The organism is Streptomyces sp. NPDC045955 (assembly GCF_056430805.1).
In genome coordinates, this window is sequence record NZ_JBWKKY010000035.1 from 1 (window position 1) to 55028 (window position 55028).

Consider the following 55028-nt stretch of genomic DNA (forward strand, 5'->3'; position numbering starts at 1 on the left):
ACATGTGCTCTTCCGATCCCCCGCGGAGCGGGTACCCCATCGCTGCGCGATGGGCAAGCGAACCACCGTGCTGCGCACGGTGGTTGCGCTCACGCTCCGCGTGAGCGCTGGCGGGAGGCTGCGCCTCCCGCTCAACCTCGGTGCTGCGCACCGAGGTTGATAGTCCGTCCGCTGCGCTCCCGGACTGGCGGGACTGTGTCCCGCTGCCAGGCTTCCGCTTCGCTCCAGCCTGGCCGGCGGGTCCGCTGCGCTCCCCCGCCTGACGGTCCCTCCGGCTGCGCCTCCAGGACCTTTCGGCCCGCTGGCGCGGACCAGCTGGCTACAGGCGGGGGTGGGTCCTGCCTGGCGTTTTGCGATGGTGACGGGCTGTCACCATCGCAAAACAAGGGTCAGCGTCTGCGGGACCAACCGGTCCCGACCCCCGGCCATATGCAGAGCCAGATACATCAGCGGTCCAGGTCGCGCGTCGTGCGGCCCGAGGCTGCAGCAAAAAGGGGAAGGCGAACACGGTACGCGTACGTCTGGTCCGGTCACGCTTGGTCTCGCGGCCCGGTCCGTCCCTCGAAATCGCGTCGCACTCCCGCCCCTTGGTCGTCGACCAGATCTGCCTCGTCGGGGAAGCCCAGAACGGTGCCGCAGTGCTTGCATAGCCTCCCGTCTTCGGCCGACGTGCCACACGCTTTGCAGAACCGGTTGCCCATCTCGTCCTCAGTCTTCTGTGTCATGGCGCTCCAAGGCAGGCGGACCATGAGAGAAATGGAGTACTCATCGGCTCAGTGCTGATTCGCCAGGGCTGATGCTGGTTCACGAAGAAGCGTGCTTCGTTTTAAGGATGCGATAGACTCTGGAATCAGGTGGCTCCAGGTCTGTGGCATCAGGAGGCGCTCCCAGCGTGATCTTCCGTTCTGGATCAGGAAGGTGGGCCTGGTTTCTCGACGAAGGGGACGCAGTCCATCTTGCCTTGTCTGGATGCGCCTTCGCTCCTCGCTATGTGCAGCCCTTCGTTCAGCTTGCAGGAGAAGGCAGACTGAAATGGCGATGAAAAACCTCCGTCCCCACCAGCGGGAAGCCGTGGACGCGGTACTCCGGGCACTCGAATTGCCTGCACGATCGGCTGTGCCTCCGCGGGGGCTCCGCACTCAGGTGATCATGGCGACCGGGACTGGCAAGACCCTCGTGGCCGCCCGGAGCGCCGAGGAGCTCCGGGCGGGCCGAGTGCTGGTGCTCGTGCCCTCCCTCGACCTGCTTGCCCAGAGCGAGGCCGCGTGGCGCGAGGGAGGCCGCACCGGGCCGATGATCGGGGTCTCCTCCCTGCGAGGTGAGGAGGTGTCCTTCTCCAACACCACGGACGTGGACGAGTTGGTCGACTGGGTGCGGCGGCCGTTCGACCGCGTCACCGTGTTCGCCACGTACGCTTCGCTCGGGCTGGGCACGCTGGAGCGCGCACACAAGGCCAGCCTTCCGGGGTGGGACCTGATCGTCGTGGACGAGGCCCACCGGGTTTCGGGCCGGATCGGGAAGCCCTGGGCAGTCGTCCACGACAACACCCGCATCCCCGCCCTGCGCCGCCTCTACATGACCGCCACCCCCCGGCTGTGGCAGCTGGACGAGGACGCCGGCCAGGGCGCGCCGGGTGAGCTGGTGGCGAGCATGGAGGACGACCCGGATGGGCCGTTCGGCAGCAGGGCGTTCACGTTGACGCTCTCGGAGGCCATCGACAGGGGAATTTGTGCTCCCTACCAGGTGGTGTGCGTGGACATCACCGACACCCAGCTCCAGGCCGCCCAGCTCCTGGGCGAGGACGCGAGCTCCGAGCAGGTGCGCGGGGCGCGACTCGCCGCCCTGCAGACCGCCTTGGTGAAGGCGTCGGCCGAGGAAGGCTTCCGCCGCACGCTCGTCTTCCACCATGTCGTCAAGGAGGCCGAGGCGTTCGCGGCCGGCCTTCCCGATGTCGCCGCGCAGCTGCACGCCGCCGACCCTGAGCTGTACCCCAGGAGGATCTGGGCCAACTGGCTGTGCGGCGATCACAGGCCGGGGTACCGCAGGCGGGTGCTGGACGAGTTCGCCGAGGGGATCGCCACGGACGGCACCGTCGTGGAGAAGGGCTATCTGGGATCCGTGAAAGTCCTGGGCGAAGGCGTAGACACCCGCAACTGTGACTCCGTGTACTTCGCGGACGTGCGCGGCTCCATGCCCGACCTGGTCCAGGCCGTCGGCCGAGCACTGCGCATGCAGCCCGGCGAAGGCAAGACCGCCTCCCTCGTCGTGCCGGTCCTGCTCGGGCCGGGCGAGACGACGGACAACATGCTCACCTCACGGGCGTACGGCGGCCTCGCGAAGCTGCTGGAAGCGCTCAGAGCGCACGACACCCGGGTCGTGGAACAGCTCGCCGAGCAACAGGCACAGAGCCGTGTCCGAGGCGTTCAAAGCCGCAGCGGAGAGGAAGGCGAGGGGGCCGAGAGCGACCGAAGCGACTTGCTGTCGGTGCCAGCCCGGCAGTTGCTGAAGTTCAGCACACCGCGCGACCCCGCGCAGCTGGCCGCGTTCATCAACCTGCGCGTCCTCAACCCCGAACACCAACACTGGCGACGCGGCATCGAAGCCGCCACCATCTACCACCGGCTCCACGGCAACCTGCGCGTGCCGTTCACGTACCGCGTCCCCGGCCGCGCCGACCAGGAGGCCGAAGCCGAGGGGTGGCCAGCCTCGCTCGCCGCGTTTCCACTGGGGCAATGGACCGCCGACGCCCGCCGCTTCTACGCCCGCGGGGACATGGACGAAGACCGCGTCCAGCAGCTGGAGAAGCTGGGCATGGTCTGGTCGCACTTCGACGTCGCGTGGGAAGAAGGCCTGGCCGCCGCCCGGGGGTGGGCCGCCGAACACGGGCATCTCCTGGCGCCGCTGGACGCCACCTACCAGGGCTACCGGGTAGGGATATTTCTGAAGAACGCCAGGGCCGCCGCGCGGAAGGCCGCGGAGATCGAGCAGCGGCGTGCCGAGGGTCTGCCGGTTCAGTCGTCAGCCGGCGCCTTGTTGGAGGAGCGCCGCGAGCAGCTGGAGGAGATCGACCCGTCATGGTGCCCGGCCTGGCCGGTGGAATGGCAGCGCTGCTTCCACCTGACCCGGCTACACCTGGAGGAGGGCGGCGAGCTGCCCACCGAGCCGGGCGTCGTCGTACGCCAGGGCGAGGACCTCGGACGATGGGTGCGCTCGGTCCGGCTCGGCTGGGACAAACTCACCACCGTCCAGCAGTGGATGCTGGAGCACATCCTCGGCGTCCAACCCGCCACCCAGAACGAGAAACCCAAGCCGCGCACCTCGCAGGCAGACAAATGGGCCCTCAACTACGCCGCCGCCCGCCAGTACTACGAGCGCGAGGGGCACCTTCGCGTACCCCGCAAGCACATCGAACGGATCGCCGTCACCAGCGGGGACAGGGACGCGAGCGGCCGCGAGGACCAGGAGGAACGGGAGCTCCGCCTCGGGGCATGGATCGGGAATCAGCGGAGCAGGGCCGCGACGCTGTCACCGGAGCGCATCGAGCAGCTGTCCGCCATCGGCATGCGCTGGACCTAGAGGTTCTGCCGCGCGGCTGCCCAGGCGTCAGCGGCCTTCTGGTTTGGTAAGCGAGAGCGGACAACGTTTGTCGACGGTTTCGGACAGCATTTTGGCGATCAACGCCGCAGAAATGTTGACGAGAACCGACAACGCTTTGGCCGCCTGCCAGGACGTCCTTGTCAGCCACGCCGGCACGTGGGGGCTGGCATACCCGCTGCCGCTGCGAGAGGCTGACCCATCACGGGTTGATCTTCAGCACACGGAGGCTACGAGCTCATGGCAGCATCAGGGAACCAGCTCTTACCAGCAGCAGGTGCATACAAGATCGATCAGGCGGCATCAACGATCCGCTTCGACACACGCGCCATGTTCGGGCTGCTCCCAGTCCGAGGTACCTTCGCCATCGGTAATGGCCGCATTACTGTGGCGGACCCGGCAGACGAGTCGTTGGTGCACGTCGTAATAGAGGCAGGAAGCTTCGAGTCGGGCAATCAGCAGCGTGACGACCACGTCAGGTCCTCTGACTACCTGGACGTGGCTCGGTATCCCGAGATCGGCTTCCGGAGCCAGCGTGTGGAGCGATCCGACGCTGATGCCATTTTGCACGGCGAGTTGACTGTCTGCGGGGTGACTCGGCCGATCGCCGTCACACTCGCCACGGTTGCCCACGAGGGCAAGCGGATGACGGCGAGCGGCACTACCACGATCGACCGGTACTCCTTCGGCATCACCAAGGCCAAGGGCATGACGGGCCGGCATCTCAAGATCACTTTGGAAGTCGTCGCGCTCTGCTGAACCGATCATGGTGCTACGCAGCGCACGGACCAGCGTGACAATGATGAGGTCAGCCTGCGGCGTCCTGCGCTCGGGCCGCCCTGGTGCTGGCGAGCCGGTAGGACTCCGTGCCGGTCCCGATGATGTTCCCGCCGAAGGTGAGGCGGTCGACGATGGCCGCGCAGAGCCGCGGGTCGGTGAACGTCCTGGTCCACCCGCCGAACGATTCGTTGGAGGCGATAGCGACGCTGTTCTTCTCCTCGCGTTCGGTGAGCACCTGGAACAGCAGCTCAGCGCCCCTGCGGTCCAGCTCCATGTAGCCGAGTTCGTCTATGCAGAGGAGATCGACGCGCCCCAAGCGGGCGATGGTTTTGGTGAGGACCTTTTCGTCCGCGGCCTCGACCAGCTCGTTGACCAGTTTGGTGGCGAGTGTGTAGCGGACCCGGAAGCCGGCCATGGCGGCCTCGGTGCCGAGCGCGATCAGCAGGTGGGACTTGCCCGTGCCGGAGTCGCCGATGAGGCAGAGCGGCAGGCCCTTCTTGACCCATTCGCAGGTCGCCAGGGTGTGGATGACCGCGGCGTCGATGCTCCCGTTGGCCTCGAAGTCAAAGGTCCGCAGCGACTTCTCCCGCGGGAACTGTGCCGCCTTGATGCGTCGTTCGGAGCGTCGCCGGGCCCGGTCGTCACACTCGGCCATCAGTAGTTCGGCGAGGAAGCCGCGATAGGACATCTGGTCGCGGGCGGCGGCTTCGGCCAGGTCGGGGAACTGGGCCCGGATGGTGCAGCCGGAGCATGCGGCATGCCTGGTCGACGGCGGCGTCGGCGGCCTGTTCGGTCAGCCCGCGGTGGCGTTTGAGGGTCACGGCATCTCTCCCTGGATGGCGGGGCGATCGGCCGGCTGCCGGGCTCGCAGCAGCTGGTCGTAGGCCGCGACCAAGGGCGGCGGCCGGGTGTCGGGCGGCAGCTGGGCCAGCCGCCGTTCAGTCAGCGAGGTCACGTTCGTCCAGTCCGGCTTGGCCGGGACAAGATCCGCGACCTCGTCGGCTTCGGCTGCCTTCCGTGCCTCCAGGGCGACGGCGTCCGCGGTCAGGGCGCCGGCCCTGAGTGCGGAGGCAAGCCCGGCGACCAGGTGTTCGTGGGATACGTGGCGGCCCATCAGCAGGACCTCGATCAGGGCCCGGTGCCGTCCCGTTCGCCGTGGGCAGCCTTCGCTGCCTGCCACCACGCGTCATGGACGGGCGTGAACTTCCCTGCGGAACGGGCCTGTTCAAGGGCGGTGGCCCCGGGAAACGCTCCGGGCTTGCGGACCAGGGCTTCCAGGTAGTGGTCCAGATCCAGCCGGGCCTGCCCCTGGGCGATCAGCCGTTCGTGACGGGCGACCTCCAGCTGACCGTCGTAGACCACCAGCTCAGAGGCGTGAAGCATGGCCCGAACAGTCCGCCCGATCAGCCGCACCGGCACTGAGTAGCGGTTGGTGCGGACGCTGATCTGACTGAAGCGGTCCGCCCGCAGGCTGAACAGCCTCGCGGTCTCGAAGGGTTCGTCCGGTAAGCGTTGCAGCAACGGCCGTTCGACGGCCAGGCGCTCAAGCCGCTCGTGCGCGGCATCCCGCCGATCCGCTCCCGGCGCGGACCGCGCAGACGACGGCCCGCCAAGCTGCATGCCGACAAGGGCTATGACTACGACGACCTGCGCCGATGGCTCCGCAAGCGCGGCATCCGGCACCGCATCGCCCGCAAGGGCATCGAGTCCTCCACCCGGCTGGGCCGGCACCGCTGGACGATCGAGCGCACGATGTCCTGGCTGGGCGGCTGCCGCCGTCTGCACCGCCGCTACGAACGCAAGGCCGAACACTTCCTGGCCTTCACTGCCATCGCCTGCAGCCTCATCTGCTACCGCAGAATCGCCAAATGAGACGACGTCTAAAGCGGCTGCAGACGGCGACATCCTGCCCCCTTGCGGATCAGCGTCACCAGATCGGGGCGCGCGGACGCCGCCGGGGGCCGATGCCCCGCTATAGACATCATTCTCCGCTGCCCGGAATGTACCCCGCAGGTGACCTTTTGCGTACGTGGCCGAATAGGCCCTGACATTATGGCCGGGTGTAACGCGGCGGCGAATACCGGGCGCTGTAGAGGGAGGAAACATACCCGTCAGAGCGGATTCCCCATGCACAACACCGGCCCGGCTTCCGGATATCAGACCTACGACCAGCCCCCAGCGTCCGACCGCTCCGCCCGCAACCAGGCCGCCGCACGCAGAACGGCCCTCACCATCTGCACGATCGCCGACACCGCGGCCGGTCTGCTGGGCCTGTGGATCGTGCTCTACCTGCTCGACGCCAACCAGGCGAACCCCTTGGTCGAATTCGTGCACGGAGCGGCGGACTGGCTGTCCGGCTGGGCCCAAGACATTTTCACCATGGACACAGAGGGGCTACGCATCGTCCTTAACTATGGACTTCCGGCCGCGATTTATCTGCTGATCGGTCACGGAATCGCCGTACGGATCAACCGAGCCTGATGTGACGTGAACGTGGCGCTTCTGTGGTGCCTCGCGACAGCCGAGCGCCGTGTCGGCACCACTGCTGCGGAAAGTGCCCGACATGGAAAGGCCAGCACGGTGACAGACAGTCCGAATAAGGGGGATCACCCGCCGATCTACGAGGACCTGGTGCGCGAACGAGGAGACGCCGTGGCAGACGCTCAGTCGGCTGCCGAGCACGCGCAGCACAAGGTCGCCCAGCTGCTGGGCAGCCACCCGCTGGACCAGCCGCATCCCCCGGGTGTGACAGATGAGACCAACGGTGCGCTGTAGCAAGTGGGTCGCAAGATCGACCCCGTGACGCCCGCTTTCCCCCCGTGAGCGGGTCTCGTGCTGGGGCGGGCAGGCACATCCCCCCCGTTACCTGCCCGGTCCCAGCACACACCCATGTCCTCACGTTCCGGGTTCGCTGAACTCATACCCACACAGCCGGGCCATGCGACCAGAGGATGGACGAGCAAGACGTGGTGTGCCCTCCTGACGCCTGGCTGGGCTGAGCACACACGCTCACGCTGCTCGGCCAGCGGGTGGTGAACCTTTCAGACTTGCCCACTCACTCGTGCCGATCTCGCGGGCTCGTGGTCGCGCGGCTGCTCGCCGCAGCCGAATGACCACGGCGGCGCGGGCGGGCTGCGCGAGCGGCCTCGGTGCCGCCGCCGTGGTCCGCCCGACGCCCCGGAGGCAGCCCGTCAGCCCAGGCTCGACGGGACGATGCCGTAACGGCGCATCTTGCGGTACATCGTGGCGCGAGAGATACCGAGGTCCTGCGCGGTGCGCTGGACGTTGGAGTTGTGGTCCATCAATCCGCGCAGGATGGCGTCGCGTTCCAGCGCCTCGATGGTGGTCAGGACCCTGTGCGAGGCCACCCGGCATTCCGGCGGGAGGTCTTCGGCACGGATCATCGGGTCGGCGAGCCGCCGCGCCAGCCCGCGCATCACCGACTCGAGCTGCCGGACGTTCTCCGGCCAGGGGCATCGCTGCAGCATGGTCAGGGCATCCGGGGCGAGCCCGCTCTCACCGCTCGGCCGGTACTTGCGCAGGAAGAACCGCGCCAGGTGCTCGATGTCGGCGGGGCGACGGCGCAGGGGCGGCACCTCCACCAGGGCACCGCAGAGCTGGTCGAGCTGGTCATCGGTGCTGACCATCGAGGGCTGGCTGGTCAGGACCAGTTGCCCGTCGGCGGTGCCGTCCAGGTGCGTCAGGAGGTTCCTCAGCCGCTGCCGCAGCTGGTCGCCCAGCAGGTGAACGTCGCGCACGACGACCATGTTGGACGGCACGGCGAGCAGCTCTCCGATGTCGTGCAGCCAGGCCTCGGTGACGGCCGGCGCATCGGACAGCGGAGGCTGCGTCATCTCCAGTCGGCGTCCGGCGCCGTGGGCCCGGTGCAGGGCCTCGACCAGCGTCCTTTTGCCGGCACCGGCCTCGCCCAGGAGGTGTAGTGACGTCCCGGCGACGAACGCCGCCCGGCTGTCGGCGACCGCGCGCAGCCAGTTCGGGGACGAGCCGACCAGTGCCAGGCCGGACCGGGCGGGCGCGGCGGAGACCGCGGGTCCCGGCTGCGGGCGTCCGATCAGCCGGACTCTGAAGACGGCGCCCGCGTCGCTGTCCTCGCGCCGGCAACGACTGACCCTGAGTTCGGCGACCCGTCCGGAGGGAAGGGCGAGGCTGCGCGTCCCCTCCGTGCGGGGGCTGTCGGCGATCTCGCGGGCGTGATCGAGCAGCGCGTAGTGATCCGGGCCGGTCACCGCCGTGCTGAGCTGTTCGTTCATCATGACGACATCGCGGTTGAGGGCCAGCACGGGCCCCGGACGCACCGCAGAGCACGCCTCTATGTAGTCATGGAACAGGGCCCGCTCGCGCCGCGAGGTGATCGCCGCGATCTCACCCTCGATCTGGGCCGCGACCGAGCGGGCGAAGGCCATCAGCATGCCGTCGGAGCCCTGACGGATGGTGGTGAGGTTGAAGGCCCCCAGCAGCGTGCGCCGGGTGGGATGCAGGATCGGTACGGCCGCGCAGTGGAAGTCCCGCAGCGCCTCGACGTAGTGCTCCATTCCGGCGATCATCACGGGACGGCCGCTGGCCAGCGCGGTCCCGATGCCGTTGGTGCCCACGTAGCGCTCGGCGAACACATGGCCCGGGGCCAGCCGCACACGGTTGAGGTTCGTCGTCAGCCCTTCGTGGGAGACCTTCCGGGAGAGCACCACCCCGTTCCGGTCCGTGATCATCATGGACACCGGGTCGTCGGCGAGCTGCTCGTGCAGCCGGTCCAGGATCGGCAGCGCCGCCCTGGCGAGGGGGCTGTCGAGATTGGGGTTGTCCAGGTACGGGGCGTCGAGGCTGCCCGACTTCACCTTGTGCTCCAACGAGCGCTGCCACGAGGCCACCACGAGCGGCCGGGCGCTGGGGTCCTTGGTGACTTCCAGGTAGAGCTCTCTGGCGGCTCTCAGCGAGCTTCCTGGCTGGTGGCGGGGCATTAACACTCCCGTACTGCGCTCGTCACGTTCCCTCAATGCAGTGATTGGACCAGCCCGACGGCGTGGCGCCTACGGCGTGTATCACATTGAGACATCCACGGACGATTTCTGAGACATCGGCCTGCGAACGGCGGCCTGTGTAATCGGCGCACCACCCACCCGCCGACTCGCAGGGAGCCGCCATGAAAGCCGTGCAGGTCATCGAGTACGACGAGCCGCCCGCGCTCGTGGACGTGCCCGATCCGCAGATCACCGGCCCGCTCGATGTGATCGTGAAGATCGGGGGCGCCGGAGTGTGCCGGACCGATCTGCACATCCTCGAAGGGCAGTGGAAGGACAAGAGCGGAGTCACTCTGCCGTACACGATCGGCCACGAGAACGCCGGCTGGGTCGCGGAGGTCGGCCAGTCCGTGACCCATGTCAAGGTCGGTGACCCGGTCATCCTGCATCCGCTGGTGACGTGCGGTCTGTGCCGCGCCTGCCGGGCCGGAGACGACGTGCACTGCATGAACTCGGCCTTCCCCGGCATCGACACCCACGGCGGCTACGCCGAGTACCTGAAGACGACCGCCCGCTCGGTGGTGCCCCTCGCCCCGTCCTTGGAACCGGCCTCGGTGGCGGACGAGGTGGGTGCGGCAGCCGTCGTTGCGCTGACGGCCAGGGCGGCCATGGCGGCAGGGAAGAGGAGGCGTATCCGATGGCGTGCGGTGGTGGTCATGATGGCTCTCGCATGTCTGGTCAGTGGGACGCGTGTCAGTCGGTGCAGGTGGTGCCGGGAGCGGGCAGCGCGCGGGTGGTGAGGTAGCGGTTCGTGGCGTCGCGCACGCACTGCGAGAGCAGGAACATGCTGTAGTCGTCGCCTTCACGGCTGAGGACGACGCTGCCGGGCAGCTGAGCCGCCATGGCGAAACCCGCGCTGTGCGGAGCGAGAGCCTGATGGGTCGACTGCAGGACGAGCGCGGGCGGCGCCCCGTGTACAGGGGCGCCGCCCGCCACGGGGTGGGCGGGGACAGGCCAGCCGAGGCAGCCGGTGAGCGCGGTCCATGAGCGCACGGCACCACCCAGGTGCGGGGAGATCCGCGCCAGGTCCTTGCGCAACCGGGTGAGCTGGTCGAACGTGGTCACCGGGCGCGCGGTGTCCAGGCAGGCGGGGACCTGGACCTGGACGGGGTCGAGGGTGTCGTCGGGTTCGTAGGTGAAGTCGGTGGCGTCGTCGGCCTGGGCCTTGACCACGGCCCGGGCGAGGGCGGGCCAGGTGACGCCGGAGAGGGTCAGGTAGTCCTGGGTGGCGCTGCGGATGTCCTCGCCGGTCAGTGGTCGGCCGCCGCCGGCGGTGGGGATCGGGCTGCGGTCGGCGCGTGCGACGAGGGCGTCGTACTCGGCTGCGGCGTCCTTGCCGTGCAGGGCGCAGTCCGTCGAGGTGGCGCACCATGTGGTGAAGCGGCGGAACGCCTCTTCCGCTGTGGCTGCTTCCCTGCGGATTCGCTCGGCGGGAGCGGTGGTGTCGTCCAGCGCCGTGTCGAGGACCATGGTGCGCAGTCGGCCGGGGTAGAGGTCAGCGTAGGTACGCCCGAGCAGCGTGCTGTAGTGGATGCCGTACCAGTTGAGCTGCCTCTCGCCGAGACCGGTTCTCACGGCTTCGAAGTCCCGCGCGGTGCTGGTCAGGTCGACGTGGGCAACCAGGGGGCCGTTGCGGCGCAGGCAGTCCTTCGCGAAGGCGCGGTTGTGGGCCACGAGCCTGTCGAACTGCGCCTGGTTGCGCGGGAAGTGGCTGACGCCGACGGGCTTGAGGGGCGTGGTGCAGCGGATCGGCGTGCTGTGGCCCACTCCGCGCGGGTCGACGGCGACCAGGTCGAAGTTCCGGCTCATGTCGCCGGCGAACGACGGGAAGCCGATCCGCATCGCCAGCCGGAGCTGTTCGATCGACGACCCGCCCGCGCCGTCGTTGAGCAGCAGCGTGCCCTGGCGACGGGCCTGGTCGTCGGCGGGGCGGCGGACCAGGGCGAGGGTGAGGCTGCCCGCGGGCGGGTGGGTGTAGTCGACCGGGACCCGCAGCGTGCCGCACTGCATGCCCTCGAACTCCGCGTCGGAGCAGGCGCTCCAGCTGATCCGGCTCGCGGGGGTGGTCGGCTGGGCGCGAGCGGGGGCGGCGACCGCCGGGGTGGCGAGGGTGGCCGTGGCGACGACGGCGGCGGTGAAGGCGCGCCGGGCATACGTGTGGAGTCTGGACATGGCGGGGATCTCCTGAACGTCTTCGCGCCGTGACGGCGCAGAGGAGGTGCGGGGACGGTGAGGCGGGTGTTCGCCGGTTTCTGCGTGGATCGTCAGGCGTGCAGGACGATCTTTCCGGCGACGGTGCCGGACTCGGCCAGCCGCATCGCCTCGGCGGCCTGGGTCAGGGGCAGCTCGGCGGCGATCTGGGCGGTGATCTCACCGCGCCTCAGCGCTTCGAACACCTCGGTGAGGTCGGCGCGCAGCCGGGCCTGGAAGCGGCTGCGGCTCAGGGCCCGGCCGGCCCAGACGTTGAAGAAGTAGGCGCGGCGGCGGTTGGGTAGGGCATTCCACAGCCACACCCGGCCCAGCAGCTTGAGGACGGGCCACTGCTTGGAACCCTCGTCGTCGCGGGTGGAGGCGCTGCCGTAGGAGACGAGCGTGCCGCCGGGCGCGAGCAGGTTCCATGAGTCGACGATGCTGCGGCCGCCGACGTGGTCGAAGACGGCGTCCACGCCGAGCGGGGCGAGTTCACGGACGCGGGCGGGGATGTTTTCGGTGCGGTAGTCGACCGGGGTCACTCCTCGTTCCCGTAGCGCGGAGTGGTGGCGCGCGGAGGCGGTGCCGATCACCTTCGCGCCGGCGGCCTGGGCGAGCTGGACCAGGACGGAGCCGACTCCCCCGTTGGCGCCGTGCACCAGGACGGTCTGCCCGGCGCGGACGCGGGCCTTGCGGTGCAGCATCTGCCAGGCGGTGATGCCGTTGATCACCACGGTCTCTGCCTCCGCCGCGCCGATCCCGTCAGGGACCGGCACCACGTCGGCGGCGTCGACGACCACGTGGCTGGCCCAGCCGCCGACCTTCAGCAGCGCGGCCACGCGGGTGCCGACGAGACCGGGACCGACACTTTCGCCGGTCGCCACAACGGTGCCGACCAGGTCGTAGCCGGGGACGAACGGGAAGGGCGGCTGGTCGTAGTAACGACCGCGGCGCATCTGCTGCTCGGCGAACGAGACACCGGTGGCTTCCATACGGACGACGACCTGGCCCGGACCGGCGGTCGGAACGGCCCCCTGGCGCACCTGCAGGCCCTCCGGCTCGACCTTGCCCGGCAGCACGACCTCGATCATTTCTCCGGCGTTCATGACGACCTCCCTCTACTCTCATCAGCACGGTTAGTGGTTGGCGCTTTCGTTAGAAGTTATAACTGTCCACCGGAGTGACAGTCAAGAGCGTTCGTAATAGGCTCTAACTCCGAGCGGTGGGCAGAGCAGCTCCGCCCGGCTCCCAGGAGCCGGCGCCCAGATGAGTGAAGGGACGAGCACGTGACCGTCGCGGGCAAGGAGACCCCACGCGAGCGCTACCGGGCCCAACTGCGGGCCGAGATCAAGGAACGCGCCTGGGAGCAGATCGCCGCCGCCGGGGCGCCGGGGCTGTCCCTCAACGCCATCGCCAAGCAGATGGGCATGAGCGGCCCCGCCCTCTACCGGTACTTCGCCAGCCGCGACGAACTGATCACCGAACTGATCCGCGATGCCTACCGCAGCCTCGCCGACACCATCCGCGCCGCCGCCGCGTCGGGTGCGGACCTGGCCGGACTGGGACACGCCCTGCGCGCCTGGGCACTGGACGACCCCCAGCGCTACTTCCTCATCTACGGCACACCCGTCCCCGGCTACCACGCACCCGACGACGTCACCGCGATCGCCTCAGAGATCATGGACGCCCTCCTCGACGCCGCCCAGCCGGCCGGTACAGCCGCGGACACCCCGGACGCCGGCCACCCCGACACCCCCCTGGAAGCCCACCTCGCCGAACACCGGCAGTGGGCCGCCGACCACCCCGCACCGCCAGCCGCCCTGCGCCGCGCCCTGCGCTTCTGGACCCGCCTGCACGGCATCCTCTCCCTGGAACTGGCAGGCCACTTCACCGGCATGGGCCTCGACCCGGCCCAGCTGTACGAAAACGAACTACGCCACCTGACCCAGTAGCCCACCCCATTGAGGGCCCCACGATCGCGGTGATCCACCCGGCATACGACAGCTGCCCTCTGGCCTGCAAGATCCCGTACAAGGTGCGTGAGACGACCGAGACGATCGTCGGCGCGGTCACCGGCTCCCTGGCCGCTCCCAGCAGTCTGCTGTTCGGCAGGTACGACGATGACGGCCGCCTGCAGTACACCGGCCGCACCACCACCCTCGCCCGGGCGGCGAGCGCCACGGTCGCCGGGCTGCTCGCTCCTGCACGGCGCGGTCATCGGTGGACGGGCTGGTCGTTCTCCGCCGGGTGGGGCAGCCGGGACACGCTGGACGTCACACTGGTGGAACCGGAGCTGGCGGTGGAAGTCGGCGTCGACGTCCCCCGTGACGCTTCAGGCCGGTGGCGCCACCCCACACGCCTGCACCGTGCCCGCCCCGACCTCTCCCCCGCCGACGTTCCCCGTCGGACGTCGCCGCCGCACTGACGGCGGCGCGGGCGCGGCCGTCTCATCAGGTGTGTCCTGCGTTCCACCGCCCTGCGGCCGCACCTTCGACGGTGGAATCAGCGGCTTCGCGATCTCCCCCAACCCGTCCGGAACAATCCAACTCCACGTACCCCGCCCCATGAACAGCCCAACGAGCGATCACCACATAGGACACCGTCTTAGGTCGGATGCCCTCGGCTTCCAGAACGGCGGCAACCTCGCGGTAGGACAGTTCGTCCACATCACGGAGCTGGCGGCACAAGCGGCCGGCCTGCTCCATCTCCTCCTCGGTCAGCTCCTTCTTGTGGGCCTGCCAGCCGTACGGCGGGGCGCCGTACGCGTACTGGCTCGGTCTAGCTCAGGAGCACCTGTCGGCGCTCAGCCGTTGTCCGGAGTGTCGTCAGCGCGTCGATGAGTTCGGCCCTGGGCGTCCAGGCCAAGCACATGCCGTCCTTGGCACTGATGCGTAGCAGCCACGGCCAGAGCTGCATTCGCACGTGCCGCAGGTTGTCCGGGAGGAGCAGACGTGTGCCGGAGCTCAGCGCCTGGCGCAGCCACTGAGATGGGAACGCAGCTTTGGCCTGTTCGGCCAGCCCTCGTAGGGTGGCGGCCAGCGGATCCAGGGCAGCCATCTGTGTACGCAACCCGGCTAGGAGGGTCTGCGATGGCATCCCAGCGCTCCGGATAGTTGCGAGCGGGTCGATGTGAGCCGCGAACTTGGGTAGCTGTGCCCGGAGCACCGACGCCGGACCGGTCACCCGGGCCATCTCAGCAAGCTGAGACCGGAACCCCACGAACGGATCGATGCGACCTATCCTCGTCAGGCCAGCGAGAGTGTTGGGACTGACTGTTACCCCGCCCTCACTTGCATCACGAGGCGCCCCTGATGACGACGTGGGCTCGTCTTCGGGTTCCTGGGCCTCTTCGGGCTCATGCGGTTCGACCATGCTCACAGGATTACGTATCGGACTGACAGCAAGGTGGAGTCGCGTCGCTGCGGCAATGAGACGCCCGGCGCTCACGCATCGCGAGCTTCCGCCTCGCCCGGGCTCATTGGGGCAGCCGATGGGCGCGCCGCAAAGTGGGAATATTGCCGGGAGCGATATCCGACGACCTTCTACAACCCGGCGCGTAGTTGTGCGAGGACTGCAGCAAGCTCCGGTTCTGCGGTGAGATCAAGGGGGAGCACGTCGCCGGCTTGTCCTCGTCGATGCAGCATCGCATCGGATGCGAGGAGGAGCTCGGCGAGAGGATCCACCTGGTTCCAGCGGAGGGTGGCCAGCCGCTCTCGATGGAACCGGCCGACGTAGATCGCGGCGAGGTAGTCCTCCGGATTGTGTGTATCCGGGTCCTGCCGGACGACCAGGATGGTCACCTCCTTGATGCTGGGCGCCGCCGCGAGGGTCTCCTTGACGGTTGCCAGGACGGTGGAGGCCAGCGAGCGTACATAGAGGTTGTTCCGCTCGGCTTTCGTGCGTTTGTGCAGGGTCGGCTTACCAGATGGGGTGGTCGCCTGCTTGCGCTCCGGCACCATGGTCCATGGTGGGAAACTGACGACCACCGTTGCCGTCGTGCCGGTGCTGTCGATGGGGGCCGCTGGGGAGATGTTGTCCTCAAAGGCGGCTTCCAGGGCCGCGATGACGGTGGCCGGGTCGCCGCTGGTCAGTTGGGCCCATTCCGCCTCGAGGGCAGCTTGGGCCGCCGCGTGCTCGTGGGCCCGACGTGTCATCTCCTCCTGGAGTGCTGCGGGGAGCCGCTCGTCGGCCTGCCTGCGCGCGGTGAATCGGTCCCACGACTTCCACCGCGGAATGTGCTCGAGCGCCTGCCTGCGCAGCATGCGGCGCAGGACTTTGGGATCGACTGGCGTTGGTGCCGGCAGCACGGGGGCAGCAGCGGGGATAAATTCCTCCAGGTGTGCGGAGACCAGGGCCTGCTCCACTCGCCCGACCGTTTCGTATTCGGCGGCTTTCTCTGCGGCCCGTGCCTGGCGCTCCAGCGTGGTCAGTGATGTGCGGGGTGTGCGGCTACGTGAGCGGCCCCCGAGGCTGGTGCCGTAGGTGAAGGGTCCAGCGCCGGTGGAGAAGCCTGCCCTGCCTGCGCCGACGTGCAGCCGGGCGGCCCGCGGCCCCATGCTGGTGCGGATTCCGCGGGAGGAGGCGCTCACACGAAGCCCAGGTGTGATCTTGATGGAAAGGCCCATGGTTCAGCCTTCCGTGGTCTAGTTGCTCTCGCAGCCGATGCCGTCGCCGTCGCGGTCGAGACGGTGTGGGTCGCCGGGCCCGACCGGGACAGGTCCGTCAAGGTCGGAGCAGTCCAGGTCGGGTGGAGGTGCTGGGAGGTAGGAGTCCTGCGGAGCGGTCGTCTCCGGAGTGGCGGGGGGCTCCGGAGTCTCTGTCTCCTTGTTGCAGGCGGCCCACAGCCCTGCCCCAGTGCCCTTGGCGTCGCTGCCGGCCTGGGAGATCGTCTGCCAGTACTTGTCGTTGGGCTGGTAGAGAACAGCTTCGGCGTGCCCGGTGCTCACCAGGGAGTGGTTCACGAACTCTTCTTGGTCGTTCCAGACGTACAGCAGGTAGCGGTCGTACGGGTCTTTGAGGTCCTTGTCGCGTTCGATGCGCACGCTGGAGCCCACGGGCAGTAGTTCCGCGATACGGGCTGTCGATTCATCGCTGTAGCAGGTCCCCACCTCGGGAGCGTCGATTTCCAAGAGACGGACTGTGGATGTCTGGCCCTTGGGAAGGATTCCGCCGTCGCCGCGGACTTCGATGGTGTCACCGTCGACGATGCGATCGACCACATGGCCAGAGACGCTCGGACTCTCGGTGGCTGGAGGAGAATCGCTCGGGGGCCCTGTTTCGGGGTCTTCCGTGTCCGCCCTTCCCCCCTGCGGGGCGGGTTCGTTCGGCGGGGAGGTCTCCTCGGAGGCCTCGCTGGCCGGAGGCGGCTCGGCTTCTCCACCGCCTCCGCCGGAGGACCCGATTGCTGCGGCAATGATGATGAGAATGAGCGTCGCACCGATCCCCAGGAGGATTTTGGTGAGGCGATGCATCTTCTTCGGGGCAGAGGAGGCGGCCTCGCCCCACTGAGGCACATGCGGATCCTGCGGCATGGAAGTGTCCTAATAGCAATGCATATGTATCGCTAACCATAGAATCGAGCAAATCAATACACAAGGTGCATATGTAATGGCATTCCTTGGTAGAGAGGCCACAACGGGGCCGTTGCCTGGAAGGCCTGTACGTGGAGGCACCCTGCCGCTGAGCGGCAGGACTCAATGTGCCGGGCCCCGGGACCTCTTCTCTCTCCCCCCGGGCCCGTGGTGTGGCGGGATCAGGTCAAACCGAAGGCTTCGATCCGCTCGTCGAGGACCAGGGTGTGGCCGGGCTTGCGAGTGGCCACCCGCGTCCGCGCTCACACCTCACGGACCGGTGCTGCAGAAGCTGGGCGACAGTCGCGGCCCGTCCGGCGGGTGTGCTGCACACGCCGGACTGCGAAGAGGCGCCGCAGGGCGCGTCGCTGCTCGATCTGCACCATGCCCTGGACCTCGCGGAGAGCCCGGCGACGCGACTGTGCACGCTCTGCGGAGCCGGGCAGGAGCTGACGCCTCTCCTGCGCGGCTTTGAACACATCACCGACTCCGCCCCGGCGACTCCTAGACCCCCGGCCGGCGCGCCGTCGGCGAACCGGGCACGGCCTCCAGGTGCGTCAAGCGCCCGCGACTGCGACCGTATGGGTGAAGGGCTGGTCCACACGAGCTACACCCGGGAGGGAGCCAGCCATGATCACGGCGCACCCTTCGCTCCTGCGGGAGCTGGTCGAACGATGCGAAACACTCAGACACCGCCTGGCCGCCGAAAACAGCGCTGAGACCGCCCGCCAGCTTGAGGACGCCACCTACACACTGTGTGTGACCACCGGCACCCGGCCAGCTGGACACAGCACTGTTTGTCGCCCGTCGACAACTTGCCGAGGCCATGAGACGAGAACAGCCCCTCCGCCACTGAAAGCCGCGCTGGCCGCGGCCTGAAGATACGCGGCATATTGCCAGACACACCGAGACCCACGCCCGGCCCGCGAACCGCCCGCTCCCACCCCGTTCAGTGACCGATTCAACCTGGGCCCGCTGTAAATCTGCCTGACCCCTTCACAGTCCGCGCCCCGTGAAGCGATTGCCTGTTCAGGCGGCGTACTAGGAGGTGAGGACCGCGACGTATTCGACGAGCATGGGGTGGCCGGGGCGGGTCTGCGGCGTGGGAGTGGGGTGCCCGGCCAGAGCGTTGGGGAAGCCGCCGCCGATGGCGAGGTTCAGCAGGAGGAAGTGACCCTGAGCGGTGGCCGCCTGCCACGTGGCCGGGTCGATCTGTGTGGAGCTGACGGTGTGGCAGCGCCGTCCGTCCACGTACCAGTGCAGCCGCTCGGTGGAGGTGCGGCGGTCCCACTCGAGGGTGTAGGTGTGGAAGACGCCGGTGCAGCGGGCCCGGGGGCAGGTGGTGCTGGCGGCCAGGCCGGTGCTCTCGTTGCACGGCCCTGCGCTGGGTGTGCCGCAGTGCATCACGCCCCAGACGCGGTTCAGGCCGTTGGCGTTCTCCATGATGTCGAACTCGCCGGACCTCGGGGAGGGCACGCCCGCCCGGTACGAGGCGCCCAGAGTCCAGAAGGCCGGCCAGTACCCTTCGGCTGCCGCGCCGGTGACGGCGGGCAGCTGGATGCGGGCCTGGATCCGCATGCGCCCGCCCGCCGGAGGCCTGAAGTCGCTGCGGCGCGTCTCGATGCGCCCGGAAGACCACCGCCCCGCCGAATCCCGCAGCGGGGTGATGCGCAGGTTGCCCCGGCCGTCGTGGCTGACGTTGGCCGGGTCGGCGGTGTAGGTCTGCACCTCCCCGGTACCCCAGTTGGGCGGACCGCCGGGGTACCCGGTGCCGACATCAATGATCCATTCATCGGCATCGGGCAGGCTCCCCGCGCGCCCGTTGAAGCCGTCAGCCCACTGAAGCCTCCACCCGTGGGTGGCCGACGCGGGAGTGCCACCGGCTGCCAGCGGGGCCAGGGCCGCGCACAGAGCGGTCAGCGCAGCCGCGCACGGCGGTTACGCAAAGGCCTTCTCATCGGGCTGCACCTCGCTGGTAATGGTCGACGGACTCCGCGCCCAGAAGGCTTTTGCACCATATGCAGCGTGATGCCCTGACGCTCTACGACACGACAGGTGAGTGTGCGGATCCCTGCATCGGCGGGCCGCGCCGCCCTCTGTACGGCACTCCAGCGGGAGCGGGCCGCCGACGCGGTGGTCCGCTCCTACTCACCACTCATCCCGCGCCGGCCAGTGCGGACCCTGCGGCGAGCGGGAGGGCTGAGTCGCGCCTGGGAGGAAGCGTCCGGACTGTATGTGGCACCACGGCCAGGCGTCGGCGGCTGCGCCCGCAGCAAAGCCGACTCGACACGCCGCCACACCTGCCTGACTCACGTGGAAAATGATGGTTTGTCACTAGAGTTCTCATGATGCTCTCGGCGATGGGAACGGAATGACCCCGACGCATGTTCTGTTGATCGAGGACGACCGGGATGTCGGTGCCTTGCTGCAGCGGCATCTGTCCACGCTGGGCTGCCGGGTGACCGTGACCGAAACCGGGGAGCAGGGCTTGGAGGCGGCGTTCGCCGATCCTCCGCAGATCGTGATCATCGACATTCTGCTGCCGGACATCGACGGCCGAGAGGTCGTGCGCCGGCTGCGTGCGGATGAGCGGACCCGCAGGTGCCACCTGGTCGTCTCCTCCATTCTCGACGCCGAGGACTTGGTGGATATGGCGACGGAGTTGCTCGCCAAGCCGTTCGGGCGGGCGTCGGTGACCCGGATGGTCGACTCCTACCAGGACTCCGAGCGGCGGGAGGAGTAGTGGCCTGCGTTCTGATCGCGGACGACGAAGCGGACCTGCGGGAGCTGGTGACCTACAAGCTGTCCAGGAACGGCCATGAGGTGACTGCCGTGGCCGACGGCGTGGCGGCGCTGCAGGCGGTACGCGAGCAGAAGGTGGATGTGGTGCTGCTGGACGTCATCATGCCCGGGATGACCGGCCTGGAGGTCCTGCTGAGACTGCGCGCCGATCCCGCGACCGCGCAGCTTCCGGTCATCCTGCTCACTGCCCGCTCCCAGGAGACAGACGTGGAAGGCGGCTTCGCCAAGGGAGCTGATGGCTACATCACCAAACCGTTCAGCCTGGGGGAACTGGCAAGCCGGGTGCAGGCAGTCCTGTCCCGGACCCAACATTGATTCCCGGCGGAACTCCGTGGCTGATCCCCGTGATGCCGGCGGGCTGCCAGAACTTCGTAGCCGCTGTCCCTGTACGCCCTCCATCTTCAGCTCAGGTGGTGAGCCGGCCGCCAACTGCGTGCCTGCGTAAGGCATCGCAGAGGCGGGGGAGATGGCCTCGGGGCTCGACACCGCCATTTCAGGCAGCACCAGGGAGGAGAACCGTTCGTGCCCCGTAAGCCGGGTTGGATGGGCGATAGTGTTCAGCGGCGGCTGACCGTCGCGTTCGCTGTCACCACCGGGCTAATCCTGCTGGTCGCAGCTGGCGCCGTCACGGGGGCCTTCCTGGAGAAGGCCACCCAGGATCAGATCATCGACCGGGTCCAGCCTGCTCTGGTCGGCAACACGCACCTGCACAACCAGGCCGCCCATATGCAGCGGTCCATGCGTGGCTACCTGCTCACCGGCGACCAGCCCTTGCTGGCCGACTATCGCCGAGCGCGCGCAGGCTATCCGGCGATCCTTGCCGATGCCCGACGCCATACGTCGGGTGAAGCAGAGCTCAACCTCGACCGGCAGGACCAGCAGCTGAAGGCATACCTGCGCGTGGGAGACCAGCAGGTGCAGGCGGCCCCGCGAAGTAATCAGGCGGCCCGGCTCACCCGGGAAGCCAACCGGCGTTTCGAAAGGTTCGAGGCGACCAACCACCGCCTGGAGGAGCAACTGGTCGGCGAGGCCGAGCGGCTGCAGCGGCGTGCCGACACCATCGTCACCGCCGGTGCCGCTGGACTGGGCGCCCTGCTGCTCGCAGCCTTGACCATCGCTCTCTACACCGCACGGCGCACCACACGCGCCCTGGTGGGGCCGCTGCGATCGGTGGGTGAGACGCTCGGCCGGCTCACCGCGGGCGAGCACGCCGTGCGGGCTGCGGAGTCGGGCCCTGCGGAGATCCGGTCGGTGGCCCGCTCGGTGAACGAGATGGCGGACGAATCCGACCGGCTGCGCGGCGTCGAGGAAGAGCGCTACCGTGTGTCAGAAAGCGTGCGGCAGCTCGGCGTACGCATCCGTGAGCGTCTCGACGTCGACGATGTCCTCAACGCCGCCTGTACCGGCATGGGCGAGGGCCTGGACGCCGACTACGTCTTCACCCTCCTCATGCAAGACGACGACCCTGACGTTGTTCCCGTGGCCCGGGCCTGGTCGGCCCGAGACGGCCTGCTGCCCCAAGAGCGCCAGCGGGCGCTGCCCCCCATCCCCGCGGAGGTGGTGCGTGAGCATTACCGGGAGGGAACCACCTGGACGGTCCCCGACCTCTCGCTCTACCTGGCGGACACCACGCCCCTGCCGGGCGCTCCGGGCTCGTTCGCCCGGATCGGGCTGCCAGCGGCCAACCGCGCGGCAGCCACCCAACTGGGCCTGCACTCCATCGTGGTCGTCCCGATGGGTGTCGGCCAGGAGCCGATCGGAGCGGTGTGCCTGGCCCGCACCCGCCCCGACCAGCCCTGGCGGCCAGTGGAAATCGACATGGCGGAGGCCATGGCCGTCGGCGTCACCCGGGCCCTGCAAACCTCCAAGCTGTACGAGAAGGAGACCCATCTGGTTCAGGAACTGCGCGCCCTGGACCGCACCAAGAGCGACTTCATCTCCACCGTCTCCCACGAACTGCGCACCCCGCTGGCCAGCATCACCGGCTACCTCGAACTCCTGAGGGAAGAGGACGTCGGGCCCCTGACCGAGCCGCAGCAGCACATGGTGGACGTCGTCAACCGCAACGCCCACCGGCTGCGCGCCCTGATCGAGGACCTGCTGACCCTCTCCAGGATCGAATCCGGCAAATACACCTCCCGCAAGACACCGGTCGACCTGTGCCACCTCATCAGCTCAGCGCTTGACGCCATGCGCCCCGCGGCAGAAGCAGCCTCCCTCCAGCTGCACGCCGCCTGCCCCGAGCAGCCTTTGATCTGTGAGGCCGACAGCGATCAGATCGACCGGGTGCTGATGAACCTGCTGTCCAACGCCATCAAGTTCACCCCGGCCGGAGGCCAGGTCCGCGTCCAGGCCGCAGCCCAGGACGGCCAGGCCGTCCTCACCGTCAGCGACACCGGCATCGGCATCCCGGCAGCCGAACAACGCCGGCTCTTCACCCGCTTCTTCCGCGCCTCCAACGCCACCACCCAGGCCATCCCCGGCACCGGCCTCGGACTGACCATCGTCGACACCATCGTCACCAACCACGGAGGCACCACCCACGTGCGCTCCACCGAGGGCCAAGGCACCACCATCACCGCCACGATCCCCCTCATCCCACCAGACAGCCCCCCACCAAACTGAGCGGAGGAGTCATGCAGGACGCGCAGAGCAAGCAACTGCGCAGGCACGCTTGGTGGTGGTTTCTGGCGTCCGGCGCTGTGTTGATCATCGTGTACGCCGTGGTCACCGCTCCCGTGCGTCACCTGTTCTCGCCGGTGCTGGCGGCCTGCGCCACCCTCGCGATCCTGGTCGGCGTCCGGTGGCACCGGCCGTGTCCGAGCCGGTCCTGGTACCTCTTCGCTGCGGGGATGGGGCTGTTCGCGGTGGCGGACGTCATCTTCGGTGCCCTTCAGGCCGCGGGCACGCTGGTGCCGTTCCCTTCGGTGGCTGACGTGCTGTATCTGGCGGCCTATCCGTGCTTCGTCGCGGGGCTGGTCAGCCTGATGGCGGCATGGGGCAGCGGCGTGCGATGGGGAGCCGTGCTCGATGCAGGGATCATCACCTTGGGGATGTCCGCCCTGGCATGGGCGTTCATCGGCATGCCCTACCTGCGCAGCCATCTGTCGGCGCTGTCGCTGGCGGTCTCCTTGGCCTATCCGCTGGCGGATCTTCTGCTGCTGGGGATCGTCGCCAAGCTGGTCTTCGTCGCCGGCATCCGTCTGCCGGCCCTCGGCCTGTTCACTCTCTGGCTTGGTGCCACGCTGGTCGCTGACGCCCTGTACTACTCCACCTTGGCCGCGACCGGCGCCCCGATCGCGTCCGACGTCTCCTCCGCCCTGTGGATGGCCTCGTATCTGCTGCTCGGAGCGGGCGCGCTGCACCCGTCCATCACTGGTACGACCCGGCTGGTGCCACGCAGCCAGGAGCAGTTGTCACCCGCCCGCATGACCCTCCTCACCCTGCCCGCCCTCCTCGGCCCCGCCCTGTTGATCGCCGACGTCGGCGGCGTGCGCGGGCAGGCCACGCATGGACTGGCTGTGGCGAGCATCGTGGCCGCTCTGACCGTCCTGCTCGTGCTGCGCCTCATGCTGCTGGCCCGGTTCGCCGAGGCGCAGGCCGACCAGGCCAGGGCCCGGGCCCGCGTGGCCGAGGACGCCTTGCGCCAGCAAACCTCGCTGCAACACCAGCTCACCCACCAAGCCTTCCACGACGCACTGACCGGCCTGGCCAACCGGACGCTGCTCTTCGAACGGCTGGAACACGCCCTCGCGCGCCCTGCCGCGGCCCGGAGCACCGTCTTGCTGCTGATCGATCTCGACCGCTTCAAAGACATCAACGACAGCCTCGGCCACCCGGTCGGCGACGAGTTGCTCATCACCGTCGGCCACCGCCTCCTGGGCGCGGCCCGCCGCAACGACACCGTCGCCCGCATGGGCGGGGACGAGTTCGCCGTCCTCGCCGAAGACGTCAAAGCGATCCCCGCCAAGACGTATGCCCGGCGCTTCCTGGACCGCTTCGCGGAGCCTTTCGCCGTCTCCGGCCATCGCAGCGTCTTCATCACCGCCAGTATCGGCGTCGTCGCCATCACCGGGCCAACCATGTTCCACGACGCCCTGCGCGACGCCGACATCGCGCTGTACGCGGCCAAAGAACGCGGACGCAACCGTGCGGAACTCTTCGAGCCGGCCATGAGCTTGGCGCAGCAGAACCACACGCACCTCACCCAGGACCTGCGCTACGCCCTGCCCCGCGATGAACTTTCCGTGCACTACCAGCCGGTCATCCACCTGCCCACCGGCCAGGTCACAGGCGTTGAAGCCCTGCTGCGCTGGCAGCGCGGCGGCCGCTCCCCCACCCCGCCCGAGGTGTTCGTGCCCGTCGCCGAAGAGACAGGCCTCATCCGTCCCATCGGCGCGTGGGTGCTGCGCGAAGCCTGCCGCCACGGCCGGCACTGGCACGACACTCTCCCAAGGGCGGAGGCCTTGAGCGTGGCCGTCAACGTCTCGGGCTGGCAACTCAAAGACCAGCGCTTCCCCGACACTGTGCGGCAGGTCCTGCACGAGACCGGCTTCCCCCCGGCCTCCCTGGTCCTGGAGATCACCGAAAGCACCCTCGTCACCGACGCCGACACCACCTCGACCCACCTGCGCGCACTGCGCGACCTCGGCGTACGTATCTCCATCGACGACTTCGGCACCGGATACTCCTCCCTGGCCTACCTACGCGACCTCCCGGCCGACATCGTCAAGATCGACCAGAGCTTCGTCCTCCGCGGCGGCAGCGAGGCCAACACAAGCCTTATCAAGGCCATCCTCCACATCGGACACGCCCTCGACCTGGACGTGATCGCAGAAGGCATCGAAACCTCCCACCAAGCCCAGCGGCTCCACGCACTCGGCTGCCCCCACGGCCAGGGCTTCTACTACTCCCCGCCCCTGGCCCCCAAGGCACTCGAGGCCTACCTCACCACCCAAGCGATCCTCACACCCTCTACATGACACCGGGAAGCCGGATCCGAGCCGGCTCAGAAGTCGGCTGAGCCCGACTAGTGCACCCCAGGAATACCGCCTCCTCACCAATTGGACGGCGGTGTTGAGGCCGCGGAATATCCCGTGCGGGTCCAGGCTCCCGACCATGTGCGGCCGGTCGACGGCGTCGACCACGACCAGGTCGTACGCGGACTCCCCCGCTGTCATGGTCGAAACGGACCAAGGCCGGAAAGTTGATGCCGGGCAGGTCGAGGCTCCCGTGGCTGAGCCGTTCGACGCGGACACACCACCGCTTCCCGACATGGCCGCCACCACCGCGTCGCAGGTCGGCTATGGGCAGATCGTCGCGTTCGAGGACCCTCGCTGGCCCGGTCGGTGGCTCCACGGATACGCCTCCTTCACGGAGATCAGGGACGACGGAAAGATCGAAATACCCGTCCGCGGAGCCGACGGCGGCCTGCAGAACTACATGATCTCTCCAGATGCACCCGTGGGGGTGAAGGGCAAGGCACGCAAGGGATACGAGCGGCCGGCCGCCCGCGCCACCGCTTCGATCAACGACGAGGACAGCGACGACTCTGGTGAGGAGAACGACAAGGCGGACACGGGGACCGTCACCCTCACCCGGGACGACGTGTCCGACCAACTCGACGCCGCACGCCCCGAAGGGTCCAAGGCGCCGTCCTCCATGGACGATGGCGAGATCCGCGACGAGATCGTCGACCTCATGGGCCGGGAGATGGCGGGAGAGCTGTCCAGCGCCGACCGGACCCGCCTGCAGGTCCTCGAAGCTGAGGAAGCCCGCCGCGGCGGCCGCACGCCGAAGCGTGAGGAGAAGCCGAAGCCCAAGCAGACCTAGGAGCCCGGCGGACTCTTCGACAGGGCATGCGCGAGTTGCGCGCCCTCGCAACCAGCGCGTTCGTCGCACACGCCGTCTGCCCTCACCGTGCTCGCGCACCACTCAGTGAGGTGATCATCCTCAGGGTGAAGCAGGGGGTTGGTGGCGCTGCCCGTGCACTGGTGCCGAGAGATCACTGGTCATGAGGGCTCCGGCTCCTCGTTCCAGGGCGTGGCCGGCCGCGGCCGGCCGAAGAGCAGGTCGTAGCCCGGGGGGAGCTGCAGGAGGACTCTGCCCATCAGGTCTTCGCCCGCGGCATCGGCCGCAACGCTGAGCACCGCGCTCACATCCCAGGTCGCTGTCTGTTCGGTGGCTCCCTCGATCCATGCCGCTGTGGCCCGGATGAACCGCTCCGGGGAGAGCGGTTCATGGGCTTGGAGCGGGTTGAGCAGCACCATGGCGAACGTTTCGGGAAGCCGGGCTGCCAGCTCGGCTCGTGCCTCACCCACCAGGTGTGCGCCCAAGAGGGCGAGCACGACGCGGGAGGCCCGCTCAGCCTCCTGCGGTGTGCTGTACTCACCCCGCTCCTGCACGGCTGCCAGGAACTCGTCCCACTGCATGCGCATGGAATGCCTCCCTGCTCCATGCGGGCTGGCCGCGGTCGCGCAGACCCTGACGCTGCATGGTGGCCCCGCGTGCTCGTTGGCCTCCACTGTTCGTATCGCCACCTTCAGGACTGCCGACCTCGGGATCGGCCACGGCTACCGCTGAGGGGCGGCGAGTTCACGGCCCTGGTAGAAGCCTTCCTGCTCCTCGACCACGTACGGGGCCATCCTGGCGCGCCGCTGCGCCTCGGACTCGGAGGCCCGCCAGGAATCGCACGCCTCCTTGGAGTCCCAGAATGAGACGCCGGTGATCTCCAGTCCGTCCTCGGACCAGTAGGCGAAGGCGCGGCGCAGACCCGCGGGGTAGGGGTCTGGCTGCCACGCCCCCTCGAATTGCTCCATGGTGCCTGGCCGAAGGCGGCGCGTGGTCACCCAGACGAAGCGCTCCTCCATCGCGGCCTCCTCTGCAGCATTGGTTCAGCTTGGCGCCCTCTGAGTGCGGATGAGGCCCCAGTCCCAGGGGCGTCCTCTCTTTCAGCATCGCGCCGATGCCCTCATCGCGCACGGGCGGGCGGCGCCGGAGAAGGACAACGACCGGATGGACGGCTGTACCGTCTTCCAACAGCGTCACGGTATGGGCACCGCCGTCACGTGGGCCGGCCGGTATTGCGAGCGGTTCGCCGACCACGCCGTCTCGGCCGCGTGCCGCGTGGTCTTTCTGGTCACAGGCGAGCACGCGAAACGAACCGGCCGATCCGCCCATACCGCGTGCGCCCCCGACCCCGACTCCGATCGACGACCACCTGCTGAAGGTCACATCGATGTGCGGCGAACGGCTCTCCATGAACGTGCACATGATCGACGGAGAAGCGGGTGATCGCGGAGCGGCATCACGCCGGCATGCTGCGCACCCTGGAGCGCTGGGGGTTCGAGCCGATCCCATGCGACCTGCTGCACTACGCACCGTTCGTCGGATCGTTCCACTGCGCGACGCTCGACATCCGCCGCCGCGGAACTCTCGAATCGTACGTCGCCTGATCGCCACGACAGCGTCGGGGCCGGGACACCGACGCGCGCGCCAACGCTGGTGCGCTTCACCGGCCGACCCAGGCGGCCATGGACGGGCGATGCCACGCCCACGCCCTGGGGCATGGGGTGGCCTTACCGCCCGGCCGGTGGTGGTTCGGTGACCTCTGCCTGAGCCGGCCGAAGGAGCTGATCGCCGACTCGGTAGCCGGGGCGCAGGATCGTGGTGCAGGTGGGCTGGTCGACGTGGTCGGAGCGAGTGCAGGTGACGGCCTCGTGCACGGCGGGGTCAAAGGGGTCGCCCGCAGCGCCGAAGGACTCAAGTCCCAGGGCCGCGAGTTCTCTTTGCAGTACGTCGGTGACGCGCTGGAAGCCGCCGGTGACTTCTCCTTGCTTGCGGGCCTGGTCAATGGCGTCGATGACGGGCAGGAAGCGGGCGAGCACGTTAGCCACGGCGATCTCGCCGACGGCGCGCCGGTCGCGGCTCACCCGCTTGCGGTAGTGCTCGTACTCGGATATCAAACGCTGCAGGTCCGCGGTGCGCTCCCGTAGCTGGGCACGCAGGGCGTCGGCTTCGCCGGCGGCCGCGTCCGCCTGCCGGGCGGGCTCGACGTCGCCGCCGCGGCGGGGCTCCAGGCTGCTGCCCGGATCCCGCCGCCGGTTGTCCCGGATGAGCGACAGCGGGCGCTCGCCGGGGCGGGGGGTATCGCTCGGGCGGCTCATCCAGCACCCTCCTGCCGCTTGTCGTCGTCGACGATCTCCGCGTCGACGACATCCTCATCCTGCCCCACGGTGCCCGCCTCGCCACCACCAGCACCGGCCTGCTGCTGGCCCTGCGCCTGCTGTGCCTGGGCATACATCGCGGTGCCCACCTTCTGGGCCGCAGCAGTGACCTTTTCAGTGGCCTGCCGCAGGGTCGCGGTGTCGGCCGGCTCCGCCTTCAGCGCCTGCTTCAGCTCCGCCAGGGCGCCCTCGACCTCGCCCTTGACGTCGGCGGGGATCTTGTCGGCGTTGTCGGTGAGGAGCTTGCCGGTCTGGTAGGCGACCTGCTCGGCCTGGTTGCGCGTTTCGGCGGCCTCGCGTCGGCGCCGGTCTTCCTCGGCGTGCTGCTCGGCCTCGCGCATCATGCGGTCGATGTCGTCCTTCGGCAGGGAGGAGCCGCCCGTGACGGTCATGCGCTGCTCCTTGCCGGTGCCCAGGTCCTTGGCTGAGACGTGCATGATGCCGTTGGCGTCGATGTCGAAGGAGACCTCGATCTGCGGGACGCCGCGCGGCGCCGGGGGCAGACCGGTCAGCTCGAACATCCCGAGCTTCTTGTTGTACGCCGCGATCTCGCGCTCGCCCTGGTAGACCTGGATCTGCACGGACGGCTGGTTGTCCTCGGCCGTGGTGAAGATCTCGGACCGCCTGGTCGGGATCGTGGTGTTGCGCTCGATGAGCTTGGTCATGATGCCGCCCTTGGTCTCGATACCGAGGGACAGCGGGGTGACGTCCAGCAGCAGGACGTCCTTGACCTCGCCCTTCAGGACACCGGCCTGCAGGGCGGCGCCCACGGCGACGACCTCGTCCGGGTTGACGCCCTTGTGCGGGTCCTTGCCCGTCAGCTCCCGGACCAGATCGGTCACTGCGGGCATCCTTGTCGAGCCGCCGACCAGGATGACGTGGTCGATGTCGGACACCTTGATCCCGGCATCCTTGATCGCGTTGTGGAACGGGCCCTTGCACCGCTCCAGCAGGTCAGCTGTCAGCTGCTGGAACTGGGCTCGGGTGAGCTTCTCGTCCAGGTGCAGCGGTCCTTCGGCGGAGGCGGTGATGTAGGGCAGGTTGACCGTCGTCTCCGACGAGCTCGACAGCTCGATCTTCGCCCGCTCCGCGGCCTCCCGCAGCCGCTGCACGGCCATCTTGTCCTTGCCCAGGTCCACGCCGTAGTTGTTCTTGAACTGCTTCACCAGGTGGTCGACGATCCGCTGGTCCCAGTCGTCGCCGCCCAGGCGCGTATCGCCATTGGTGGCCTTGACCTCGACCACGCCCTCACCGATCTCCAGCAGCGACACATCAAACGTGCCGCCCCCGAGGTCGAACACCAGGACCGTCTGGTCACTCTCCTTGTCCAGGCCGTAGGCCAGGGCCGCGGCCGTGGGCTCGTTGATGATCCGCAGCACCTTCAGCCCGGCGATCTCCCCGGCCTCCTTGGTCGCCGTGCGCTGCGAGTCGCTGAAGTACGCCGGCACGGTGATCACCGCATCCGTGACGTCCTCACCGAGGTAGCCCTCCGCGTCCCGCTTCAGCTTCTGCAACACCCGCGCGGAAATCTCCTGCGCGGTGTACCGCTTGCCGTCGATGCTGCCCGTGTCCGGGAACCGCCATGCCGCGTCTCCCATGTGCCGCTTGACGGAACGCACGGTGCGCTCGACGTTGGTGACGGCCTGGCGCTTGGCGACCTCGCCCACCAGGACCTCGCCGTTCTTGGCGAAGGCCACCACCGACGGCGTGGTGCGCGCTCCTTCCGTGTTCGTGATGACCGTGGGCTCCCCGCCCTCCAGCACGCAGACCACCGAGTTGGTCGTGCCGAGGTCGATCCCCACTGCACGTGTCATGGTTCTCTCCTCCATCTACGTCCCCTGCGTGCGGCAGATGCCGGCCGGCGCCAGGCCCGAAAACGGGTGGCCGCTCGGGCCGTCCGATGGACGGCCGCTGGCACGTGATCTCCGCCGCGGCCTGCACCGCCACCTGCGGTTTCGGCAGGGAACCTCACTCATAGTCTGGACAAACTGCAGCACTTTGCCTCGTCAGGAAATCCCGGTGTGCACCTCCTTGAGCTTTTTGGCGACAGGTGGGACGTAGTCGCCGACGAGCTCGCGCTCCCACCAGGCGCCTGTCGCGCGCAGCTGGCGCCAGCTGGTGAACCGGTATTCATAGAGGCGGGCGCGCACGAAGGTGGGCGGCGTGTCGGGGAACGGGTTGTTGCGCAGCAGCCGCAGCACAGCCCGGTTGCCGTCGAGGAGCGCGAGGAGGAAGGCCGGCAGCCACTGTGCGGCGTACGCGGGCGAGATGGCGGCGAACCACATCAGCCAGTCCAAGCGCAGGTGATAGGGGGCCACCTGCGGCGGCAGGCGCCGGACGCCGGCCGGCTTGCCCTTGAAGCCGTAGTCCTTCCACACCGTGGCCCCGGTGATCTCCGGCTCGTCGGTGCCCTCGATGACGATCTCGTAGCGGACCCGGCCGACGCTGCCGAAGGCGCCGTAGGTGTTGACCAGGTGCAGGGGGGTGAAGGAGGCGTTCATCATCTGACGGCGGGAGAGCAGGTTCCGGACCGGCCAGTAGCTGAGCACCGCGGCCAGCACCGTGACCGCCAGCACTAGGACCTTGTACCAGGCAGGCGGGGCGGCGAACTGCGGCGGGGCGGGCAGGCCCAGGGCGTCGGTGGTGGCTGGGTGGCCGACGACGGACAGCGCCAGCACGATTGTGAGCCAGTTCAGCCACGCGAAGTTGCCCGAGGCGATCAGCCACAGTTGGGTGACGATCACGAACCCGGCCGCCGCGCTCGCTGCCGGCTGCGGGGCGAAAAGCGCGAACGGCACGACGAGCTGGGCCACGTGGTTGGCCGCGACCTCCAGCCGGTGCACCGGTCCGGGCAGGTGGTGGAAGAACCAGCTCAGCGGGCCCGGCAGCGGCTGGGTCTCGTGGTGGTAGTGCAGGCAGGTCAGGTCGCGCCAGCACGGATCACCACGCAGCTTGATCAGCCCGGCGCCGAACTCGAGGCGGAACAGCAGCCACCGCAGCAGGTACAGCACCAGTACCGGTGGTGCCGTCTCGTCATTGCCGAGGAAGATCGCCAGGAAGCCGGCCTCCAGCAGCAGCGACTCCCACATGAAGGCGAACCAGGTCTGGCCCACATTGACGACCGACAGGTACAGCGCCCACAGCGCCGCCCACATCAGCATCGCCGCCCACAGCGGCACCAGGTCACCCGCTCCCGCTGCCAGAGCCGCGGCCAGCACCGCGCCCGTCCAGACAGTGGCGGCGAAGAAGCGGTCCGAGTAGTGGAGGTGGAACATGCTCGGGGCCTGCCGGAAGCGGACCGTGGCCAGGAAGCGCGGTGCGGGAAGCATGCCCCGCTCGCCGATCAGTCCGCGGAACTGGCAGGCCACACTCACGAACGCGACGAGGTAGCACAGGGCAAGGCCCCGCTGGAACAGCAGCCTGCCCAGCCAGTAATCGCCGTCCGTGAACCACTCCACGACGCCCTCCTCCAAGGGGCGCTCTGCCACTTTCGGTACGCGAGCCCGGACGGTGCGCCGGGCCTGTCTGGGACACCACCGGCCCAGGCCACACGGCCGGGATCGAGGTCGGATACGGCGTTGTCAGCAGCGCACGGCCCCACCGGTTCACCCTCCGACCGGACTCAGTTAACTTGCTACGACTTGACTCAAATACTACGAAAGGTACGTAAGACCGGAGAAGGCGGTTGCACAGGATGGTGGTGCTGGTGTCTTCCCTGATCGCCACGGCCAACAGGCCGGTCCGGATGGCGCGGGCTACGGCTTCGCTCCTTCGTGACCGCTGGGACAGACGGGACGCTATCCAGGCGGAGCATGCACCCGGCCTGGCAATGGACCTGGTCGGCGCCGTGTCCAGGGTGTCGTTTGTTCAGGCCCGCGCCGAGGGGCTGGCTCCGGTCACGGTGGCGTACGAGCGGCAGGGCAGCGGTGAGCCGCTGTTGCTGCTTCACGGCTTGGGGCACCACCGGCAAGCCTGGGAACGCGTGGTGCCGTTGCTTGCCGAGGAGTACGAGACGATCACCCTCGACCTGCCGGGCTTCGGGCAGTCCCCCGACCTCGACGCGGCGGTGCCGCGCACCCTGGAGACCGCGGTGGCCTGGCTGGATGCCGTCCTGGAGGAACTGGACGTGCACCGGCCGCATGTGGTCGGTCATTCGCTGGGCGGGCTGATCGGGCTGCGCATGGCGCAGGCCGGGCTCGCGCGCAGCGTGATGGCGATTGCCCCGGCGGGTTTCTGGACGCCGGCCGAGCGGCGGTACACCTACACCGTGCTGAACGCGGCCCGACACGGAACCCGGCTCCTGCCCGAAGCCGCCATCGCCCGCCTCGCAAGGACCGCGGCCGGGCGCGCCGCCCTGACCGGCACCCTCTACGGCCACCCTGACCTGTCCCCGCCGCAGGACACGCTCGCGGCGCTGAAGACCCTGCGGAACTCCCAGACGTTCACCGCCACCCTGCGGGCCGGGCGCGCACCGAACCTGTTCACCGGGGACATCCCCGGGGTGCCTGCCACTATCGCCTGGGGCACACGGGACCGTCTGCTACCGCCCCGGCAGGCCGCCCGCGCCAAGGCCATGATCCCCGCCGCCCGGCTCGTCCGCCTGCCCGGCTGCGGCCACGTACCGATGAGTGACGCGCCCGAACTGGTCGCCCGCGTGATCCGGGACGCCACAGCCTGCAGCGCGCCCTGCGACGCCTCCGGCCCCCTTCCCTGAGACGCCACCTGGCGCTTCACCCATACGGGCCAGGACCCGCTGACCAAGAACGGCCCCGGCCTTGCACCGGTCACGGGCTGGAGACTCCGCTGGCGACATCAGGATGGTGTGGCGGCGGCCAGGCAGCCATGAGTCCGGTGCCGCACCCTGATCCTGGGAATCCGTCCTTTGGCCCCGATGCCTGATGAGCCAGCTTCCCCCACAGCATGCGAGCGTCCGCTCCAGGCTGCTCCTTGAGCGAGCGCAGCACAAGAGGGCGAGCACACGAGGTCGCCGAATGACGGCGAGGAAGGACCTTCTCGTGGTCAGCAGCACCGAAACGGGCGGCGTCACCGGCACCAAGGACAAGGACTACAACCTGATCTGGTTTGTCGAAGCCTGCCTGAGCAACGCCCTGCGGATGGAGACCTGCATCCAGGACGCGGAACGGGAGAACGACACCGAGGTCGTGGAACTGTTCCGCAAGGCACAGGCCGACAGCCGTAAAGGCGCCGAACTCGGCAAGCAGCTCCTGCGCTCCCGGCTCAGCGGCTGACACCCCGGCACCCCCGGCCCGCTGCACCCACACGCGCCTCCAGCACGGAGGGAAGTGCACGCATGCTGCCCGTCACAATGGCATCGGTCCATGCGCCGCGCCGGTGCGGGATTCGGGGGATGCGGGAGGGCCGGAAGCTCCCCCGGACCTCCCGGTCCGTCATCGCGGCCAGGAATCCCGCAGCCACTGCCGCATGACCCGCGTGACAAAGCTCCCCTCGCCCCAGCCCAGCGGAAACGTGAACCGGGCGTCGATGCGCAGCGGTGCGGCAAACAGCGGTGCTTCCGGGGCATCCAGCGGGCCGGGTGCCCTGAGCCGTACCCGGCTTGGTGCCGTCTGCCGCGCCGGGGAGGTCCGCGTCCGTCGGGTGACGCGGACCGGCACCGGCTGTCCTGTGGTCGCAGGCGCGGCGGGGCGTTCCCGGAGGGCGTCGTAGTCGGCACGCCGCTGCGGATCGCGCAGTGTGTCGTAGGCGTCGAGGACGTCGGCGAGGTCCTTTGGCGCTGCCGGATCCGCCGGCCGGGCGTCCGGATGCAGGGACCGTACCCGCCTGCGGTAGGCGGAGGTGATCTGCCCAGTGGAGGCGGACGGTGGGACACCAAGGACGGTGTAGTGGTCGCGGCGCGGCCGCTGCCCGGGCATCGCCCTCACCTCCCCGAAGTCCCGAAGGCTTCACCTGCGCGAACCTCCAGACCTCCTACCAGGAATGCAGGCCTTTCGCCGCCTGCCGTAGACCCGGCGGGCCTGCGGGAAGGGAAAGTCTGCCCATGTCCGAGCATGTGCACGTCCGCATCCGCCAGGACGTGGGAATCGCCGAGACCGGTGAGCTCGAGGAGCACTCCTCCTGCCGCTGCGGAGCCACCTGGACCAAGACCTACCAGGTCACCGACGACCGTTCCGAGTAGACACGCATTCGGCAGCCGGACGACACGTCACCATGGTCATCTACTGGAGACTGCCCCAGGACCCGTGAGGGTTCGGGCCCCAGGACGCCCATCATGATCTCCTCCGCCGGACACCCGCTCGTGCGGCACACCACGCAGAACCCCCTGCATTCACCCCGTCAGCGGGAGAAGGCACTCTGCGCCGGGCACGCGGCGCTCAGCCGGAAGAGAGACTGCGTCTGACCTTCCTGGCCGTCTCCATCAGCCTGCGTACGGTGCGGCGCGGTCCCGATCGCGCGGCGCGGTCCCCGCCAGGTGGGTCAGGAGCGGCCCGGCGATGGCGAGGACGAAGACGTAGGCGGTGACCAAGGGAGCGAGGTCGTCATGCATCGTGCCGGGCTCTTGCCTCGTGATGGTCCTCCGGGCGGTCCTCCTCGGCGCTGTCCGCATCGCCGCGCACGACCGGGCCGAGCCAGTGTTGCAGGGGATCAACGACTGGTTCACCCGCAACAGCGCCAAGGCGCTCGGCTGGACCGTCGGCGGAATCGGCATCGGAATGGTCCTCAACGCCGTGATCGCCGAATCCGCCTGAACCCACGTCAGACTCGAGCATCTCCAGCTACTTCCGAAACACGCCTTAGCTTCCGTGCACCCAGATCCCCAACGGACCGACCCGCTCGAAGCCATGGCGCACGGCGGTCGCCAGCTGGCCCGCTGACGGCCTGGCCGGCCGAGTCGTTTAGAACGGCAGGTTTCCCAGGACGCAGAGCACAAAGCCCGTCGCCGGAATCGTGGACGCCGAGGCGAGGAGCAGGGTGCGGACGACGAAGCCGACGGTGAGAGGGCGGCTGGCGCGGGTGGGGTGCTCGGGATCGTAGCTGAGCTCCACCTGCCCGCTGTATGCCTGGTCGGAGAGGCCCCAGGCGGTGACGACCGACGGGATGTCCCGCATCTGCTGCCCGTCGATAGTGGTGAACGTCATCCGGGAGAAGACCCAGAGGTGTCCGCCCTTGTCCCAGATATGCACGTAGCCGGTCACCTTGCCGACCACGCCGACCCCGCGCTTGCGCAGCAGCCACAGCGAACGCACGCGCCGAATCACCCGCCACAGCGGGATGCCGCCGACCAGGCCCATGACGCCGCCCACGATCAGGGTTCCTGCCGCTGTGCCGCGGTCCAGAGGGCTGAACAGGCCCAGCAGGAACAGCAGCAGTGCGTACGGTGGCAGTACGTAGGCGATCCTCACCACTGCTTGGGCTCGCGGACCCAACTGAAGCTGACGCTGCGGCTGCGTCTCCACGCGCACCAGCGCATGCCCGTCCGCCGCGGGGTCGGTCCTCGCCAGAGCGGCCGTCACCTTCTCCAGGAACGCCGCGGCGGCACGCGCGTTGGGAGCTTGCAGTTCCACGGCCGGCCCCAAGCCGTGCTGGGCGGCCTGACCCGGTGCACCGCTGATCGTGATCCGCACCGCACCCGCCGGGGTCAGCTCCGCGGACCGAAGGGCCCGCACCGGCACGGTCCATATCGTTCGGCCCCGGGCGATCCGCAGTCGTGCCCCGTTGAACCGGGCCGTGGTGCCGCCTGCTGCCAGCATGGTCTCCGGGCCGCCGGGTATCGCGTTCGACATGGGCGGATGATACGCAGCGCGCGATCGCCGCTTCGGGAGTTCGCCGAGGCTTCGACAACCACATGATCCCCGACCGCCTTCGCGGCTCCTCAGGGCAGCCCCACGTCAGAACAGGCTCTGACGTCACGCCACGGCCGAGAAGGGCACACCGTACGATCTTCTTCATGCAATGACCCCGCCGCCGGCCAGCACCTGGGGATTACTTGAACGCCGCCCTGGGGAATCGCGTGACCGTCGACATGCGCGGCGGCGATGGCGGCCAGGCGCTCGGCCTCGGCCTGCTTGACGCGGGCCACCCGCTTGGCTTCCGCTTCCTGTTCGGCGGCGTACCGCTGGGCGTCGGCGGGCTTGCGGACCTGGGTGTCGAGTTATCGGTCGGTCAGCGCGGCCTGCCGCTCGGCGACCTTTTCCTACTGGGTGAGGATCTCCCGCTGGCGGGCCGGCGACGGCCTCGCGGGCCGCGGCCTCGTCGGTCTCGGCTTTGATCTCGGCCTGCTTCAGGTAGAAGGTTCGCTGCCGGAAAGCCAAGATCCCCGACAGCGTCACCTACTCAGCCACATATGCCGACAGGCTGACTCAGGGCGCCCGCGGGCCAGCTTCCGCAGAGTGACGTCGGCGCCTTCGAACACCACCGTGCCGGGGGGCTGCTGAGCAGGTACGCGACCGCGTGACCGTGTGGACTCGCGCTCATGATCGCCCAAACCCTGCAGACAGTGCGCTTACCAGCGGCCACCACGTCGATCACCCGGGCCAGGACTGCGAGATGAGCCACTAGATGGTGATCACGAGCTTGCCGCGGGCCCGCCCGTCCAGCATGTGGTGGATAGCTCCGGCGACCTCGCTGAGGGGGTAAGTCCGGTCGATGGCGGGTGTGACCTTGCCGGACTCGATGAGCTCGCGAAGGGCCATCAGGTCTGCGGCGCTCTCTGATGAGATGAAGCTACCGAGCTTCTGACCGATGAACGGAGACAGCAACTGAGCCCGAAGCTGACGGTCCGTGCCGCCGAGCCATCGTCCGTCGGTCTCGCCTCCGACGATGACGAGGCGTCCCTTGGCGGTGAGGACGCGACGCAGATGTGACAGCCGGCGATTGCCTCCGGTGTCGACGATGACGTCGTAGCGGTAGGAGCCGTCGGCGAAGTCCGTTCGGTTGTAGTCGATGACATGGTCGGCCCCGAGGGCACGGACCAGATCGGTCTTCGATGTGCTGCACACGGCCGTCACTTCAGCCCCGTACGCCTTGGCGATTTGCACGGCGAAGGTGCCTACGCCTCCTGACGCGCCGACGACCAGCACCTTCTGCCCTGCTCCGACACGTCCCTGGTCGCGCACGGCTTGCAGGGCGGTGAGCCCGGACACGGGTACAGCAGCCGCCTGCTCGAAAGAGAGGTTCGCCGGCTTAGGGGCGAGATGGGCGGTTCGGGCGCGCGCATACTCGGCGAACGAGCCGTTGCGGTTGCAGATGCCGAAGACCTCGTCACCCGGCTTGATGCCGCTGACGTCGGCACCCACGGCCGCGACCGTTCCCGACAGAGAGCGGCCCGGGTTGGTGCCCTTGGGCCTGCGAAGCCCGAACCCCGCCACCCGGATGGGATGGGGCAGTCCGGCCATCATGTGCCAGGTGCCCCGGTCCACGCTGGCCGCGTGCACCTTCACTAGGACCTCGCCACGCCGCATCCCGGGCGTGTCGATCTCCGCGAGCCGGAGGATGTCCTCGGGCGCGGGCCCGTACCGGTCCTGGACGATCGCCTTCATGGTCTTCCCCTCGGCAGCCGCGGCGGCCTGCTGTGTCGGGTGGTCGAGCTGCCTGCGATGCATCGCGACGCTCCAGGTCTTCGGAATCCTTACGCCGTAAGGTTCTCCTTACACCGTAAGGTTGTCAAGGTCTAGGACAGGAGGAACCAGATGGCCCCCCGTGCCGCGCGCGATCGAGCGCCCCGCACCCCGCTCAGTCGCCAAAGAGTGCTGCACGCCGCCCTCGCCCTGGCCGACGAAGGCGGGCTCGAGGCGCTCAGCATGCGCAAGCTCGGGGAGGCGGTAGGGGTCGAGGCGATGTCGCTCTACACGCACGTGGCCAACAAGGAAGATCTCCTCGACGGCGTGATCGACCTGGTGTTCAGCGAGATCCAACTGCCGTCCGATGAAGACGACTGGAAGACGGCGATGCGCCAGAGGGCCCTCTCGGTTCGCCAGGTCCTCTCCCGTCACCGCTGGGCGATCGGTTTGATGGAGTCGCGGGCCTCACCCGGTCCAGCGACTCTGCGGCACCACGACTCCGTCATCGGATGCCTCCGCAGGGCTGGCTTCTCCGTTGCACTGACCGCGCACGCATACTCGGCCCTCGACAGTTACATCTACGGGTTCGCCCTGCAGGAGCGCAGCTTGCCGTTCGACACTCCGGGCGAGACCGCGGAGCTGGCCCAGGCCATCCTGACGCGGGTCCCGACCGACCAGTACCCGCACCTGGCCGAGCTGACAGCCGAACATGTGCTCAGTCCCAGCTACGACTACAGCGACGAGTTCACCTTCGGGCTCGACTTGATCCTCGACGGACTCGAGAGGATGAGCGCACAGAGCTAAGGGCTTTTCGGGAAACAAGTCGTGGCTTCCGACTGCGGGGATCGTTGTTCTGGTACGGGGAGACCGGAGGGGATCGAGGCCGTCCTGGCTGCGAAGCTCCAGGTGTTGTTGCCGCATCCGGACGAGCGTCCGAGTCGGCTGACCATAGGGGCGGAAGCGCTGTCGCTGGGGCATGGCGGGATCAGGCTCGTCGCCGCTGCGGCCGGGGTCCGGGAAGGCACAGTCTCGCGCGGGGTGGCTGAACTGGAGGCTGGCCAGGCCCCGTTGGGGCGGGTCCGTCGTCCTGGTGGAGGCCGGAAGAAGGCTACCGAGTGTGTGGCCTGTGGGGGTGTCTCAGCCCCAAGGTGTCCCAGGCGGCGCAGCTCCCCCCTTAGATGAGACGTGACGGGCGGCGCGGCCACGTGCCTCGAAGTACGCGTCAGCTGACCCGAAGACCGACCGCCAGCGTCAGTTCAAGGACCCGGTGTGGCGATGCGAGATCCGGAAACAGCTCCCGCAGCTGCGACATCCGGTACCGGACGGTCTGGGGATGGACGAACAACGCCGCCGCCACCTCGTCCCGCCTGCCCTGGTGCAGCAGCCACGCCCGCAACGTCTCCTCCAGCCGCCGCGCGGTTGCGACAGGCAAGGTCCGCAACGGTGCGAGGGCTCGGGCACGCAGGTCTGCGAACGCGTCCACGTCGGCGCTCAGCACCAGCTCGGGCAGGTGGTCCTCGGTGTCGCGAATATCAGAGTTGAGGGAGCGCGCGCGTACGGCTCGTGCGTACGAGGCGGACGCACGAGTCCATGGCCGGGCCGGGCCGACCACGGCGGTGCGGTCGGTCAGCTGCCGCAGGAGATGTGATCGGTCGGCGTCGGGGACGAGCAGCACACCGGTGGCGTCCGGCAGATCGTCGAGGACGAGGGTGCTCGGGTCGAGCGCGCGGTAGGCAGGCCGGGCCTGGGCGGCGGGCAGCAGGACCGCGGTCAGCGAAACCGGAGGCTGCCACCGGGCCCGTTGAGCAGAGGCCAGCAGCACGTCCGGGCTCGCGCCGGCGAGGAGGTCGCGGGCCAGGTGTTCCAGGTGGCGCTCGTGGGCCCGGCCCCGGGCGGCCAGTTCGTCGGCGTGGCCCGCGGCGCTCGCGGCGGAGAGCTCGTCGATGTAGGCGAAGGTCAGCTCGGCGAACTTGGCGACCTCAGCGGCGGGCAGACCTGCGGATACGGCGCCAGCGGCCAGGCATCGCCAGGCCACGCGGGCGCCGACGCGGTAGGCGCTGAGCAGGGCGTCCATCGAGCGGCCGTCGCGTACCTCGCCGCGGCCCAGTTCGTAGGCTGCGTCACCGCCGCCGCCGCCCGTGGCGTTGCCGCTCGCGAGGTCCAGGTAGTGCCCCAGGGCGGTGCGGACGGCACGGCGGATGGTGCCGCCCATGCTGCCCGAAAGGGCGTTGGCGTAGGGAGGGACTTCGTCGATGATCGCCTGGACGACCTCGTCGGCGGTGGTCTTCAGCGCGGCCCGCAGTGCGGTGACCGTCCTCTCGTCCAGGGCCAGTTCGCTGGCCCTCTGGATTGCATGACTCATGTTTTTGTTCCCTGCGAACAATTCAGGCGACCTGATTCACATCCTGCGGTCAGGACTTTACGCCCTGAGGTACAGCAAGCTGGAGTCATGACGAGTACAGCCCTCCGCAGCAGGGCGTGGAAACTGCTGGAGATGGTCACGACGCCGCTGCTGCCGTCGGACTACCTCGACCTGGTCAGCCCGCTGCGTGCGGGTGCTGACCTGCGTGGGCGCATCGAGGCCGTGCACCCCGAGACGGGTGACGCCGCGACCATCGTGATCAGGCCGGGACGGGGCTGGCGCGGCCACACGGCCGGTCAGTACGTGCGGATCGGCGTCGACGTCGACGGGGTGCGCCTGTGGCGTGCCTACTCCATCACCTCGCCGACAAACCGCCGGGACGGCCGCGTCACGATCACCGTGAAGGCGATCCCGGACGGCAAGGTCAGCAACCACCTGGTCCGCAGGGCGAAACCGGGCACGCTGATCCAGCTCGACCAGCCGACCGGTGACTTCGTGCTGCCGCAGGCCAAGCCCGCCAAGGTGCTCTACCTGACGGCCGGCAGCGGCATCACGCCCGTGATGGGCATGCTGCGCGACACCGAGTTCGACGACGTCGTCATGGTCCACTGCGCGCCACGGCCGCAAGACGTGATCTTCCGCAGCGAACTGCACGCCCTGACAGCGGACAAGAAGCTGCAGCTCACCGAGGTGCACACCGACACAGACGGCATGCTCGACATCGCCCGTCTCGACGAACTCGTGCCCGACTGGGCCGAGCGCGAGACCTGGGCCTGCGGACCCGCGGGCCTGCTCGACGCCGCCGAAGAGCACTGGACCGAGCACGGCGTCCCAGAGCGCCTGCACACCGAACGCTTCCGCCCCAGCATCGTCGTCGCCGGCGACGGCGGCGAGGTCACGTTCAGCGCCACCGGCAAGACCGTCGACGCGGACGGCGCCACGCCGTTGCTGGACATCGGCGAGGAGGCCGGCGTGCTCATGCCCTCCGGGTGCCGCATGGGCATCTGCTTCGGCTGCATCACGCCGCTCAAGGCGGGCGCCGTCCGCGACCTGCGCACCGGCGAGATCACCGAGGCCGAGCCGGGCGTCCTCATCCAGACCTGCGTGTCCGCCGCGGCGGGCCCCTGCGACATCGAACGGTAGGAGCACCTTGACCGCCATCGACCCCACCGCCCACCTGACCGCGGAGCAGATCGAGGAGCTCGGCCGCGAGCTGGACGCGATCCGCGACGAGGTGATCGCCAGCCGCGGCGAGAAAGACGCCGCCTACATCCGCAAGGTCATCTCGGCGCAGCGCAAGCTCGAGCTGGTCAGCAGGGGCGTGCTGCTGTTCTCGCTCTTCCCGCCCGCGTGGCTGATCGGCACCGCCGGTCTGTCGGTGGCGAAGATCATGGACAACATGGAGATCGGCCACAACATCCTGCACGGCCAGTGGGACTGGATGCGAGACCCGAAGATCCACTCCACCGCCTGGGAGTGGGACCACGTCTCGCCGGCCGACCAGTGGAAGCACTCGCACAACGAGCTGCACCACACGTACACCAACGTGATCGGCAAGGACAACGACCTCGGCTACGGCATCATGCGCGTCGACGAGGACCAGAAGTGGCACCCTTTCCACCTCGGCCAGCCGCTGTGGAACTTCCTCAACGCCTGCTTCTTCGAGTACGGCATCGCAGCGTACGACCTGGAGCTCGGCAAGAACCTGCACAAGCGCCGCCGCAGGAACCCGGAGTTCCGCGCGCGGGCCAAGGCCGTGGGCCGCAAGATCCGCAAGCAGGTGCTCAAGGACTACGTGCTCCACCCGCTGCTGTCGGGCCCGTCGTTCCTCCCCACGCTCGCCGCCACGTTCACCGCGAACCTGGTCCGCAACATCTGGTCCCACTCGGTGATCATGTGCGGGCACTTCCCCGAGGGCGTGCAGGTCTTCGAGCGCCGGTCGATCAAGGGCGAGACGCGCGGCCAGTGGTACCTGCGCCAGATGATGGGCTCGGCGAACATCAGCGGCAGCAAGGCCATGCACTTCATGACCGGCAACCTGTCGCACCAGATCGAGCACCACCTGTTCCCGGACCTGCCGAGCAACCGGTACGCCGAGGTCGCGGTGAAGGTGCGCGCGCTGTTCGAAAAGTACGAGCTGGAGTACGTCACCGGCCCGCTGCCCAAGCAGGTGTTCTCCGCGTGGCGCAAGGTCTTCCGGCTCTCGCTGCCGAACAAGAAGCCCAAGGTCAAGACGCAGGACCGCGAGCAGGAGCTCGTCGCGGCCTGATTCCCGGTATTGGTTCAGATCTTTCGGCCGTACCGGCGGCACCGCCGGGTTCGGTGAGATCCGTTGCGGACGGTGGGCAACCGCGCGATATTAGACCGTACGACACGGGATCAGGGACAGCCCGGTGTCCGGCTGCACTGCTACCTGGACGTGCGCCAGGAGCTCAACACACAGCCCCCGGCGAGGTGTTGTAGTGCGCTGACCTGCCATGGGCGGGCCGGTAGTCGGGTACGTACGCGCACTCGGTTTGCCGACGGGCGGACTGGGTGGAAGGCATGGGCTGTGACGCGGACACTGCCGGAACCGATGCTCGCCGACCCTGTGTCCGACCCTGCGCTGCTGCCGGGGTGGGCAGCTGAGCCCAAATCGAACGGCTTTCGCGCCCAGCTCGCCGTGCAGGCGGGCGAGCGGGTGGTGCTGCGCTCCAGGCAGGGAACGGAGGGTCCTGGTCGCTGTCGGCCTCACAGATGGAGGGCCGCCAGACGATCAGAACGTCACTGGGTCTCGCTCAGGTCAGCCGCATATACCGACCGGCTGACTCAGGGCGCCCGCGGCGGGCCAGCTTCCGCGGAATGACGTCGGCGTCTTCGAACACCACCGCAGGGCGCGGTAGGCCGCCGGGTTGGTCGATGCGGCGCCGGCCCCGGGTGCGCACCGCAATGCGCGGCGGTGCGCGCCTCGTTCTTTTCTCTGTCAGCCGAACATGCGGGCCTCGGCTGCGGCGATGACCTCCTGGCGCTGCCGGTGACGTTGTTCGTACGCCCGCACCCGACGGGCCTCCTCGGAGGGAGTGTCCTGAAGCCGTGTGGTGATCCCGTGCGGTTCCATGTCGTCGTAGCCGGCCCATGGCTCGTCTTCACGTAGCCGCTCGACGGCGTCCAGGACGCCCTTGCGTTGACCGTGTGCGCGTTCGTAGCCCTCGATCACCGTCAGGTCCGCCTGGGACAGCGTTCGCAGCCGCTGCCTGATCTGCTCGGTGCTGAGCTGGCTGAACCCGTGAATCGGCAAGTCTTCCTCGCTCTTGACCGATCCCAGGACCTCCTCGCCCGCGGGAGCGGGGGCGGGCATCTCCTGGGCTGCGCCCTTGGCGCGTCGGCCACCGCGCTGGACGGCTTCACGTGTGCGGTCGGCAGTGGTCCGCATCGTCTGGGCGGTGGCCCCGGCAAGGCCCTCTTCCCGGTTCTCGCCCGAGTCGTTGGCGGACGCGACAAGGATGCGGGCCTGCTCGGCGAGGCGGTCCTGCAGAGCCTGCAGCAGTTCCTCGTCCTGGCGGCGCAGCGAGCCGAACAGTTCGGCGGTGGCCGGATCGTCCACTTGCTCGGCGACGACCTCACCGGCCCGGCAGGCCGCCAGCGCCCGCGCCGCGACCGCGTACTCGTCCTCAGTGTTCCTGAGCACCTGCCGCACGTCGGCCGGGCCGCCACCGGGCAGCATCCCCCTGACGGCTCTCGACCCGACCGTCACCGGCAGCATCGCCGTGCGCACCGCGCCCCGCGAAACCCACCGCGCCACGCCGCCTGCCATGCCGCCTGCCATGCCGAGCACCCCTTTGGGCTGCAGGTGGCGCATCTGGTTCTGGAGGCGCTGCACACTGCCCTTGACCTGCTCGGCCTGGTGCTCGAGCATCCGCCGGTGCGCTCCCGGCGGCGTGACCGCCGCATCCACTCGGAACCGGTCGATGACCGCGGCATGCGCCTGGCGCGCGTCTTCCAGCGCCGGGACGAGCTCCTGCGCCATCACTGCCATTACGGGCTCCCTGACTGAAGGCTTGGGGCGGCGGTCCGCCGCACGGGAAGCGGCTGCCCCACCCACGACATCCAGGGTGAGGGGACAACCGGCACCATCCTGCGGAATCCGCGACAAGATCGCCTGGCGGGCAGGAGCCGGGCCAGTGCTGTGGATCGCCCTTCCACCCCTATGGGCCGCCTTCTGGCGATTGTCAGTGATCAGACCCCCGTTAAATCCACCCCGGCCCGGATGTCCCGCTGACCTGGGCACAGCCCTGGTCCCTGGGAGCAAGGGCCAGGGCCCACCTGCCCTGACAGGGCGATCCCAGTGATGACCAGGACGACCCCCGGATACTGCCTCCACCCAGACAGACGTCACCCGCACGGCCTACATGCTCCCGCGTCGAGCGCGCGATGCTCCCTCATTCGGCGCAGCCTGGACCAGGATGCTTCCGCCGCCCGCGTTCCCGTGATCGGCTTCATCGGGAGGCGTCATGGCTGTGATGGCTCTGCTCCTTCCGGTGGTGCTCCTGCTCATGCTGTTCGGGCTGGATGCCTTGGAGAATCTCTTGTTCCCCCGCCATCAGCGTCCCTGCCGGAGGACACACAGCCGGGGAACAGGACGGACCGCCCCTTTCACGACGAGTGAGACACCGGTTTCTGTCGGCATGACACGAGGCAGCCGTGACCGGCATCAGGTGGTGGTCGTTGAGCCCGATGACATGCGAGCACCGTGGCGCGGCCCTGGCTGGTTTTCGCGTCGGGGCAGCGCACCGGCCTCGGTGACCGCCCTGTCATGGCAGGCGGCCCCTGTTCTTCCCCCTCGAAGACCAGGGGCCGCGTCTTTTTCGCCCGGGAAGGATGAGGACATGGCCGCCGACCTGCGCTGTGACGACGCCCTGCTTCTCATTGACGACCAGCAGATCCCGGTCGGGGCGAACTTGGGCCTGTTCCTGCCGGATAAAGGCTTGTGGGGCGGTGTCCTGCGCCGCGTGCCGGAATGGGTGGCGGGCGCTGTGAAAAACGCCGATGAGGTTCGCCTGCGCTTGTCGTCCGGGCACGAGCGTCGGATCCGTCCTCTTGCCGCCCCAGGCGACGAGACGTCCGTGCTGTTCATGGGGAAGGCACCGCGCCGTTTAGGTGTGCAGCTGCCGAACGGAACGTGACACTGCTGGGTCGGGCCGTGGCTGTGGGTGGGTACCCGCGACGCAGGCGTGGCTCCCTGGCGTTTCTCCTACTCCAGCGCCCAGGTGGTCAACGATGATCCAACCCACGGCCGCGTGGCACGGTGCCACGCCGCCCGATCGATGTGAGGGAGACCGACATGGCCACCGGAACGGTGAAGTGGTTCAACGCGGAAAAAGGCTTCGGCTTCATCGAGCAGGACGGCGGCGGACCTGATGTGTTCGTCCACTACTCGGCCATTGCCGGCGGCGGCTACCGAGAGCTGCAAGAGGGCCAGAAGGTCCACTTCGACGTCACTCAGGGGAACAAGGGGCCGCAGGCCGAGAACGTCACGCCGGCCTGAGCGAAGCAGCCCGCGGCAAAGGCGTCCTCCCGGGTTCCCGGAGCGGGGTGTAGAACCGCGCGCGTTCCCTTCTCCCGCTCCCATGGTCGGCCTACCAATGGGTTCCACACCTCGACCAGTGCGCAGACCGTCCCGGACCTGCAGGACAGGGCACCTCCTCCTTCGGCTCAGCCAGGCGACCGAGGGCAGGCCGTAGGCAGCGGTGCCGGCGGGCCGGTGGTCAGGGCGTATCGCCGGAGTAGTAGAAGCGGCAGCTGACGCCGGGGCCGGGGATGCGGGGCTCGCCGGGGCGCGGGTCGTACAGGCCGCGGCCGCCGGGCCATCGCCACAGCTCGGTGGTCAGGGCGACACCGTCGTCGACCTCCTCGGTCCGCCACCCGTGGATGTCCACCAGCAGGCCGTCCAGCGGCCGGCCGACCGGTTCGGCGTAGGTCCGGTGTGGGAGCGGGCCGGGGTTGGGGTCGTCGTGGTCGTAGATCCGGCCGCGCAGCAGCAGCTCATCGCCGCTGTCCATGCCCTCCAGCCTCGCGGCCACCACCGACAACGAGGGCTTGCCCAGGCGGCTCTGGGCAAGCCCTCGAGCTGCCAGGGGTGGCTTGCCCGGGTCAGCTGCGCCAGCGTCCGAGCCAGCCGCCGGCCTTCAAGGCCTGCGCCGCCTCCGCCTCCTGGCGCTCCTGCTCCTGGCGCTCGCGTTCGGCCTGTTCCGCCTGCCGCTCCGTCCACCGCTCGCCCCCCGTGGGGGGTTGTGGATCAGCTCGAAGCGGTCCTCCTGGGCATCCAAGGCCCTGTGGATCGACCAGGAGACACTTTCGGCCCGCTTCTCCGGCGGCCACGCTGTCCCAAGACGACGGGTGGGTGGTCAGCTTCGGCTTCCGGCAGCCGGTGACGACGTGCCGGGGCCGCGCGGACGGCCGGGGGCCTGTGCGTGAACGCGGGGACTGCCGACGGTGCATGGGTCGCGTCGATGCGGAGTCCAGGTGCGTGTACTGCCTGCGCCATGTGGAGCCCTTGCAGCCGGAGGCGCGACGGCGTCGTCCCGCCGTCGTTGAACAGCACGACTCCATACACCAGGCCCTGGGGCTGTCTTCACTCCCCGGGGCCCGTGGTGTGTCCGGACGTGGGTCAGATCTCCCCGGCCGCCGTGGCAGTGAGCCAGTCGGCGGTTTCGGCGGCGGTCATCAGCAGCATCTGCGTCTGGTGGGCGGTGCCGTCCTGGACGACGTGGACGCGCCTCGGGTGTCGCTGCCTGGTCCGGGATCGTCTACGTCGCGTTCGTCGTGGATGTGTACTCCCGGGCGATCGTCGGCTGGTCTGCCGCCACCAGCAAACGGTCCAAGCTCGTCCTCGACGCCCTGGACATGGCGTTGCGGCGTCGGGACCGCGCCGGAACTCCCACTGGTCCAGGGCGGGTTCACCATTCGGATGCGGGCAGCCAGTACACGTCTTTCGCGTTCGCCGCCCACCTCCTCGAGGCCGGCATCGACGCCTCGATCGAGCTCGGCCATCAGGCCGCGCGGGAGGCACGCTTTCGAGTGGCCGGCTTGTGGGCGGGGCACGCTGAGCGGCCGCGGTGGTGACGATCGGTTGACCGCTCGTTCTGGAGGCGACCGAGCCTCCGACGGTTTCGCGAAGGCAGGCCACAGTGATCAACAGACGAGACGTATTGCGGGCAGGCACCCTCAGCGCCCTCGGCGCCGGGACGGTGGCTCTGACGGCGCCACCCGGTGCGGCTGCGGCAATCGAGGCAGCAAAGTCGGTAAGCCGTAGGGACTGGGAGCGGCTGGCTGCGTCACTCTCCCCCGGCGCCACCCTCTACCGGCCGCGAAACCCGGACTACCCTCCGCTGGCGATCCCGTTCAACCACCGGTACGCCGGGATCCACCCCGCCGGAATCGTCGCCTGCGCCACCACAAGGGACGTACAGGAGGCGATCCGCTGGGCCCGCGCGGTGGGGCTGCCCGCCGTGCCTCGCACCGGACTGGGACACAACTACGCCGGCTACTCCACCACCACGGGTCTGCTGCTCAACATGAGCCGGATGAAGAGCATCGTCTCCACTCCGCAGCGGAGAGCCGCCCGCGCTCGGGCATATGGGCCGATCAAGGTCGTCCACGAGGCGGGCGCTGTCACTGTCGGGGCCGGGGTCACCAACGGCGACCTGCACCCGCTGCTCGAGGACCAGGGCATCTTCGTACCGACCGGCCGCTGCCCCTCGGTCGGAGTCGCGGGACTGGTGCTGGGCGGAGGTATCGGCTTCAGCGACAAGATGTTCGGCCTGACCTGCGACCGGCTGGTCGCCACGACCGTCGTGCTGGCGGACGGCCGGGTGGTCAAGGCCAGTGAGGATTCGGAGCCCGATCTGTTCTGGGCCTGCCGGGGCGGCGCGGGCAACAACTTCGGGGTGCACACCTCGTTCACGCTCCAGTACGAGCAGTTCCAGGGCAACGTGGGGTTCTACCAGTTCCGCTGGAGCCTGGACTCCGTACTGCCGGTGATCGCGACCACACAACAGATCGCCCAGGACACCTTGGACAACAAGCGGTTCCACTGCCGCCTCGGCATCGGCACACACGGGCGAACCCGGGACCGGATCCGCACGAACGCCAACGTCAATGTGATCGGCCAGCACTACGGAACCATCGAGGAGTTGCGGGCGATCCTCGCCCCGCTGCTTGCCATCGGCACAGCCGACGAGCGTGCCCGGAACCGCGCCGCCATCCGGGAAGTCACCCCGGCCCAGGCGACTACGCTGCTGAGCGCCACCACTCCCGTGAAGAAGTTCGCCTCCAAGTCAGGGATCCTGACCTCCCGGACACTCCTCACCGACGAGCAGATCAGCGCCGCAGCCGAGCAACTGCTCGTCTGGCCGGGCAGCGGCAACGAGGACGGAGCCGGGTTTGCGATGTTCGCGCTCGGCGGGGAGATCAACCAGGTGCCACCGAAGGCGACCGCGTTCGTGCACCGAGGCAGCGCGTTCATCTTGGCCGCCGAGACCAACTGGGCGGACTACGACCACCCCGATGTCGCCGCCGTGAATCTGCGCTGGCTCCAGGATTTCTACGACGCCATCTTTGACGGCACGCCCCCTGAGCACTCGTACCAGAATTTTCCCGATCCAGAGCTGAGGGACTGGCGCCAGGCGTACTACGGTGCGAACTACCCCCGGCTGGTCCGCGTGAAGCGTCAGTACGACCCGAGCGGCTTCTTCGACTACCCACAGGCAATCGGCTCCTGATGCTCGCCCCGGGATCGGCTTGGGGGATGCTCGATGCTCTCCCGGCGGCGGCCTCTTCGTCCCGGGGGCCCTCCCGGCTGATCTACCGGCCGAGCACCGACGCCCGGCCGGACGGCCGCAAGAGCTTCGCCTGGACCGATTACCGCGACCTGGTCCAGGCCGCGCTCCGCAGCTCGGCGGCCCGATCGTGCTGGTCTGACGGCGGCCGTGGCAAGCGGCTCTGATCCCCTTGTTGTGGTGCCGGATCCCGGGCCGGACCCGCGGACCGGCCCGGCGGCGCTGACGACGGCCCTTGCCTGCCATTCGCCCTCGCGCCACCCGGACGGGGGATGGCTCGTGCGCCACGCCGACCTCTGAGACCTGGTGGGCACCGGCCGGGTGACCTGGCAGGTCGGTTCTCCGCCCGGCCAGTCGACGACGCTCCGGTCGGCTTCGGCCTCCAGAGGGGACCGTCCATGTGCGTGCTCTGGATCAAGCTCCCGCGGCAGTCCCCCGGCTTCGAGTTGACACCCGGGATCCAGGCGACAAAAGTACTAATTGTGTACGTTCGAGTACGTTTCGTATTCGAAAATGCTTCCATTGCCTTCCCGGCCATCGGTCGATCCACCCAAGCCCCGGTTATTGCGGGCTGCCCCGCCTGCCTGCGTGCCGCAGGGAGTTGTTCCGCGATGCTGCCTCCCGCCTGCGCCCGGCGAGTCCGCGCCCACCCGGCCGGTTCTCGCTCATCCGGGAACACGAGCAACGGCCTGCCCGACCGGCCCATGGCGTGGTGATGCGGCACACGTCGGCCGTAGCGGTCGGGCCTCACGGCTCTCGCTTCACCCAGAAGGGAACAGACGCCATGGACAACACCAAAACCGACCTCTGGAAAAATCGCGTGCGCTGGGAGACCTGTCTGCAGCTGGCGCGCGAGCTGCTTCTGGTCGGCCCCGAGCCGAAGAACGAGGACCTGAAGCTGCGCTTCCTCGACGTCCTCATCGACCGGGGGCTGGCTCCCGGACAGCCGCCCGGGCGGCCGAAGGAGGTGCTGATCGTCGGGGCCGGGATTTCCGGCCTGGTAGCCGCGACGCTGCTCAAGCAGGCCGGCCACAAGGTCACGATCCTGGAGGCCAACGCCAGCCGGGTGGGCGGACGTATCAAGACCTTCCGCCGCCGGGAGGGCGAGAAACAGGGGCCGTTCACCGATCCGGCCCAGTACGCGGAGGCGGGAGCCATGCGGCTGCCCGACTTCCACCCCCTCACCCTCGCCCTGATCGACAAGCTCGGACTGAAACGCCGGCTGTTCTACAACGTCGACGTCGATCCCCGTACGGGCTTCCAGAAGGCGCCCGTGCCCCCGGTGGTCTACAAGTCCTTCACCGGTCAGGAGTGGAGGTACGGACAGGACAGCCCCGACTTCCGGGAGCCCCACAAGCGGAACAACACCTGGATCCAGATGAACTCCGTCCAGGCGCGCCGCTCCGATTACGCGGACGACCCCACGCTGATCAACGAGGGCTTCCACCTGACGGGGGACGAAGCACGGCTGACCACCAGCCAGATGATCAACGATGCTCTGGAAAAGGTCAGGGACTACTATTCCGACTCCGTGACCGGCCAGGACGGCACGCAGCAACGGGTGAACAAGCCGTTCAAGGAGTGGCTCGAAGGCTGGGCGAGGGTGGTCCACGACTTCGACGGCTGCTCGATGGGCGACTTCCTGCGCGACCACGCCGGTCTGAGCGACGAGGCCATCGAGGCCGCCGGCTCGATCGAGAACCTCACCTCGCGGCTCCACCTGTCGTTCTTCCATAGCTTCCTGGGCCGCAGCGACATCAACCCGAACGTCACCTACTGGGAGATCGAGGGCGGCACCGAGATGCTGCCCGACAAGCTCGCCGAAGGGCTTCAGGACGAGCTGGTGATGGGACACCGGATGGTCCGCCTGGAGTACTGGGACCCACGCCGGGACGGTGAGCGGCGCGAAGACGTGGGCCCGGAGCCGGGGCGCACAGTCGCGATCCACACCGAGCCCGAGGACTCCCTGAGCGGACCACCCCGGGTGTGGAGGGGTGACATGGCGATCGTCACGATCCCCTTCTCGAGCTTCCGCTTCGTCGAGGTGTCGCCGCCGTTCTCGTACAAGAAGCGGCGGGCGGTCATCGAGACGCACTACGACCAGGCGACGAAAGTACTGCTGGAGTTCTCCAAGCGGTGGTGGGAGTTCACCGAGGAGGACTGGCGCCGGGAGCTGGAGTCCGTCGATCCGGGCCTGTACGACTTCTACCAGCAGTCCGCCAAGGCCCCCGTGGAGTCCGCCGATGACCTGCCGTCCCAGCTGAGTTCACTGCCGACGGGGCTGCTCGGTGCCCACGGCAGCGTCCAGGAGCAGCTCATCGACCACAGGCAGCTCGAGTACTACCGCCAGGAGCCGCTGCGCGGGGCACCGCTTCGGCCGGCGACCAACGTGTTCGGGGGCGGTTCGACCACCGACAACCCCAACCGGTACATGTACTACCCCTCCCACCCGGTGCCAGGCAGCAGGGGCGGCGGGGTGGTCCTGGCCACCTACTCCTGGTCCGACGACGCGGCACGCTGGGACTCGATGGAGGACGCGCAACGCTACGTCCACGCCCTGCGGAACCTGCAACTGGTCCACGGCCGCCGCATCGAAGTGTTCTACACGGGTGCCGGGCAGACCCAGAGCTGGCTGCGCAACCCGTACGCCTTCGGTGAGGCCGCGATCTACACGCCGCACCAGATGACCAGCTTCCACCTGGATGCCGTCAAGCCCGAAGGGCCGGTGCACTTCGCGGGCGAGCACACCTCGCTGAAGCACGCCTGGATCGAGGGCGCCGTGGAGACGGCGGTCCGCGCAGCCATCGAGGTGCACGAGAAGGCGTCGCCTCCGTCCTACACGGTGCCCGTGGAACGCGAGGCGGGACGCGAAGCGGTGGACGAGCGACAACTCACGGAGGTGCAGGCAAAGTGACGGAGCAGCCCTCGACATGGAACGTGGCGCGGTACCTTGCCACTCGACTCGAACAGCTCGGCATCGAGCACCTGTTCGGCGTGCCCGGCAATCACCTGGGCCCGTTCCTGTCCATCATGAAGCAGCACAACCCGCAGTTGACGTGGGTGGGCACCCCGACCGAGGTCGGGGCCGGGTATGCGGCCGACGCCTATGCGCGGGCCCGCCACGCCGACGCCCCTGACGGAGGCTTCGGCGTCGGCGCCGTCGCCGTCACCTACAGCGTCGGAGCCTTCAACCTGCTCAACCCCATTGGGGGCGCCTACGTCGAATATGTGCCGCTCATCGCGATCAACGCCTGCCCGACCTACGAGCAGTGGCTGAACTACCAGGCCATCGGCCTGCTCACCTCCCACATGAGCCAGCGCCGGGAGAGCAACCTCGACGTGTACCGCCAGGTCACGGTCGACGCGCAGGTGATCTCCAACCCGGGACTGGCCCCCGTACAGATCGACAGCGCCATCGTCGCCTGCCTGTCCGAGCGCCGGCCGGTGTATCTGGAGGTCATGGAGGACGTCTGGGCCGCGGAATGCGAAGCACCCCAGGGACATCTGGCCCCCAAACAGCGCCCGTTCACCCCCAAGAACCGGACCATGCTGGCCAAGGCGGTCGCCGCCGCCGTCGACCTCGTCAAACAGAAGGGGGGAGTACAGGGCTCGCCCATCCTGTGGGCGGGCGAGGAGATCGACCGGTTCCGTCTCTCCCCGCCCCTCACGGAGCTCGTGCAGGACACGGGAATGCCGTTCTGCACGACCGTCGGAGGCAAGTCCGTGCTCTCGGAGAACACCCCGGGATTCGTCGGCGTCTACAACGGCAAGGCCAGTGATCCATACGTACGCGAGGTGTTCCAGCGGGCCAAGTGCCGCATCGGGCTGGGTACCTGGTCGACGTCGAAGAACCTCGGCGGCGAACAGGACATCGGCGACGACTGGTGCGTGGCCGCCCGCGAAGGAGTGAGCGTCGGCGCCTCCTACTACCCCGACGTCCAGCTGGAACGGTTCATCCCGGCGCTGCGCGAGGGGCTGGTGACCGAGTTCGGCCCTGGCGCCTTCGCCGCCGACTACTTCGCCCAGGCGCACGCCGAAGGGGCGCCGGTGCCAGAGAGCACGGCCGCCTACCAGGCCCAGCTCAGCGCCACCGACGTCCAGGCGGAGCTGACGTACGACAGCTTCTTCCAGCGCATCAGCCGCTTCCTCGACAGCCAGGCGACGGGCACGGGCGCCCAGGCCACCTCACCGTTCACCCTCCTGTCCGACGCGGCGTTCGCCCTTCTGGGCTCGATGAACCTGCACAGCGTCGAGCGCGCCGGATACCTGGCGCAGAACGCGTGGCTGTCCATTGGCTACTCGGTCGGCGCGGCCACCGGCGTCGCGATGGCCCGGAGGGCCGCGGGCAAACGGCCGATGGTGTTCGTCGGCGATGGCGCGTTCCAGGAGACGTGCCAGGAACTGTCCACACACACCCGGCACCGGCTGAACTCGGTGATCTTCGTGCTGGACAACGAGGGCTTCTACGGCATCGAGCAGATGCTGGTCAACCCGTGCTACTACCAGCAGAAGCCGTCCGACGGCGCCGACTTCTACAACAATCTGCACCAGTGGCACTACGACCAGCTGGCCAAGGTCTTCGGCTCGGCCAAGAGCCCGATGACCGGCATGACGGTCGCCACCCACAAGGAACTGGAATCCGTACTGAAACGCATCAGCGAGCCGAACGACCCGATCAACCAGGGACCGCTACTGGTCCAGGTCCACCTCAGCCGTCACGACTACCCCCGCGCCCTTCAGTACAAGATCAACGAGAACTGTCCCTGACGAGGCGCTGGGTCGCGGTAGTTCTACCTGACGAGTGCCGGTCCATCAGCGGGTGGCCGCCAAGCGTCGGCCGGGACGGCGATGCAACGGCGGCCACCCGCTGACTTTCAGGCTGTCCTGGCACGCCGCAGCCCGCCCGCGTCCCCTCCCGGCGGCGGCCCAGCCGCCTTGTAGGGCCGCTGCCCAGCGTCAGAGACACCTCACCCATTGCGGGTGAGGCCCCCTCGGACCCGGCCGTCCCACCATGAACACATGCCTGATGCAAACACGGCACGCACATACGAGTTCCGATCCCCGGTCCAGCCCCAGAGGACATAGCGGACACCTACCCCGAGCTGGACGCCGTGGAGATCGGCACACAGACAGCGGCCTGGCCTCTTCACGACGGTGCCCTGTCGTGCGGCTCGGCCAGGGGCAGTGTGGCGGTGATGGTGGTGCCTTTGCCTTCGACGGAGTGGACTTGGGTTGCCGCCGTGGTTGGTGATGATGGTGTGGACGATCGTCAGTCCGAGGCCGGTTCCTGGGATGGCCTGGGTGGTGGCGTTTGAGGCGCGGAAGAAGCGGGTGAACAGCCGGCGCTGTTCTGCTTCGGGAATGCCGATGCCGGTGTCGCTGACGGTGAGGGCGGCGTGGCCGTCCTGTGCGGCGGCCTGGACGCGGACCTGGCCTCCGGCCGGGGTGAACTTGATGGCGTTGGACAGCAGGTTCATCAGCACCCGGTCGACCTGGTCGCTGTCGGCTTCGCAGATGAGGGGCTGGGTGGGCAGTCGGTGTCCAGGTGGACGGAGGCCGCTTCCGCCGCGGGGCGCATGGCGTCGAGCGCTGAGCTGATGAGGTGGCGCAGGTCGACCGGTGCCGCCTTCTCCAGGAAGGCCCCCGTGAGGGCACCGGCCCCGACCAGCAGGATCAAAGCGGTCATGACACCGAACGCGAGCGTCAGCCGCCGCGCGACGCAGTCATCCTTCCACCCCGGCTTGCTGGTCACGAACGGTTCTCCTCCAGTCGCGCGGCATGGTGCGGGCTGCATCCCCGCGTTGATCAGCTATCGGTCGGGGCCAGGACGGCCCGCACCCGCTCGGTCAGCTCCCGCATCGTGAACGGCTTGGTGAGGTAGTCATCGGCCCCTGCCGAAAACCCGGCCTCCACATCCCCCTCCTGCGTGCGGGCAGTGAGCAAAACCACCCGAAGCTTCGCGGTCGCCGGATGGGCCCGCAGCTCGCGCAGGACCTCCAGGCCGCTCATCTGCGGCATCACGACATCCAGCAGCACCAGATCCGTCTTGAGTTCACGCACTGCGCGCAGGGCCGGCGGGCCGTCCGCCACGGCCGTCACCTGGTGGCCGCTCTGCGT

At 68.7% G+C, this 55028-nt stretch carries 52 protein-coding genes and 8 pseudogenes (1 of these 60 running past the window's edge); 33 read left to right on the plus strand and 27 right to left on the minus strand.

Going from position 1 to position 55028, the window contains the following annotated elements; translation table 11 throughout:
• Positions 1–1032 precede the first annotated feature (1032 nt).
• Together AC07F0_RS38525 and AC07F0_RS38530 are read left to right on the plus strand one after the other, a co-directional pair.
• A complete protein-coding gene (locus AC07F0_RS38525; RefSeq protein ID WP_478984862.1) occupies positions 1033–3576 on the plus strand; it encodes a helicase associated domain-containing protein in 2544 nt (847 codons plus the stop codon).
• Positions 3577–3834: 258 nt separating this feature from the next.
• Positions 3835–4353 carry a YceI family protein gene (locus tag AC07F0_RS38530; RefSeq protein ID WP_478984864.1) on the plus strand — a complete coding sequence of 173 codons (519 nt, stop codon included), beginning with the start codon at positions 3835–3837 and terminating at the stop codon, positions 4351–4353.
• 49 nt (positions 4354–4402) lie between these two features.
• Here AC07F0_RS38530 and istB read toward each other — a convergent pair.
• From istB to AC07F0_RS38545, 3 genes and pseudogenes are all read right to left on the minus strand, one after another.
• Positions 4403–5195: pseudogene (gene istB, locus AC07F0_RS38535) on the minus strand (IS21-like element helper ATPase IstB).
• Positions 5192–5488: a hypothetical protein gene (locus AC07F0_RS38540; RefSeq protein WP_478984865.1), complete on the minus strand. Its 297-nt coding sequence runs from the start codon at positions 5486–5488 to the stop codon at positions 5192–5194. Before AC07F0_RS38540 ends, istB begins: the two are co-directional and overlap by 4 nt.
• Before the next feature lie 14 nt (positions 5489–5502).
• Positions 5503–5994 (minus strand): Mu transposase domain-containing protein, encoded by a 492-nt coding sequence (locus AC07F0_RS38545; RefSeq protein ID WP_478984867.1) that lies wholly within the window; start codon positions 5992–5994, stop codon positions 5503–5505.
• On the opposite strand from AC07F0_RS38545, the pseudogene AC07F0_RS38550 reads away from it, so the two are divergent.
• From AC07F0_RS38550 to AC07F0_RS38560, 3 genes and pseudogenes are all read left to right on the plus strand, one after another.
• Positions 5905–6246, plus strand: a pseudogene (locus AC07F0_RS38550) (transposase); the annotation flags it as partial. The gene AC07F0_RS38545 and the pseudogene AC07F0_RS38550 sit on opposite strands and share 90 nt — an antisense overlap.
• A gap of 255 nt (positions 6247–6501) precedes the next feature.
• Entirely contained in the window at positions 6502–6855 is a 354-nt protein-coding gene (locus AC07F0_RS38555; protein WP_478984868.1) for a hypothetical protein, read from the plus strand.
• A 171-nt stretch (positions 6856–7026) separates the two neighbouring features.
• The gene (locus tag AC07F0_RS38560; protein WP_478984870.1) at positions 7027–7149 is read left to right on the plus strand and encodes a hypothetical protein; all 123 of its coding nucleotides are present in this window, start codon (positions 7027–7029) and stop codon (positions 7147–7149) included.
• A 416-nt stretch (positions 7150–7565) separates the two neighbouring features.
• Here AC07F0_RS38560 and AC07F0_RS38565 read toward each other — a convergent pair whose 3' ends face one another.
• Entirely contained in the window at positions 7566–9350 is a 1785-nt protein-coding gene (locus tag AC07F0_RS38565) for a sigma-54-dependent Fis family transcriptional regulator (protein WP_478984871.1), read from the minus strand.
• 182 nt (positions 9351–9532) lie between these two features.
• On the opposite strand from AC07F0_RS38565, the gene AC07F0_RS38570 reads away from it, so the two are divergent.
• Positions 9533–10150 carry an alcohol dehydrogenase catalytic domain-containing protein gene (locus AC07F0_RS38570; RefSeq protein WP_478984872.1) on the plus strand — a complete coding sequence of 206 codons (618 nt, stop codon included), beginning with the start codon at positions 9533–9535 and terminating at the stop codon, positions 10148–10150.
• Here AC07F0_RS38570 and AC07F0_RS38575 read toward each other — a convergent pair.
• Together AC07F0_RS38575 and AC07F0_RS38580 are read right to left on the minus strand one after the other, a co-directional pair.
• Positions 10104–11582, minus strand: a complete 1479-nt coding sequence (locus AC07F0_RS38575; RefSeq protein WP_478984873.1) for an alpha/beta fold hydrolase — start codon at positions 11580–11582, stop codon at positions 10104–10106. The genes AC07F0_RS38570 and AC07F0_RS38575 overlap by 47 nt on opposite strands.
• A gap of 92 nt (positions 11583–11674) precedes the next feature.
• The gene (locus tag AC07F0_RS38580) at positions 11675–12706 is read right to left on the minus strand and encodes a medium chain dehydrogenase/reductase family protein (protein ID WP_478984874.1); all 1032 of its coding nucleotides are present in this window, start codon (positions 12704–12706) and stop codon (positions 11675–11677) included.
• Positions 12707–12886: 180 nt separating this feature from the next.
• Here AC07F0_RS38580 and AC07F0_RS38585 point away from each other — a divergent pair, with 180 nt between their 5' ends.
• Together AC07F0_RS38585 and AC07F0_RS38590 are read left to right on the plus strand one after the other, a co-directional pair.
• On the plus strand, positions 12887–13552 hold the full coding sequence (locus AC07F0_RS38585; RefSeq protein WP_478984876.1) for a TetR/AcrR family transcriptional regulator: 666 nt from the start codon (positions 12887–12889) through the stop codon (positions 13550–13552).
• Positions 13553–13581: 29 nt separating this feature from the next.
• On the plus strand, positions 13582–14025 hold the full coding sequence (locus tag AC07F0_RS38590) for a hypothetical protein (RefSeq protein WP_478984945.1): 444 nt from the start codon (positions 13582–13584) through the stop codon (positions 14023–14025).
• An 18-nt stretch (positions 14026–14043) separates the two neighbouring features.
• Here the strand turns inward: AC07F0_RS38590 and AC07F0_RS38595 are convergent.
• From AC07F0_RS38595 to AC07F0_RS38610, 4 genes and pseudogenes are all read right to left on the minus strand, one after another.
• Positions 14044–14166: pseudogene (locus AC07F0_RS38595) on the minus strand (IS5/IS1182 family transposase); the annotation flags it as partial.
• A gap of 212 nt (positions 14167–14378) precedes the next feature.
• Entirely contained in the window at positions 14379–14657 is a 279-nt protein-coding gene (locus AC07F0_RS38600; RefSeq protein ID WP_478984878.1) for a hypothetical protein, read from the minus strand.
• A gap of 485 nt (positions 14658–15142) precedes the next feature.
• A complete protein-coding gene (locus AC07F0_RS38605) occupies positions 15143–16225 on the minus strand; it encodes a DUF4236 domain-containing protein (RefSeq protein ID WP_478984880.1) in 1083 nt (360 codons plus the stop codon).
• Positions 16226–16243: 18 nt separating this feature from the next.
• The gene (locus tag AC07F0_RS38610) at positions 16244–17131 is read right to left on the minus strand and encodes a thermonuclease family protein (RefSeq protein WP_478984882.1); all 888 of its coding nucleotides are present in this window, start codon (positions 17129–17131) and stop codon (positions 16244–16246) included.
• 362 nt (positions 17132–17493) lie between these two features.
• Between AC07F0_RS38610 and AC07F0_RS38615 the strand changes: the two genes are divergently transcribed.
• Both AC07F0_RS38615 and AC07F0_RS38620 read left to right on the plus strand, forming a co-directional pair.
• Positions 17494–17889, plus strand: coding sequence for a DUF6233 domain-containing protein (locus AC07F0_RS38615; protein WP_478984884.1), 396 nt, complete (start codon positions 17494–17496; stop codon positions 17887–17889).
• On the plus strand, positions 17801–18049 hold the full coding sequence (locus AC07F0_RS38620; RefSeq protein ID WP_478984885.1) for a DUF5133 domain-containing protein: 249 nt from the start codon (positions 17801–17803) through the stop codon (positions 18047–18049). Before AC07F0_RS38615 ends, AC07F0_RS38620 begins: the two co-directional genes overlap by 89 nt.
• 162 nt (positions 18050–18211) lie before the next feature.
• Here the strand turns inward: AC07F0_RS38620 and AC07F0_RS38625 are convergent, their stop codons facing one another.
• Complete coding sequence (locus AC07F0_RS38625) at positions 18212–18898, minus strand: family 16 glycosylhydrolase (RefSeq protein WP_478984886.1); 687 nt, start codon at positions 18896–18898, stop codon at positions 18212–18214.
• A gap of 643 nt (positions 18899–19541) precedes the next feature.
• Between AC07F0_RS38625 and AC07F0_RS38630 the strand changes: the two genes are divergently transcribed.
• From AC07F0_RS38630 to AC07F0_RS38650, 5 genes are all read left to right on the plus strand, one after another.
• On the plus strand, positions 19542–19913 hold the full coding sequence (locus AC07F0_RS38630; protein ID WP_478984888.1) for a response regulator: 372 nt from the start codon (positions 19542–19544) through the stop codon (positions 19911–19913).
• Positions 19913–20287 carry a response regulator transcription factor gene (locus AC07F0_RS38635; protein WP_478984890.1) on the plus strand — a complete coding sequence of 125 codons (375 nt, stop codon included), beginning with the start codon at positions 19913–19915 and terminating at the stop codon, positions 20285–20287. The genes AC07F0_RS38630 and AC07F0_RS38635 overlap by 1 nt, the downstream gene beginning before the upstream one ends.
• A gap of 228 nt (positions 20288–20515) precedes the next feature.
• Positions 20516–22597, plus strand: a complete 2082-nt coding sequence (locus AC07F0_RS38640) for an ATP-binding protein (RefSeq protein WP_478984892.1) — start codon at positions 20516–20518, stop codon at positions 22595–22597.
• Positions 22598–22824: 227 nt separating this feature from the next.
• Positions 22825–24954, plus strand: coding sequence for a putative bifunctional diguanylate cyclase/phosphodiesterase (locus AC07F0_RS38645; RefSeq protein ID WP_478984893.1), 2130 nt, complete (start codon positions 22825–22827; stop codon positions 24952–24954).
• A 250-nt stretch (positions 24955–25204) separates the two neighbouring features.
• Positions 25205–25804, plus strand: a complete 600-nt coding sequence (locus tag AC07F0_RS38650; protein WP_478984895.1) for a hypothetical protein — start codon at positions 25205–25207, stop codon at positions 25802–25804.
• Positions 25805–25983: 179 nt separating this feature from the next.
• On the opposite strand, the gene AC07F0_RS38655 is transcribed toward AC07F0_RS38650, so the two are convergent.
• The gene (locus tag AC07F0_RS38655) at positions 25984–26409 is read right to left on the minus strand and encodes a DUF2267 domain-containing protein (protein WP_478984896.1); all 426 of its coding nucleotides are present in this window, start codon (positions 26407–26409) and stop codon (positions 25984–25986) included.
• Positions 26410–26544: 135 nt separating this feature from the next.
• On the minus strand, positions 26545–26841 hold the full coding sequence (locus AC07F0_RS38660; RefSeq protein WP_478984898.1) for a hypothetical protein: 297 nt from the start codon (positions 26839–26841) through the stop codon (positions 26545–26547).
• A gap of 127 nt (positions 26842–26968) precedes the next feature.
• Between AC07F0_RS38660 and AC07F0_RS38665 the strand changes: the two are divergent.
• Positions 26969–27127: pseudogene (locus AC07F0_RS38665) on the plus strand (phosphate signaling complex protein PhoU); the annotation flags it as partial.
• A gap of 37 nt (positions 27128–27164) precedes the next feature.
• Positions 27165–27426 (plus strand): annotated as a pseudogene (locus tag AC07F0_RS38670) (amidinotransferase); the annotation flags it as partial.
• Between the two features lie 123 nt (positions 27427–27549).
• Here AC07F0_RS38670 and grpE read toward each other — a convergent pair.
• From grpE to AC07F0_RS38685, 3 genes are all read right to left on the minus strand, one after another.
• Positions 27550–28137 (minus strand): nucleotide exchange factor GrpE, encoded by a 588-nt coding sequence (grpE, locus tag AC07F0_RS38675; protein WP_478984899.1) that lies wholly within the window; start codon positions 28135–28137, stop codon positions 27550–27552.
• Positions 28134–30011: a molecular chaperone DnaK gene (gene dnaK / locus AC07F0_RS38680; protein WP_478984901.1), complete on the minus strand. Its 1878-nt coding sequence runs from the start codon at positions 30009–30011 to the stop codon at positions 28134–28136. Before dnaK ends, grpE begins: the two co-directional genes overlap by 4 nt.
• Before the next feature lie 192 nt (positions 30012–30203).
• Positions 30204–31655 (minus strand): lipase maturation factor family protein, encoded by a 1452-nt coding sequence (locus AC07F0_RS38685; protein ID WP_478984942.1) that lies wholly within the window; start codon positions 31653–31655, stop codon positions 30204–30206.
• Between the two features lie 398 nt (positions 31656–32053).
• Here AC07F0_RS38685 and AC07F0_RS38690 point away from each other — a divergent pair, with 398 nt between their 5' ends.
• Complete coding sequence (locus tag AC07F0_RS38690) at positions 32054–32911, plus strand: alpha/beta fold hydrolase (RefSeq protein WP_478984902.1); 858 nt, start codon at positions 32054–32056, stop codon at positions 32909–32911.
• A 301-nt stretch (positions 32912–33212) separates the two neighbouring features.
• Positions 33213–33446: a hypothetical protein gene (locus AC07F0_RS38695; protein ID WP_478984904.1), complete on the plus strand. Its 234-nt coding sequence runs from the start codon at positions 33213–33215 to the stop codon at positions 33444–33446.
• Positions 33447–33605: 159 nt separating this feature from the next.
• On the opposite strand, the gene AC07F0_RS38700 is transcribed toward AC07F0_RS38695, so the two are convergent.
• Positions 33606–34088, minus strand: a complete 483-nt coding sequence (locus AC07F0_RS38700; RefSeq protein WP_478984905.1) for a J domain-containing protein — start codon at positions 34086–34088, stop codon at positions 33606–33608.
• Between the two features lie 125 nt (positions 34089–34213).
• Here AC07F0_RS38700 and AC07F0_RS38705 point away from each other — a divergent pair, with 125 nt between their 5' ends.
• Positions 34214–34351 carry a hypothetical protein gene (locus tag AC07F0_RS38705; protein WP_478984906.1) on the plus strand — a complete coding sequence of 46 codons (138 nt, stop codon included), beginning with the start codon at positions 34214–34216 and terminating at the stop codon, positions 34349–34351.
• A 240-nt stretch (positions 34352–34591) separates the two neighbouring features.
• Here AC07F0_RS38705 and AC07F0_RS38710 read toward each other — a convergent pair whose 3' ends face one another.
• The gene (locus tag AC07F0_RS38710; protein ID WP_478984907.1) at positions 34592–34720 is read right to left on the minus strand and encodes a hypothetical protein; all 129 of its coding nucleotides are present in this window, start codon (positions 34718–34720) and stop codon (positions 34592–34594) included.
• 1 nt (position 34721) lies between these two features.
• Here AC07F0_RS38710 and AC07F0_RS38715 point away from each other — a divergent pair, with 1 nt between their 5' ends.
• A complete protein-coding gene (locus tag AC07F0_RS38715; protein ID WP_478984909.1) occupies positions 34722–34922 on the plus strand; it encodes a hypothetical protein in 201 nt (66 codons plus the stop codon).
• 147 nt (positions 34923–35069) lie between these two features.
• Here AC07F0_RS38715 and AC07F0_RS38720 read toward each other — a convergent pair whose 3' ends face one another.
• The 3 genes and pseudogenes from AC07F0_RS38720 to AC07F0_RS38730 form a co-directional block, all read right to left on the minus strand.
• Positions 35070–35957: a hypothetical protein gene (locus AC07F0_RS38720; RefSeq protein ID WP_478984911.1), complete on the minus strand. Its 888-nt coding sequence runs from the start codon at positions 35955–35957 to the stop codon at positions 35070–35072.
• A gap of 233 nt (positions 35958–36190) precedes the next feature.
• Positions 36191–36485, minus strand: a pseudogene (locus AC07F0_RS38725) (flotillin family protein); the annotation flags it as partial.
• Positions 36486–36728: 243 nt separating this feature from the next.
• Positions 36729–37775, minus strand: a complete 1047-nt coding sequence (locus AC07F0_RS38730; protein ID WP_478984913.1) for an NAD(P)-dependent alcohol dehydrogenase — start codon at positions 37773–37775, stop codon at positions 36729–36731.
• 87 nt (positions 37776–37862) lie between these two features.
• On the opposite strand from AC07F0_RS38730, the gene AC07F0_RS38735 reads away from it, so the two are divergent.
• A complete protein-coding gene (locus AC07F0_RS38735; RefSeq protein WP_478984914.1) occupies positions 37863–38537 on the plus strand; it encodes a TetR/AcrR family transcriptional regulator in 675 nt (224 codons plus the stop codon).
• A gap of 72 nt (positions 38538–38609) precedes the next feature.
• A pseudogene (locus AC07F0_RS38740) lies at positions 38610–38849 on the plus strand (ISAzo13 family transposase); the annotation flags it as partial.
• A gap of 106 nt (positions 38850–38955) precedes the next feature.
• On the opposite strand, the gene AC07F0_RS38745 reads toward AC07F0_RS38740, so the two are convergent.
• Positions 38956–40095 (minus strand): PucR family transcriptional regulator, encoded by a 1140-nt coding sequence (locus tag AC07F0_RS38745; RefSeq protein ID WP_478984915.1) that lies wholly within the window; start codon positions 40093–40095, stop codon positions 38956–38958.
• A gap of 87 nt (positions 40096–40182) precedes the next feature.
• On the opposite strand from AC07F0_RS38745, the gene AC07F0_RS38750 reads away from it, so the two are divergent.
• The 3 genes from AC07F0_RS38750 to AC07F0_RS38760 all read left to right on the plus strand — a co-directional run bounded on the left by AC07F0_RS38750 (position 40183) and on the right by AC07F0_RS38760 (position 42940).
• Positions 40183–41238, plus strand: a complete 1056-nt coding sequence (locus AC07F0_RS38750) for a ferredoxin reductase (protein ID WP_478984917.1) — start codon at positions 40183–40185, stop codon at positions 41236–41238.
• A 7-nt stretch (positions 41239–41245) separates the two neighbouring features.
• Positions 41246–42364 (plus strand): fatty acid desaturase family protein, encoded by a 1119-nt coding sequence (locus tag AC07F0_RS38755; RefSeq protein ID WP_478984919.1) that lies wholly within the window; start codon positions 41246–41248, stop codon positions 42362–42364.
• A gap of 72 nt (positions 42365–42436) precedes the next feature.
• Positions 42437–42940 carry a DUF6207 family protein gene (locus AC07F0_RS38760; RefSeq protein ID WP_478984922.1) on the plus strand — a complete coding sequence of 168 codons (504 nt, stop codon included), beginning with the start codon at positions 42437–42439 and terminating at the stop codon, positions 42938–42940.
• 117 nt (positions 42941–43057) lie between these two features.
• Here the strand turns inward: AC07F0_RS38760 and AC07F0_RS38765 are convergent, their stop codons facing one another.
• Positions 43058–44110 carry a hypothetical protein gene (locus tag AC07F0_RS38765; protein WP_478984946.1) on the minus strand — a complete coding sequence of 351 codons (1053 nt, stop codon included), beginning with the start codon at positions 44108–44110 and terminating at the stop codon, positions 43058–43060.
• 850 nt (positions 44111–44960) lie between these two features.
• Between AC07F0_RS38765 and AC07F0_RS38770 the strand changes: the two genes are divergently transcribed.
• Both AC07F0_RS38770 and AC07F0_RS38775 read left to right on the plus strand, forming a co-directional pair.
• Positions 44961–45257 carry a hypothetical protein gene (locus AC07F0_RS38770; RefSeq protein ID WP_478984924.1) on the plus strand — a complete coding sequence of 99 codons (297 nt, stop codon included), beginning with the start codon at positions 44961–44963 and terminating at the stop codon, positions 45255–45257.
• Between the two features lie 158 nt (positions 45258–45415).
• Positions 45416–45619, plus strand: coding sequence for a cold-shock protein (locus tag AC07F0_RS38775; RefSeq protein ID WP_399170990.1), 204 nt, complete (start codon positions 45416–45418; stop codon positions 45617–45619).
• 220 nt (positions 45620–45839) lie between these two features.
• Here the strand turns inward: AC07F0_RS38775 and AC07F0_RS38780 are convergent, their stop codons facing one another.
• Positions 45840–46133 (minus strand): hypothetical protein, encoded by a 294-nt coding sequence (locus AC07F0_RS38780; RefSeq protein ID WP_478984926.1) that lies wholly within the window; start codon positions 46131–46133, stop codon positions 45840–45842.
• Between the two features lie 739 nt (positions 46134–46872).
• Between AC07F0_RS38780 and AC07F0_RS38785 the strand changes: the two are divergent.
• The 5 genes and pseudogenes from AC07F0_RS38785 to AC07F0_RS38805 all read left to right on the plus strand — a co-directional run.
• A pseudogene (locus AC07F0_RS38785) lies at positions 46873–47196 on the plus strand (DDE-type integrase/transposase/recombinase); the annotation flags it as partial.
• A 65-nt stretch (positions 47197–47261) separates the two neighbouring features.
• Entirely contained in the window at positions 47262–48854 is a 1593-nt protein-coding gene (locus AC07F0_RS38790; protein WP_478984928.1) for an FAD-binding oxidoreductase, read from the plus strand.
• A 26-nt stretch (positions 48855–48880) separates the two neighbouring features.
• Positions 48881–49078 (plus strand): hypothetical protein, encoded by a 198-nt coding sequence (locus tag AC07F0_RS38795; RefSeq protein WP_478984947.1) that lies wholly within the window; start codon positions 48881–48883, stop codon positions 49076–49078.
• 617 nt (positions 49079–49695) lie between these two features.
• A complete protein-coding gene (locus AC07F0_RS38800) occupies positions 49696–51825 on the plus strand; it encodes a flavin monoamine oxidase family protein (RefSeq protein WP_478984930.1) in 2130 nt (709 codons plus the stop codon).
• Positions 51822–53678: an alpha-keto acid decarboxylase family protein gene (locus AC07F0_RS38805; RefSeq protein WP_478984932.1), complete on the plus strand. Its 1857-nt coding sequence runs from the start codon at positions 51822–51824 to the stop codon at positions 53676–53678. Before AC07F0_RS38800 ends, AC07F0_RS38805 begins: the two co-directional genes overlap by 4 nt.
• Positions 53679–53878: 200 nt before the next feature.
• On the opposite strand, the gene AC07F0_RS38810 is transcribed toward AC07F0_RS38805, so the two are convergent.
• The 3 genes in view from AC07F0_RS38810 to AC07F0_RS38820 are tightly spaced (at most 53 nt apart) and all read right to left on the minus strand, a layout consistent with a single transcriptional unit that may run on beyond the window.
• The gene (locus tag AC07F0_RS38810) at positions 53879–54388 is read right to left on the minus strand and encodes a sensor histidine kinase (protein WP_478984943.1); all 510 of its coding nucleotides are present in this window, start codon (positions 54386–54388) and stop codon (positions 53879–53881) included.
• On the minus strand, positions 54388–54663 hold the full coding sequence (locus AC07F0_RS38815; protein WP_478984933.1) for a hypothetical protein: 276 nt from the start codon (positions 54661–54663) through the stop codon (positions 54388–54390). The genes AC07F0_RS38810 and AC07F0_RS38815 overlap by 1 nt, the downstream gene beginning before the upstream one ends.
• Positions 54664–54716: 53 nt before the next feature.
• Positions 54717–55028, minus strand: partial view of a response regulator transcription factor gene (locus tag AC07F0_RS38820; RefSeq protein ID WP_478984935.1) — the 3' portion only. Its footprint extends 54 nt past the window's final position; the window shows 312 of its 366 coding nt (coding positions 55–366); its start codon lies off the right edge, out of view; it ends in the stop codon at positions 54717–54719.

What these genes read in the sequence shown, in the direction of transcription:
- AC07F0_RS38525 (WP_478984862.1), top strand. Translation starts at nt 1,033, where the DNA reads ATGGCGATGAAAAACCTCCGTCCCCACCAGCGGGAAGCCGTGGACGCG.
- AC07F0_RS38530 (WP_478984864.1), top strand. Translation starts at nt 3,835, where the DNA reads ATGGCAGCATCAGGGAACCAGCTCTTACCAGCAGCAGGTGCATACAAG.
- AC07F0_RS38540 (WP_478984865.1), bottom strand. Translation starts at nt 5,488, where the DNA reads ATGGGCCGCCACGTATCCCACGAACACCTGGTCGCCGGGCTTGCCTCC.
- AC07F0_RS38545 (WP_478984867.1), bottom strand. Translation starts at nt 5,994, where the DNA reads ATGCAGCTTGGCGGGCCGTCGTCTGCGCGGTCCGCGCCGGGAGCGGAT.
- AC07F0_RS38555 (WP_478984868.1), top strand. Translation starts at nt 6,502, where the DNA reads ATGCACAACACCGGCCCGGCTTCCGGATATCAGACCTACGACCAGCCC.
- AC07F0_RS38565 (WP_478984871.1), bottom strand. Translation starts at nt 9,350, where the DNA reads ATGCCCCGCCACCAGCCAGGAAGCTCGCTGAGAGCCGCCAGAGAGCTC.
- AC07F0_RS38570 (WP_478984872.1), top strand. Translation starts at nt 9,533, where the DNA reads ATGAAAGCCGTGCAGGTCATCGAGTACGACGAGCCGCCCGCGCTCGTG.
- AC07F0_RS38575 (WP_478984873.1), bottom strand. Translation starts at nt 11,582, where the DNA reads ATGTCCAGACTCCACACGTATGCCCGGCGCGCCTTCACCGCCGCCGTC.
- AC07F0_RS38580 (WP_478984874.1), bottom strand. Translation starts at nt 12,706, where the DNA reads ATGAACGCCGGAGAAATGATCGAGGTCGTGCTGCCGGGCAAGGTCGAG.
- AC07F0_RS38600 (WP_478984878.1), bottom strand. Translation starts at nt 14,657, where the DNA reads ATGGCTGCCCTGGATCCGCTGGCCGCCACCCTACGAGGGCTGGCCGAA.
- AC07F0_RS38605 (WP_478984880.1), bottom strand. Translation starts at nt 16,225, where the DNA reads ATGGGCCTTTCCATCAAGATCACACCTGGGCTTCGTGTGAGCGCCTCC.
- AC07F0_RS38610 (WP_478984882.1), bottom strand. Translation starts at nt 17,131, where the DNA reads ATGCCGCAGGATCCGCATGTGCCTCAGTGGGGCGAGGCCGCCTCCTCT.
- AC07F0_RS38620 (WP_478984885.1), top strand. Translation starts at nt 17,801, where the DNA reads ATGATCACGGCGCACCCTTCGCTCCTGCGGGAGCTGGTCGAACGATGC.
- AC07F0_RS38630 (WP_478984888.1), top strand. Translation starts at nt 19,542, where the DNA reads ATGACCCCGACGCATGTTCTGTTGATCGAGGACGACCGGGATGTCGGT.
- AC07F0_RS38640 (WP_478984892.1), top strand. Translation starts at nt 20,516, where the DNA reads ATGGGCGATAGTGTTCAGCGGCGGCTGACCGTCGCGTTCGCTGTCACC.
- AC07F0_RS38645 (WP_478984893.1), top strand. Translation starts at nt 22,825, where the DNA reads ATGGGGCTGTTCGCGGTGGCGGACGTCATCTTCGGTGCCCTTCAGGCC.
- AC07F0_RS38655 (WP_478984896.1), bottom strand. Translation starts at nt 26,409, where the DNA reads ATGCGCATGCAGTGGGACGAGTTCCTGGCAGCCGTGCAGGAGCGGGGT.
- AC07F0_RS38660 (WP_478984898.1), bottom strand. Translation starts at nt 26,841, where the DNA reads ATGGAGGAGCGCTTCGTCTGGGTGACCACGCGCCGCCTTCGGCCAGGC.
- grpE (WP_478984899.1), bottom strand. Translation starts at nt 28,137, where the DNA reads ATGAGCCGCCCGAGCGATACCCCCCGCCCCGGCGAGCGCCCGCTGTCG.
- dnaK (WP_478984901.1), bottom strand. Translation starts at nt 30,011, where the DNA reads ATGACACGTGCAGTGGGGATCGACCTCGGCACGACCAACTCGGTGGTC.
- AC07F0_RS38700 (WP_478984905.1), bottom strand. Translation starts at nt 34,088, where the DNA reads ATGCCCGGGCAGCGGCCGCGCCGCGACCACTACACCGTCCTTGGTGTC.
- AC07F0_RS38705 (WP_478984906.1), top strand. Translation starts at nt 34,214, where the DNA reads ATGTCCGAGCATGTGCACGTCCGCATCCGCCAGGACGTGGGAATCGCC.
- AC07F0_RS38710 (WP_478984907.1), bottom strand. Translation starts at nt 34,720, where the DNA reads ATGCATGACGACCTCGCTCCCTTGGTCACCGCCTACGTCTTCGTCCTC.
- AC07F0_RS38720 (WP_478984911.1), bottom strand. Translation starts at nt 35,957, where the DNA reads ATGTCGAACGCGATACCCGGCGGCCCGGAGACCATGCTGGCAGCAGGC.
- AC07F0_RS38730 (WP_478984913.1), bottom strand. Translation starts at nt 37,775, where the DNA reads ATGCATCGCAGGCAGCTCGACCACCCGACACAGCAGGCCGCCGCGGCT.
- AC07F0_RS38735 (WP_478984914.1), top strand. Translation starts at nt 37,863, where the DNA reads ATGGCCCCCCGTGCCGCGCGCGATCGAGCGCCCCGCACCCCGCTCAGT.
- AC07F0_RS38745 (WP_478984915.1), bottom strand. Translation starts at nt 40,095, where the DNA reads ATGAGTCATGCAATCCAGAGGGCCAGCGAACTGGCCCTGGACGAGAGG.
- AC07F0_RS38750 (WP_478984917.1), top strand. Translation starts at nt 40,183, where the DNA reads ATGACGAGTACAGCCCTCCGCAGCAGGGCGTGGAAACTGCTGGAGATG.
- AC07F0_RS38765 (WP_478984946.1), bottom strand. Translation starts at nt 44,110, where the DNA reads ATGGCAGTGATGGCGCAGGAGCTCGTCCCGGCGCTGGAAGACGCGCGC.
- AC07F0_RS38770 (WP_478984924.1), top strand. Translation starts at nt 44,961, where the DNA reads ATGGCCGCCGACCTGCGCTGTGACGACGCCCTGCTTCTCATTGACGAC.
- AC07F0_RS38775 (WP_399170990.1), top strand. Translation starts at nt 45,416, where the DNA reads ATGGCCACCGGAACGGTGAAGTGGTTCAACGCGGAAAAAGGCTTCGGC.
- AC07F0_RS38780 (WP_478984926.1), bottom strand. Translation starts at nt 46,133, where the DNA reads ATGGACAGCGGCGATGAGCTGCTGCTGCGCGGCCGGATCTACGACCAC.
- AC07F0_RS38795 (WP_478984947.1), top strand. Translation starts at nt 48,881, where the DNA reads ATGCTCGATGCTCTCCCGGCGGCGGCCTCTTCGTCCCGGGGGCCCTCC.
- AC07F0_RS38800 (WP_478984930.1), top strand. Translation starts at nt 49,696, where the DNA reads ATGGACAACACCAAAACCGACCTCTGGAAAAATCGCGTGCGCTGGGAG.
- AC07F0_RS38810 (WP_478984943.1), bottom strand. Translation starts at nt 54,388, where the DNA reads ATGAACCTGCTGTCCAACGCCATCAAGTTCACCCCGGCCGGAGGCCAG.